The organism is Nostoc sp. UHCC 0302, from assembly GCF_038096175.1.
In the GTDB taxonomy this organism is placed as follows: domain Bacteria; phylum Cyanobacteriota; class Cyanobacteriia; order Cyanobacteriales; family Nostocaceae; genus UHCC-0302.
In genome coordinates this window covers 288,358-346,028 of sequence record NZ_CP151101.1, presented here as the reverse complement: position 1 = coordinate 346,028, position 57,671 = coordinate 288,358, and the positions used below count along the sequence as shown (strand labels likewise).

Genomic DNA, 57,671 nt, shown 5'->3' with positions numbered 1-57,671 from the left:
GTTTATGAAGCAATCTTTAGAATTGCAGTATAAAGCAGCACGAATACTTCAGTTCATTTGTCCCTAAAAGTTTTTTGCGACACAACCGTTTCAACCAGATAGAAAATTAACTTGCACTACTTATTGTTAGAAAAGCTAATAATTAGAGTATGATACTATGTGTGATTTGCTCTACACACTCTTTGTAAATATCATGCAAACTCAGACAAAGCAGCATTGAGCATTGATTAGTCACAAACAAATCAGCGATAACTAAGTTATCGCTACCGTTAACGCAATTCAATAGACAAAAAAGCAGATAAGCAAAACACGCCAGTATAGTAGCTCATTGTCGAAGATGACATTAATGACGAATTACTAGCAGAAATGCAGGCGGATAGGTTTTCGCCTGTAGAAGCCGTTCACGGTAACAAGGTATGAAGCTGAGTGGAAAATAGGAGGAAAAGGAATTGCTAACAGAAAATGAACTACAACTAACTGCTGATGTGCTGGTAATTGGTGGTGGCCCCGCCGCTGCCTGGGCAGCATGGGCAGCCGCATCCCAAGGTGTTAAAGTCATCATTGCTGATAAAGGTTTTCTGGGTACAAGTGGTGCAGCTGCAGCTAGTGGTAATGGCGTCATGGCTCCTTCTCCAGAGAATTGGGACAAAGTTGCATCGGAGCGTTATCGCGCAGGAAAAGACCTCGCTAACTTACGTTGGATTGAGCGTGTCATCGAAAAAACTTGGCTCAGTTTGCCCTTAGTAGAAAAATGGGGCTATCGTTTTCCCAAAGAAAATGGGGAATCTGTGCGTCAGAGTTATTATGGCCCGGAATATATGCGGGTAATGCGGAAAAACTTGTTGCGTTCTGGAGTGCAGATTCTTGACCAAAGTCCCGCTCTAGAGCTTTTATTGGCTGAAGATGGTTCTGTGGCTGGGGCAAGAGGTATACAGCGACAATATCGTCGTTTTTATACAGTTCGTGCGGGTGCAGTTGTTTTAGCCAATGGCGGTTGTGCATTCTTGAGTAAAGCATTAGGTTGCAATACTAATACAGGTGATGGAATGCTAATGGCAGTAGAAGCTGGCGGTGAACTCTCCAGCATGGAAGCTTCTAATCACTATGCAATCTCAACTGCTTTTAATGCCACAGTAACACGGGGTGTTCCCTTTGGCTGGGCTAGTTACACCGATGAAGCAGGTAATGAGCTAGGCGGCTATATTAATGGTCGTCGCGATCCTGCGTTCCTTCCAAATGCTTTGATGAAAGGGTCTGTTTATGCTCGTTTAGATCGAGCCACACCGGAAGTCAAAGCAGTAATTGAAAAGTCTCATTTCATCGCTTTTCTACCTTATAAAAAAGCTAGTATTGATCCCTATACAGAAAGAGTACCTGTGACATTGATTTTAGAAGGGACAGTCCGAGGTACAGGTGGAATTCGGATTATCGATGATAGTTGTGCTACAAAAGTGCCTGGACTTTATGCGGCTGGTGATGCGGCATCGCGGGAATTTTTAGCTGGTTTAGCTTCTGGGGGTGGTGGCCCTAATGCTGCTTGGGCAATCTCTACAGGGCAATGGGCAGGAGAAGGGGCGGCTAAGTTTGCCAAGGGTTTGGGCGCACGTCCAAATGAAAGGATTGCACGTGCATCTGGTCAGATGGGAATGGGTAGCGCGAGGCACTCTTCCACTTCTGATACTTTCGATCATGAGGCAATCGTGCGCGGTGTTCAAGCCCAAATGTTCCCATTGGAAAAGAACTACTTGCGTTCGGAACAGAAACTTCTTGATTCCCTCGCTAAATTAGAAACTTTATGGCAACAGGCACAAGGTCATCCGAAACAGGATAATGTACGCGATATAGAATTTTCTCGTCGTGCGGCTGCTCTGACTGCTGTTGCCAGATGGGCATATTTTAGTGCTTTACATCGCACGGAAACCCGCAGCGAACACATTCGTGTGGACTATCCTCATACCGATCCCAATCAGCGGTATTATCAAGCCACAGGCGGCTTAGATAAGCTGTGGGTAAGACGTGATTGGATAACGGATGCGCCTGTTACATCACCATTACAAACTACTCCATCCACACCCGCCATATCAAAGTTGTAACCAGAATAAAATCATGATTGAGCTTGTCAGCCATAAACTCTGTATTAATTGCAATCTGTGCGTTCAAGTTTGTCCGACTAATGTCTTTGATGCAATTCCAAACCAACCACCCGTAATTGCTCGCAAGGAAGACTGTCAAACTTGTTTCATGTGTGAGGCATATTGTCCAGTGGATGCGCTTTATGTTGCACCGCAATCTCATACTGAGATTGCAGTCGATGAGGATGATTTGATTGAAAGTGGCATCATGGGTGAGTATCGCCGGATATTGGGTTGGGGATATGGCAGAAAAAACAACAGTGAATTAGATACGGCTCATAAACTACGCCAACTACCGCGCCCTTATCAAAGTTAATTTCATGCGAGTGAAGAAGCGATCGCAATTTCTCTTCAGTTTTGAAGAATGCGATCGCTAATATTTGCCTTAAAATTCAAATATAGGATTAGATATGAAAAACGTTTTACTCTCAATACCGTAGCTGATTTACGAGAGTTCAACTGGATCTTCAAACTATTGGCTCCCTATGGGTCAAACATAGTTAAGAACGTTTTGAGTCTTCTGTACAAAGTCGCATTTGAGAGAATGTAGATAAAGATTATGCTAAATTTAGTGATGCTGTGGAATAGCGATTAAACTACACTTGGAAAAAGTACTCGGAACTGATTTTTAAAATTGACGCCCCCGTGGGTCATATCAGAGCTGCACCATTTTTCAAGTCAGGCTTAGCTATTAGTTGGGCTGCAACTCTTGTGCCAAAGCTTGCCCAATGTTAGACATTAATTGCTACTCTAGGATTTATCACTAAGAAAATTCATGATGTTGGGTTTACTGTTGATTAAATGATGTGCAGCAATACCAAGATTTTGATGATGTGGTATCAAATAATAAGTTTTAATCGGTAGACAAATATGGAAAATAACCAACAATACCATATGTCAAAAGATGAATTTCGTCATTGGGGATATCAAACTATTGATTGGATAGCTAATTATTTAGAAACAGTAGAGCAACTGCCTGTTTTATCTCAAGTTGAACCTGGAGATATTAGAGCCAAACTACCAGAAACAGCCCCACTAAAAGGGGAGTCTTTTGCAGACATTTTACAAGATTTAGATAAAATCATCGTACCAGGATTGACTAATTGGCAGTCTCCTAACTTTTTTGCTTTCTTTCCTACAGGTATTTCTGCACCATCAATTTTAGGAGAATTAGTCAGTGCAGGGCTTGGAGTTCAGGGAATGTTGTGGGCAACTTCTCCAGCTTGTACTGAGTTAGAAACTCATGTTTTAGACTGGTTAATAGATATGTTAGAACTTCCCTGTCAGTTTAAATCTTCCTCCACAGGAGGAGGAGTAATCCAAGACTCAGCCAGTAGTGCTTCACTAGTTGCTCTGATCGCAGCAAGAGTTCAGTCTTCATCAGATATTAATCAACTGGTTGTCTACACTTCTACTCAAGCACACTCTTCTATTGAGAAAGCCGCCAAAATCGCCGGAATTAAGCCAGAAAATGTCCACTTAATTGAGGTTGATGCTGATTATAAAATGTGTCCACAATTACTACAACAGCAGATTGCTACAGATATTCAATCTGGGTTAATCCCTTTTTATATTGCTGCTACTGTGGGAACAACCTCATCTCATGCCATAGATCCATTAACACAAATAGGCGCGATCGCTCAAGCACATAATATTTGGCTCCATGTTGATGGTGCTATGAGCGGTACAGCAGCTATATGCCCTGAGTATCGCTGGATTCACCAAGGATTAGAACTAGCAAACAGCTATTGTTTTAATCCTCATAAATGGATGCTGACTAATTTTGATTGTACGTGTTTTTATGTCAAAGACCGAACTCAACTAATTCAGGCACTATCGATCATGCCTGAATTTCTCAAAAATCAAGCCACCACATCGGGTAAAGTCATTGACTATCGAGACTGGCAGATTTCTTTAGGACGCAGATTTAGAAGTCTCAAACTCTGGTTTGTAATTCGCCACTATGGTATAGAAGGCTTACAGTATTATATAAGGAAGCATATCGCCCTAGCACAAGAATTTGCTGAATCTGTAAAATCTCATCCTCGCTTTGAGCTAGTTGTTAATCCCCCGTTAAATTTAGTATGTTTTCGCCACAAATTTAGTGATGAAATTAACCAAGAAATTCTTAACAATATCAACTCTTCAGGTCAAATCTATCTCACTTCCACCAAGCTGGGACAAAAATTAACTTTAAGAATGTCAATTGGACAAGCAACCACAGAGCAAACACACGTACAACAGGCTTGGCAATTAATTTGTCAAACTGCTAATCACATCGAAAATAATTAACTCATTTTTGAGACCTTTAAAGCAAAAGCAACGTCAGCAGGTTGAAATGGGCTAGGCTCCTTGTAGAAGAGGGATTAATAACTATTTTTGAATCTTCTAGACAGTACCCCAATCGCGGCGATTCTAAGTTAAGACGATAGTATTTCAAAGTCAAGCTGAATTGTTGACTTAAATTTATCTAGAACACTTACAAATTATTTTGATGCTTGAAGATAGAAAAATTCCCTTGCTAATTTGCTCTACAGAATCAGAAAAGCTTTATTTCGAGGTGTCTATTTCACTTTTTGAAAAAGTTTCCGTGTGGAATCCTGAATTATCAGCACATCCACCTTTATCGATGAACGATGCAATTTCTATTGCTAGGGCTGAAGCTTACCGAAAGCGACCTCAATTTGAGTCTTATGCTTGCACGGCTGCTTCGATTCAATCTCTGCAACCTTATCTAAAGCCATTTTTATGGTTTTGGCATATTGCCTTCGCCCCTGTCAGTGGTGAATATATTGGCTATTTAGACCGTAGCGAGGTTGTTTTGCTCCTAGATGGTACAGTAATAGAACCAAGAGTTGTTGAGAATTTAAATTAGTTCCTGTTTTTTGAGATTATCCTGCCTTACCACCTATACACTTAGAGCTTGTGGCCCAACTATGCCATCTACAAGTAGACCATTACTTGCTTGAAAACTACGAACTTGGCGCTCGGTTTCTGGGCCATAATATCCATCAACTATAACGTTGCTTAAAGCTTTTTGAACTTGTGAGGCAGATGTCCCTTGTGAGCCATCACGAAGAAAAATCCTACTGCTAACACCAAGGCACTAACTTTGATATGCCCTGATATTATTGATGAACTCAATCGATTCAAATGCCGGATGAACCCGCGATTTGATCAGGGTTATAATTTTATCCAATCGCAACTGCTAATGGGAGCATCCTCACCATGATTGCCTTCGCTGCCTGTTAACCCAAACATCCGCTCTTTTAGGATTGGGTCAAGCTCTTTCCACAAAGCGATCACTTTAAGGCGTTATCGCCCTTCGGGTGACCCTAATGGTACATCAAGTTGGGATAATCTGTTTGAGTCACAGATATTTTCACCCCTGACATCATGCCAGCGCCTTTAAAAGTTGACCTCTCACCAAAAGAAGATCAAGCCCTACTGACACTCACTCAAGCAAAAGGTATACCACCAAGAACTCAAAGTCGCGCCACTGCTCTACGCTTGTCAGCACGTGGATGGACAGTACTAAAAATCGCACAATACTTAAAATGGCATCCACAGACTGTACGCGACACAATTCATCGCTGGCATTGGGGCAAACTGGGTAGTTTGTGGGATTGTTCGCGTCCTGGTCGCCGTCGCCGATGGTATAACCCAAATATAATGTCTCTGCTTTGCCTCAAAACATCTTTATTTAGCTATCAACTTATTTTTCTTTTATTTTCTTACATCTATTTAATCCTATTTCTCCAAAGTCATGGCGTTTCTACGACTCTAGCCGTAAAAATTTACAGGCAGTACAAGGACGAAGCAGGAGCGAAAGTCACTCTTGACCCCTACCAGTTAGGCGAAGATATCTACGGCATTAGTTTTCTCACTGCTGACAAGATTGCTCAGAGTTTGGGAGTCTTGCCAGACAGTGAATTGCGTTACCGTGCTGGATTAATTCATGTTCTGGGGTCAGCTGCTGTTAATGGTCATTGCTATTTACCTCAACCAGAACTAATTGAGCGAGCCATTAAACTGCTGAGTACATCAGACCATGAACCCACAGAGAATGTAATAACTGACATTATCAAAAACATGGCACTCTCCGATGACTTAATCCGAGAGAAGGGTGAAGACCAAACACTGCTGTGTTATCAACCAACTTACTTTCACGCCGAACAGAACTTTGCTCAATTAATACAAGAGCGATTAAGCCAACCACTAGCAATTGATATGCGTCGTGTCCGTGACTCGATTGAGCGCTTTACCAACATCTGCAAAATTCAGCTCTCCCCACAGCAGCGGCTGGCGGTAGAAATGGCTGCCTATTCACAGATCATGATTCTTACAGGTGGGGCTGGTTGTGGCAAAACTTTCACTACCCAAATTATAGTCTCTGTATATCAAGCAATGGGCAAATCTATCGCCCTAGCTGTACCAACTCTTCAAGTTGCTCAGAGCTTAGGTGATCTGACCGGACTCGAAGCAAAAACGATACATTATTTGCTAGAATTTGACCCACTCTTGAAGCGCTTCAAGCGCGATAGTGAAAATCCTTTACCCCAGACTGTAATTATCGTTGAGCAAGCTAGTATGCTTAACTTGTTTGAAGCTTACTCTTTGGTTAAGGCTATGGCTGCTGGCGCTCAACTATTGTTAGTGGGAGACATCCACCAGCTACCTTCAGTTGGCCCAGGACAACTACTTGCAGACTTGATTGATTCTGGTCGCGTTCCGGTGGTGCAGTTGACTCAGGTCTTTAGGCAAGCTAAAAACAACGCAATTATCACTGCTGCTCACCAAATTAACCGAGGGCAGTTTCCCACAATGGAACCAATCTCAGATAATCCTTTGTCTGACTGCTTATGGCACGGCGGCGGTCATCAGCCTGAACATGGTGTCAAAGCAATCTCCGAAATCATCACAGACTTAATTCCTCGCTTAGGTTTTAATCCGGCTACTGATGTCCAAGTCCTTTGCCCCATGTTGCGCGGTTTGATTGGCACTCGCAACCTCAATACTGTATTGCAGCAGTTGATTAATCCGCCCAGCCCCGACAAAGTAGAGATTACCATAGGCAGGAATTTGTTACGAGAAGGCGATCGCGTAATTCAACTGACCAATGACTACAACCGCTCAGTCTTCAACGGTGAATTGGGGATTATCAACAGCATTGATAACCAAGAGCAGCAGGTAATAGTGCAGTATGGTGAGCGTACTGTCGTTAGGACTTACGCTGACTTTCAGGAAATTGCCCTTGCCTGGAGCCTTACCATTCATCAAAGCCTTGGCTCACAATATCCGGTGGTGATTCTGCCTATCTATATACAGCATTATATGATGTTCTCCCGTAAACAGTTTTATACTGGGTTGACTCGTGCTAAGCAGTTAGTGATCATCGTTGGTTCCAAGAAAGCGATATCTTTGGCTATCCGCTCTACTCACGACCAACTGCGATATACGCGATTACAGGAGCGCTTAGAAAATGCCTTATCAATTTTTTGATATAAATAAACTTACTGCGTTACATAATACCGCTGGTCTTTATCGTTATACTCCCAACCTAATCCACTGGGGTCTTTCGATTTACTCCAGCTAATAAATTCACCTATACTTTTCGAGTTACTGCGTACTTTCTTTAAGGTTTCGATATCTACGTTCAACCTGGAAGCTAATTCAACTTCTGTATGTATTAGTTGCTTCGGCTTTGCTGTCGAGCCAGGGCGATAGTATGATTGCCGTTTTGAACCTTGCGTATTGATATAAGTCGCCAACTGGTTATACGCTGTCTCTAGTTTTTGTATGCGTTCGCTTAAAGTCGAAACTTGTTGCTCTAACTGTTTCACATCAGGGTTTTCTTGCTGCGATTGTTGCTGACTCGGATTAATGCCATAAGCATCATCAAGGCTATCAATTTCACTAATTAACGACTGCAATCCCTGAAGAATAGCACCTGTATGACCATCTCGGTGTAATCTCGATAGTTCTCTCACCGCTGATATCAAAGCAACTGGAACCCGAATCATTTTGCTTTTTAGCGGCTTTGTATCTTCCTTCTCCGGCTTTTTTGGCATAAGGATATCAGCGACGATATCAATATTTTAGGGGCTAATGGAAAACATTCGTTTTTGAGTCTTTGGAGTCTTTGGATTCTTTGTAAGGAAAACCGCAGTAGGGACAGAAACGGAATTTTAAAGACGTAATTGGTTCATTGCATTGAGCGCAACTGTTACGTAATCCCGTACCGCACAGAAAACAAAACTTAGAGCGCGGCAACAACCATATGTCTTCTGGCGGAGTACCAGCTTGCCAACACTGGGGGCAAAATTTTAGAACATCTGACGTGACGACAGCAACACCGCGGACAACAGCATCGAGGTACTCCGGTGGAACTTGCAATGCAACCGCTAGCCCACGCTGGCTTTTGCTATTAAGTTTAGTCGTCATCCCTCGTTCAATCTTACCCAAACTTTGGAGGTGAATACCTGCCTTTAGCGCTAAATCATTTTGACTTAGCGAAAGGCTTGTGCGTATTCTTTTTACGTATAGAGCCAGCGTTTCTTGGGGTTTGGGGGTGTTGTCCATACTTTTAATGTGTACTAAAATATATAGTTATTTATTTTATTTAAGTGCGTATTTGAGATGAATTTTACTGCTTTTATTCAAATCTAGGGGTGAAACATGACAACTACATTAGCACAAATTACTACAGCTTTTCTCTCCAGACAAGGATTAGCTACAAGTACACTCAAATCTTACGAGCAAACACTACTATCTTTGCTCAAAGTACATGGAAGACTACCTATAGAACTAGTAGACCGTCAACTCCTAAAAGATTATCTCCAGAGTTTAGATGATTTAAGCTACACAACACACAATCGTCACCAAGCAATAATCAGCGCCCTGTTTAATTTTGCTGTTGAAGAAGGTTATATTCAATCGAACCCTGTCAGTCGATTAAGTCAGAGAAAACCAGAACGTCAGCGAGGAGAGCATAAAACAGACGAGATCATACGTTATTTCACACCAGCTGGCTTGGATGTCTTGTATGCAGGTGTGAAGAAGTCGAATGCAAGGTTAGAGGCGATAGTTTACTTGCTACATCGAACTGGAGCCAGAATTGGAGAATTATTATCTCTACAGTTATCAGAACTAAATTTTGAGCAACGCAAGTTTCAAGTGGTCGGTAAAGGCAACAAACAACGCTGGTGTTTTTACAGTGAAGATGCAGAGAATGCTTTACAAGACTATATTAAATATTATCGTCATAAAAATAGTACAGCATTATTCACTGCCCAGCACCCGACGACTAAAGTTGTAACCCCAGTTTCGTACAGAACAGTGAATGCAGACTGGAGGAAAGTAGTAGATCAACATGAAGAACTCAAAGAAACTCGACTGCATGACCTCCGCCATACATTTGCTACCGAACGGGTTGGTCTGATGGCGATTGAAGAGCTAAGGGCGCTGATGGGACATGAAAATATCCAAACTACCTTACGCTATCAGAAAATAACTAGTGCCAGAGCAGAATTAGTAGCGAAGACAGCCTTAAATAGTTTAGTTAGAAGTATATAAAATTTTTAAATTTAGATAGATGCGATCGCCTGCAAAATACTACTTAGGTAAATTATGACAGAGTATTGTACATACTCTGCATCAAAGGGGTGAGGGATAATTCTGGAGTTAGCTTGTACCGCTGGAAGGATAACTTGTCCGTAATGGACACCATATGCTTCCCAAGGTTAATATATTAATCAGCAAACTGCTGTACTACTAAATATTTAGTAAAAAATCCTACACTCATTACTCAAGATAGACGACAGATTATCAGCTTTTAGATAATAATTTATATTCAAGATGTATTAATTAGCATAAAAATTAATCACTTTTAATTAGAAAGTAGAATTTACAAAATAATTAAAATTATGACTAAAAAAAATAGTAATTTCCTGCAAAAATTTACTTCATTATTAGGTTATGACCGCACCTGTTTAAGTAAGGATAAGCAATATCTCTATCATTTAGAAAATGCCAGTCTGACACTGTGCCTAGTTAATTATTTAGCCACTTGTTCTTATCTCTCTCCTAACATTGTGACAGTTATTAGTCAAATAGATGGGTGGATAATTAACATGCAAATGAAATCCACTATTGAGCCGCAACAGGAAAAAAATATTCAAGCTGTTTTCAATGAACTAGGAGTAGCTTACACCCCATCCAAATTAATAAATTCAGTGTTAATGAAATTGGAGTCAGGAGCAACGATTACTGAAGTGATGCGCCACTATGACGTTTCTATAGTTTCTCATGGGGTTCCTGAGTGCGATAAAATTGAGGTTTTCCGAACAGATGTTATAAAAGGATTGGGTTACTGTCCACAATACTTGGCTTAATCTAAAAGTAAGAATTCAGGACTCAGTCCTTCTGAAGGGGCTGCGCCTCGCTACGCTAACAGAATTTATAGGAAGTTTAGTATTAAAAGTATATTCACAAACCAATTTAATTTCTGGTTCTTCTATTATTCAGAAGGACTGAATTCTGGCTTCTGAATTATTACATCTAAAACTGCTGTATTCCGTCTATTAAATTAGCAATTTTATCTTTAAGGTAAGAATTCAGTCCTTCTGAATACATTCATCAGAATAATTAAAAAATCAGTAAAAAATTTAGTGAATAAACATACTAATCATGTATCAATACCTTGATAAATTCCTGTCTTTATTCTGTTAGCATAGCGGGGCGCAGCCCATTCAGAAGGACTGGGTATAGATGGGAGGATCTTGGTTTAGAAGGACTTTGGTCTAAACCAGGACGGGGAGGAAAATCAAGGTGGACGGAAGATGACATGGTTTTTTTAGAAGAATGTTTGGAGAAAGAACCACGTACATACAACAGCGTTCAATTAGTCCAAAAATTAGAACAAGAACGCAAGGTTAACATTGATTCCTGACAGGTTTTAGCAGGTACTAAAAAAAAGGGGATCATTTGGAAACGAACGAGGAAAGAGTACTACCATTGCCTTTCATTTTTGTTAACCTGGGAGGTTCTGACCTATATCTTCCCCAAAACTTTTTATGGATGTGCGCCGACTCATCAAGAAATCTGAAAAGTCAGTCCGCAAGAAAATATACCCAGTCCCATCACCTGCCGAAGCTACTGAGATACCGGAAATTCAAGATATTCCTGAACCAGTAATTGAACCCACTCCACCCGCATACATCGAAGTATTCCAATCCGACCACGTTAGAGAATACTATCGCCCTTTACGCTCGGTTGGTAACTCCGGTTGGCAACCGTCTGACGTGTGGCGGGATATTCGAGTGGATGATTTCTGTGAGTGAGTCAAGCAATTAAATTATACCTTTAACTCAGGTAATTAGCTCTAACAAACAGTAGAGCTATAATTTTTATTATTCCTATGCAAAATAAAAATATGTAGTAAGTTTTTATCTATATACAGCAAGCTTATTAGCGGCTTGATTCAGTAAAAGTGTAGTAAGTTCTAATGAAGATAGCCTTGAAAAAATTGGAGAAAAAGCAATTTAGTTGCTGTATAAATAGTTGCTGTTTCGTCAGGGTGTTTTAGTGCTACCTGTATAGTTGTGCCAAGCGATAAGCTCCTGCGATAGCCATTCGGCTTAAGCGAGAGCTTATCGCCTGCGATCACCTATGGTGGGCGGGTACGCCATCGCTCATCACTACTCATCTCACAATAACCTCAAATGCCGATGGAATGCTTCAACAGCATTTGCTACACCATCTTCACCCCTTATCTTCTGTCCTAACTCTTGGGCTTTCTTCTTCATCACCTCGTCGCCTAGTACAACTTCAATCGCCTCCGCCAAAGTTTCAGTAGATAATTTCTTATACGGTATTGGCGCAGGGCTGACTCCCAGGCGAGTTAACTTTTCACCCCAAATTGGTTGATCTGCAAAGAATGGTAGGGTGACCAAATAATTACTAATTCGTAATTTAAGAGGGTACAAGCTCCCACTTTCTCTTAGTAACGAGTTCAAGCTCTCACTAATTGTAATTACGAATTATTTTGACTGATGGTATTCCTGCACGTAGATGCTCAATTAATAAATCTGCTATTGAAGGGAAATAATGCAGTCAGGCGTTGCTTATATTCTCAAAACAACAACACCCAAACTCTAGTCACTTAGTTGTTTCCTCACATCCATCATTCATTCAGGGTTGTACTAATTAAACTCCACTGAGAAATCAGTTACATCGCCCTCTGTTTAACACTAGGAGGAAATATCAGCGTTCGAGTTGGGTGTTGTTAGTTGACGAGACAGATTGAAATACAACAGCGTTTTTACCTCTTAACTAATTGAACTTGGGCTGTTAAATCTGCCTATGAAGCTATAAAGCTTCAATTAATAAGTTATCACTCTTTTTAAACACGAGATTTACTTTGACACTAAACTTTACTTTTTCTACCCAAATGGCTGCCCCCATCGTTACCAGTTCTCTTTGTTGAAAGGTGAGCCCCACTTCAAAATCAAGCTCAATTCCAACTCTTGTCGTGCGCCTCGGTCAACGGGAGCATCCCACCAAAATGCCGCATCGACCGCAGTCTCAATCCCATAGCGATAGTGTAAATCTTGGTAGCTGCCGATATAGTCTTTGCAGGCGTGTATGCCCTTCCAGCGCTTAAAACTTGCTGCAAGTTTCACCCACATACAGTACAACACAAGCAGCCAAGTCAATGATGAAATAGAGACACGCTTCCCCTGGGCTGTCTGATGGCATCCTCCAAAAAGATAATGGCACAAGCTGCAGCAAGAGCGGATCAATCCGTTCTGGGTCGCAGTGCTTAGGTGCAATGTCAAATAATGCCGTCTGCTGTGGTGATTTGTTCTCTCTTACCTTCTGCTGATACTCCGAAATTTGCCTTTTCCACTTCAGCAGGGCATCAGCACTCATAGCCAACGTCTCTGTCCGACGTGCTGATGCTGGGGGTAAATCTGAGAAGAGGTCTAGCTGATTCGGTTCCAAGGTCATCACTGGGAGTTACTTTCCCAATAGATTATCGCCCAAAACTGAACTAAGTTAACTGGTTTAGGGGTACGATTACATTTTTTGGAACCGGAACAATAAACTTCTTTTTGCGCTTAACTATTTTCCACTTGATCAAGTGATTCCAATTCAGAAGCAAACATCTGAGCTTGCCTTAAAACTAGCCCGAATAAAAATAAATCCACACGCCACTGCACCATGATTAATCCGCCCCAACATTTACTTAAAGTGACTTCAATTGCATCTGAACAAAAATTATCATCTTTAATCCATCTAAAGCCTAAACGATAATTTTCATATCCTGGTAGCAGATAAAGTCTACGTTCTAATTCATCTGTAAAACTTCCATTCGTAAACCCAAATTGGTCAAGGATTTCAACTAATTTGGCAGAATTTGCATCAAACATCTCAAATAATCCTTTATTTTAATAGCTGGCTTTTTAGGGAAGCTATGATTGGCTATAATTTCAAATTAGTTTAAAAATCTTAAATATCAAACTAAAAATTTAGACGTAAATGATTTTGTTATGCTCTTTGTTGAACAGTTATTATAATCCTGAAAATTATTGAAGTTACAAAAGTACTAAATTTTTGTGAAATTTTCTACCTATCTTGGTAATTAGCTGGAGAAAAGAATCAGATTAGATGAAAATATTAGACGTAATTGTTGAGCTTATGTCTTTTTCTACCTTTGCTAAGAGAAAAGTTCCTCCCTTGTGCAAAAAACAGAGTGATGGCGCTGTTTCGTCCGCTTTATAACAAGCATCTCCTGTTTAAGCCTTAGACTTAAGAGCGGGAGGCTGTGCTGAAAATGGTTTGACGGCAAGTAGGCTGTGATTAAATCTGGCAAGCAGTTAGTCTAGATAATTTATTAAATTTGGTTATTAAGGCAAGCTATGAACAAAAAATGGGCTGTCAAACGAATCACACTAAATCTCACTTCTAGTGAAAAGTTCTCTGCCTAACGCTTGAGTTCAGCGGCGGACAAAAGTGTAGCTTTTTGTCCGCCGCTGCAACGAAGGGTTAGAAATCGCGGGCATAGTGAAGGACAAGTTCAGCCGCCCTCACAATGGACACGAGGCCAAACCAGAGCAATGTGCCAGCAAGGAACTTCATCGTTAGGAGATAGCCGCGGCTCTCCAAGGAAGGGAAGAAGCGTACGGCAAGAACGGCAACAGCAACCTTAGAAGCGATAAGGGTTCCAATAGCTGTTACTACGAAGACCAGGCTCTCGGCGGTAGAGCCGCGAATGATGTAGCTCCCGCCGACAGTGAACCAAAAGAGATAAGGGCCTGGGTTGAGAAGGTTTACCTTCACTGCTGTAGCGAATGAACTTTGTGACTTGAGCTTTCCAGTTAACGAAATTTCGCTGACGCGAAGCATCTTTGCAGACAGCCAAAGCAGATAGACTCCGCCGACCAAACTTAGGGCAGCGGCAAATAGGTCAATGCTCTTGAACTCAGAAAGGAACCACAGCGCAGCAATGATGATTGGGCCATCGGTAATCAGCGGGGCGAGGCTTGCTCGCACTCCGGCGGGAAGTCCTTTCGATAAAGTTTGTTGAATCACAATGACGCCGAGCGGCCCCGGTTTGATGCCCGCAGCTAATCCGAATGACAGTGCAGACAGGAATAACTCGTTCATTGGCAGCGAGATAGCGATTTCCAACTATTTATTCTGTCGCTTGTTGGAACCTTTTACTTGTGTTTCTCCATTAACACGAATGAAAGATTTGGGTTTATTTCCTCACTCTTGAATATCTTATACCCAAGACGCTCATAAAGTTCCATTAGCGATCGCATTGTCGGTTGGCAAACTACGTGAAAAATCTCAACGGAATAATCAGGTTTATGCCTGCTCGCGGCTATTGTCCAAACCGTGACTGGAGATTAGCTGTACCCTCTGCCTGTGTTAGAACCTTGGCGCGTCTGTGTCTATTTATTTTCAGACAACTACATAATAAATAGTTTTAAAAAATTAGAAAATTGGCTTGTTAAAGATATTAACTGATCAGCAAGTATTAAACTCTTCTCACTCCATATAGCGGACTACAGAACCTCAATCAGCTAGCGAAAGACTCTGGCTACAAGGGGTTACAAGTGGGAATCTTGTAAAGTATGTGATGGCAAAAGTCAAGTTTCACAACAATAACAGCGAGCGCTTCATTGTTAAGGCGGGCGAAGCAGAGCGTTTAAAACCGAGACAACAAACTTTACTTATTCTGGGTCTGATTCAATAATTCGTGGGAAAAAATAACCACCTACCTTCCCGAATATCGCCCCTTACGCTCGGTTGGTAACTCCGGTTGGCAACCGTCTGACGTGTGGCGCGACATCCGGGTGGATGACTTCTGTGGTGAATTTGACTAAGCGAATATAGCTAAGTAAAAGACAAGCTTATAATTTTAACTAGTTACCTCAATTAGGTTTACACAAATTCAAGTATACTGTAACCCTTTAAGTGACTTGGATGTATATATTAATCTCATGGTTGCCGACAGTTCTTTATCTTCGGCTGTGAAAATTTGCAATCTACGAAGTCATACTGGTCTTTTTGAGAAGAATTTCAAGATTGAACTTTATAGCAATGATAACTTTAGTTATATATCTTCAGTAGAACTTAGGTGATTTTTGAAAAAGAAATTACCAGCTAAAGTGGTCGAATCAAGATATCCCATTTGGGCAAAAGTGGATTTCTCTGCAATCTCGACTCGACTTGCTTCATGGCTTTCTTAGTCAGAGAAATCCCTTTTTGGTAAACAATGTTGCTTAAAGCCAAAATTGGATGTAGCCCTTTCCAAGTCATGCTAGAAGCCCATGAGAGCATAGTTTCAACATCAACAAGCTTGGTTCCATTCCAATGCTGTTCAAGAATGCCCCAGCAGCGCTCTATAGGATTATATTTACTATGGTAGGGGGGATAGTAAAGTAATTGAATCGGTCTGTTAATCTGATCAACAAATTCAACCATCCTTTTTAAGAATTGAGTTCGTACTCCGCTACTTTCGGGACCGTTATCAATTTTAATTTGTATCAGTTCGCTATCCCGTCTTTGTTCTGGTGTAATTGTTTTCCACCAATGAATCAGGTTATCAACAATGAAATCGCTGGTTTTATAGGAACTGCCAAAGATAATATGTAGTTGCCCATTGTCTTCGTCTACAATTCCACAAGGAATGTATTTTTCCTTGCATCCCATATCATGGTCGCTAGCTTGATTGTCCCCTCTGGTTTTTCCGCCACGCGAATAATCTCCAATATTGACGGTGGCTTTACAGTCTATGCTTAGTCTCTTGACTGATTCGCTTGTTGCAAGATTCTGAAATTCTTTAATGTTGTTGAAGATGTCGTCTGTTTGTGCAATTTTTTTTGAGGTTTGGCTTTTACGACTTTGCGAAGACGATAGCCCATTCGGTTCAATACTTGTGCCATTGTACTGGCTCCTGGCAATTGCTCTTGGCTAAATCCAAGCTCTTTTAATTCTTTCAACGCCGATGCTGCTGTTAGTCTGGTATAGGCTAATGATGTTTTAAATGTTGGGTCTTGTTGAGCATAAGATTCTGCAAGCTGTTGCAGTGACAATGCAACTTCCGGTTGTTTCTCCTCCCAACGCTTTGCTCCACTAAAGGTTGACTGTAATCCTACACAGGTTATCCCTGTTCGTTTTTCTGCCAATCCTACCTTTATATTCTGTCTACCCCAGCCAAATAACTTTTCTGCAAGCCTTGTGCTTCCCTGGCAATATTTCAATGCCATCTCTGCCTGAAAACTGCGACGTTCTACTCCATTCATTTTCGATGCTGCCAACCGCAAGTCTTCAATTTGCGATGGTGTTAATGATTTGGGTGCGGTGGCTGTGGCTAACGTATCCAAATGCTTGCTCCTGTTTTCTTTGCATTAAGGGTACATTTTACCTCCATTGGTAAATTCTTTCCTAGAAATCACCTTAGGTGTAACTATTTATCTCTAAAGAACCATGAATTTAGTACATTTGCAGAGCTAACTTTAAGCAATAAGACAACTCAAATCAAAAGCTTTTTGAGGTTTTTACGAGCTCAAAAGCTACAGACCTTTGATTATTTACAAGGAGTTCTATTATGTCAGATACTAGCAACCGCGGCTTTGCTTCTATGGATGAAGATAAGCAGCGCGAAATCGCAAGCAAAGGTGGACAAGCTGCCCATGAAAAAGGCACTGCTCATGAATTCACTTCAGAAGAAGCTAGTGAAGCTGGAAAAATTGCCCATGAGAAAGGTACTGCTCATGAGTTCACTTCCGAGGAAGCTCGTGAAGCTGGGCGTAAGGGTGGTCAAGCATAAGCCAACATAGAGAACACATGGCCCTGATTGGTCATGAAGATGGCAAGAATTCTCACAGTGGCGATTGAGCCTTCGCTGATTGCTTCATATCAATGGCAATACCATAGTGATGAAAGTTGATTAAATAAAAGAAGAATTTTTCTGAAGGTATTGCAAATTAGGCGTTGCACAATCGTATCGTAGTGATTGTGTAACGCTGTTTATTTAGAAGATTATCGACTCAAATTTTGCCTAATAGCGAAAAAGTCAGCCAATAAAATTCTATATGTAATACTCTGCTCTCATAAACTTTGCATAGCGGTTAGCTCCAGGAGCAGAGGAGAAATAACTTGTACAAGCCTCTCCCCTGCTCCCCTACTCCTTTACCTATTCGTTGAGGCAAGCACAGAAAGCAGGGCGATCGCCGTTTGCTGTCTTCATCTCCATTGGCACAGCCTCCCGCTCTTAAGTCCAAGGCTTAAGCTCTCGCTTATCGCAATCAAGCAGAAAAGTTCACAGCACTACACTCTACGCTCTACTCCCAACAAAGAGCCTAGACCAAGTTTCACGTTTCCAAGCGTGCCATTCGACTCGGAGCCAAAAGCTGAAATCACTCTTGCTTGATAAAGCGAATAGTAATTTGCCAAACAAAAAAAGTTTTCTTGGAGATTGGGGTTCATGTTAAAGGGAAAGGGATTAAAAGCCTTTCCTTTTATCCAAGAAATAGTCAAGTTTACGAAGGCATACGACTAATACTTAGACCTGACCAAAGGCTGAACATTAATTTCAAGTACTTCAATAACAAAAGTTAAATAAACCCCTACAATCTCTAATATTGGAAAGTAGGGGGTAAACAAAGTAAACTTTCTATTTAAATTTTCTATTTATACATTCTCAATATCGCTTAGGATCAGCGGATATTCTATACTCTGTAGATAGACATAGTTCTTAAGATTTTCTGTAAGAATAAATACATTGTCCTAAACTTAAATAGCTTCAAAGGCTTGCTAGGCGATGATTCTACCTGAGCCATAAAACAATATTCAAAGGATGTAAAATACTAGTTAGTAAATAGTGCAATTGGCTTTCATCCACTTGATCCAATATCTTCAAGGCGGCTTTTGATTCCACCTCTGATATACCTTCAGCTGCCTTGTTGATTGTCTGTGCGCCCACAGATGGTAAGACTTTCATTAAATTCCTTCCTTCATCCGTGAGCCAGATTCTGACAATACTGCGATCGCCAGGATCACGCTCTCGATACACGAGCTTACGATCTTCATCCGATCCACCACTCCGGTTAGCGTTGCACCCAATTGCTTAAGCTTGTCATGAAACAAGCTCAAAAAAACTAATGCCCCCAATCGGAGGCATATCTTCATCTATTTTCTAGGAACAAGGGCAATCAACCACAACCCTAACCACTCACGAAGCGAGACATCAGAGCGCTTTATCGCCGATACAACTCCACTATACGAGCGTACAAAAAGCCTTTCGTCTTCTGATGAATACAAAACTGCTAGCTCCTCTCCACAGCACTCGCCAATGCCTGGAAGATTAATCCTGTTCTGTCACTTTGGGAGCAACCAGTGCCTGAAAGCCTTTGGGAGCTTTACTTTTGGGTTTTTGGCTACAAATTGTAGTTTCTATTAGAAAAGAAAAGCTCAAAGCTTGATTAGATAAAAGTTCCAGCGTTTCGCTACGATTATTGTTTTCCGGAAGTGACAGAACAGGGTTAAAGTCCGACGCTGGAAAGGGTAGATGATTCCGGTTCAAATTCTCCGGCGACAGGAACGTCCACATTTCTTCCGGCGTGCTAGGCAATTCTATCAACAACTCACGTAATTTCTGCTGCTGTAAGTCTTCTGCGGTCATCGGGTTCATGAACCACAGCCCATCGCGGAAACCTTCATTACTGAACATATAACTCTTCTCCCACGTTATTCTTCACCAAAATCACGCTCAGCGTAATGAAGCCACACTACCTGCATACGTCGAAGGCCACTATCTGAACTATATCTCTACGCTCGGTTAGTAACTCTAGCTGGCAACTGTCTAATGTATTGTGGGATATATGCGTAGATAATTTCTGTTGTCAGTAATATTAAATACAATATTTTTACTTGCTATTCATCATAATTGCCTAACAATCTCAGAGATTTTTTTTAATTCAGCCACTCCACAACTTAAAGGTATGGAGTGGCTCGGCTCAGTTATCCTTGCCTTGATTAAGAGAAAGTCAGCTTTCCTCTAGGAGTTCCTGTCGGAAAATCTTTATCCAAAGCGCTACCATCTTTAAGACCTTGGGTTAAAGCTGAGACTTCACCATAAACAGTGAGTAAGGGTTGGGTGTAAGGCTTTTTGCTAACAGTCATGCATTTCTCCTTGACTACTTTTGAGCAGGTTGGTTTTATCCCTCGGCTCTGGTCGGAGTTAAAACAATGGCTAAGTCTTCTTTCACCACTACTACATGGCTCAAGTCAACTTACTATTTTCACACGCGATGGCTACATTATTTAATTCAGACCTCAATCAATATCAATGAGTTCCTTGCAAAACAATATTTTTTTCAAGTCCTGCAATGCGGGTAATGTCTATGAGATGATCCGGCACTGGCCTGATTATGTTCAATAATATGTTTGCTAAACAATTGTGGGCAGTCGGACTATTAGCCGTGGGAATTACCTGCGGTGCCATAAGTTCACTATCTGCACAAGCCCCTACAACCACTCAGTCTCAACAAGAGCAAAAAATATTCTTCCGTCCCGACGAACAACCTCGGACTGGAGTTGGCTGGCCAATCACTACTACTTCCGGCGAAGCTGAACTAGCCCTGGCGAGGCATTTGGCCAATATTGGGGCGAAAGAGTACGTGTCCTGATGGTGTCCTCATTGCCACGAGCAGAAGCTGCTGTTTGGGAAAGAGGCGTACCAGATAATTAACGACAGTGTGAAAATCGAGTGCGTTGACGCTTTGCGGCGTGTCGCAGACATCGCCGGGGTCTAAATGCTCATCCCGACTGGTGCGACGCTGCGAAAATCCCCGGTGTCCCCACATGGGTTATCAATAGCCGTCAGTATAGCGGGGTACAAAATCTCAAAGACCTAGCGAAGGCTTCTGGTTACAAGGGGCATACGAATTTCAAGTATGTACACATGGCGAGATTTTTTTAGGGCGAGTCAGTTCGGTGAAGCTTGAGGGATCGTCTGATTATATGGTGTCAGCGCCACCCATGCCAGAACATGACCAATTGCATAATGGTAAATAATTAGCTTATTTTTATCATTCTCCCAAAAATTGAAATTTATGTTACCTTGTTCGTCTTTTTCACATATCAGTATTTCCATTCCATCTGGAGCTTCTAAACCTAGTAGTATACCTGTTTGAAAGTAATCTATAATACAGAAAGCAGCCAATGTAAACAAACGAATACATATTTCCCAAGAAGATTTACACTCTTTTATAAACTTTAAAACATCTAAGCAAATTAAGTAATGTAGTTTTTTGTTTAACTTCCCTGTCATGTGTTCCATGAAATATTTTTGCATACTTGGATTCGGCATGATTCGTCTTTTGTTTCCTAGATAAGGATGAGTGATCCAGACTGGCATTCCTTGAAAGACGTAATCCATGATTGACAAAATGTTATCTGTGAAATTTCCTGGCTCTTCACGAAAGTTAGTAGCTAATAAGCTCCCCATCTCTCGATATTTCGGATCTGCATCCAAGAGAATGTCATTTACCTGAAAATTGAGTACTTCACAATAGTAGTTAGCCATCAATTTCCAAAACTCTTTACGTACATATCGTGAACGAGCTTCTGTAATACTTTTTTGCAAATTCTTAACTTTGGCACTACTGTATGTACTTACTCGCTTTTCGCAATATATTGCCAATTTATTATCTACATTCCGCGGATGACGAAAGTGTGCTGATCTCTTTCTTAATGCCTCCGGTGAATTCGGTGGTATCCAATCTACAAAATTTCCACATTCTACGCATTGGCATACTAAGTCAGTTAAATCATCTGCATCTACATCACTAGCTTGCAATAACTCAAGGTATTGATTATGTCTAAATACCCGCAGTGCTATATCCATGCTTATCCCAAAACTCGAATGGTCTTTTTGTATACAATACTTATGAACCTAAGTCAACTATTAATGTCCTGGAAAGTTACAAACCTCAAAGAAACACAGCATTGATCTTTAACACTTAAACAGTCAATTTCCTGAATTCGAGTATGACTTAATTACAAAGTAAACAAGGATGCTCGCCGCGCTATTAACACCGCTTTGATGATTAATATCAGGTTGATAGACAGAAATTTTGACATTTTGAAGTATAACCAAAAAAAATTTAACTCACTATTTAGAAATCACTGATAAAAAACTTATACGCATTTTAATTTACTGATATAATATTCGTTTAGTTGACAGCAATTAACAACATTTTATGACATTACCATCAAAAGCCTTTTTAAGGATTATTGATGGCAATACCGTGCATCAAAGTAACAGCGTTTTAATGAATGACCAATAAGTTCCCTAGAAAGATTGCGGTTCTGGGTGTGTTTCTTATGCTTAATGCCGTAGTTTCCAAACCATTGAAAGCACAAGTTCCAGAGCGCCCCTCAACAATTCCACAAATCATACCTAGCGATATTCAGCCGCCTTCTACTGCCCCGCTCCAACCCCAGGAGCCACAGCAAGAGCCTTCTCGACAACTACTGGCTCCTTCGACTCCTGTTCCTACGCCCTCTGAACAATTTCCTAGCAATCTGACTGAAACTTTCATTGTGGAAAAATTTGAAGTTGTTGGTAGTACAGTTTTCACTCAACAAGAGTTAGCTAAAGTTCTTGAAGAATTCACTAATCGTCCTATCTCACTGGCAGAGCTATATCTTGCTCGTTCCAAGATTACTGACTTGTACGTGAGTAAGGGTTATATAACTTCTGGCGCTTATATTCCAACCCAACCAATTTTATCTGGCATCATCAAAATTCAGGTAGTTGAAGGTAAATTAACAAGTATTACTGTCCGAGGAACTCGCCGTTTAAATCCTAACTATATCCGCTCTCGCATAACTGTCGCTAACAATGGTGTTCTCAATCAACAAAGAATATTGGAAACCTTGCAGCTACTAAAACTTGATCCTCTGATTAAAAACTTGTCTGCTAATTTGCAAGGTGACAATAATCCTCGTGAGAGTATTTTGGTCATAGACGTGGAAGAGGCGAAAACCCTTAGCACTCAAATAATTTTAGACAATGCTCGAACACCTGCAGTCGGAAGTTTTCAACGCCGACTGCAAGTAAATGAAGCTAACTTGCTTTCTTCGGGGGATAGTCTAAGTGTTGGTTATAGTAATACTGATGCAAGTAACTTTATTAACGCCAGTTACACATTACCTCTCAACCCTCGAAACGGGACGCTCTCTTTTAACTACGGTACTGCCAACAGCAACGTGATTGAACGTCCTTTCAATACTTTAGATATCAAATCGGCTTTCCGATATTATGAAGTAACATTTCGCCAGCCAATAATCCAAACTGTTCATCATGAATTTGCTCTAGGGATGACTGCTTCCCGACGAGGAAGCGAAGTTACTTATGCTCCACTAGGAGAACGTATCGGTTTTCCTCAATTGGGTTCTGACAGAGAAGGACACACTAGAGTGTCGGCCTTGCGGTTTTTTCAAGAATGGACTACTCGTGACAGTACTCAAGTGTTTGCAGTGCGATCACAATTCAACCTCGGCATAGGTGTGTTCGATGCAACTGTGAATAAAGATTCCCCTGACAGTCGATTCTTTTATTGGCAAGGGCAAGCACAGTGGGTAAGCTTATTAGCTCCTGACACCTTACTTTTACTCCGGCTAAATACTCAAATTGGATCTAGACCACTACCATCTTTAGAACAGTTTAGCCTTGGTGGAATTGAAAGTGTACGGGGGTATCGGCAGGACTTATTACCTGCTGATAGTGGTGCTTTTACATCAGCTGAAGTCCAAATTCCAGTTTTAAGCATCCCTAAAATCAAAGGATTATTACAGATAAATCCTTTTGTTGATTTTGGTTTTGTCTGGAACAACTCTTATACAAATAAACTAGACTACAACACCCTTGCTTCTGCCGGTCTGGGGTTACGCTGGTCACAGGGAGATCGTTTCACCGTTCGTCTTGACTGGGGTATCCCTTTAGTATCTATTGACTCAAAGAAATCAACGTTGCAGGAAAACGGGCTTTACTTCTCCGTGCAGTATAATCCTTTTTGAAGCTTATTCTACTTTTGAAGCTGAATTACTAAAATTTTTTAAAAAATCGTGTACGTTTTTCTAAGCCTTATCCACACCTTAGTTTCTTAATGAGAATCATACGAGATTAAATAAATAATTTTTATTGTTCTAGCAAATGGCTAGATAAAATTTTAATTGCTCCAATTACTCGCTGGACAAATTAATTATACTTATTAATATTTTTTAGTATTAGTAAATTATATTGATGGTATATTTATCTAAAGCTACTAATTAAACATAATGAATTCTAGTATTTTAATTAAAACTTCCACATTATGCAATAAAAGTATCAGATACATACAGAAGATTAATACAAAAAAGTTTTGGCTTTGATAGCTCAAGACTTTTACTAATTATGGCAAGTTTGAACTGATCTCTACAAAATTTATTTCTGAATAAAAATGTCTGAAACTCAAGATTTAGTTAGTTTATCTGCACGTATGGCGGCTGCTGTTCGGGCTTTAGAAACACAAAGAGCCGATGGTTTATTCAAAGATCCATTAGCAGCTGTACTTGCTGGAAAAGAAATTATTGCTGAAATAGAGCCTAAAGTTAAAGAGTATGATAAAGAAGGGAAACCAATTATTGCTGTACGTACCCGTTTTTTTGATGATTTCCTAATATTGCACACAGAGAAAATACAACAAGTTGTTATTTTAGGAGCCGGAATGGATACCAGAGCTTTCCGACTTCCCTGGAAACCTAATACCCATTTGTACGAATTGGATCGTAGAGAAATACTTGAATATAAAAACTCTGTTTTAGGGAATACACCTAGCGAATGCAGTCGCTATTCTCTTGGAGTAGATATAACAGAATTGTGGGCAGATTTACTTTTAGCTAAAGGGTACAAATTAGAAATACCTACCGTGTGGCTGGCAGAAGGATTGTTATATTATCTCAATGAAACAGAAGTACATCAATTGCTTAGAGTAATTACTCAATTAAGTATTTCGGGTAGCTGGTTTCTGGCTGATATCATGAACTCTTATCTTGTATCCCAAAGAAATGAACCTCTAGCTCAATACTTTAAATACGAATGTGACGAACCAGAAAAGTTCTTTTCTATCTACGGCTGGGATGCATTAGTTGTTCAAGCAGGAGATGAAGGAGCTAACTTTGGTCGTTTTACTCTTAAATTTCCGCCTCGTGAGGTCTATGGGCCTCACTATTTTTTTGTTAAAGCACTTTTAAAATAATCGGTTTATATGGAGTAGAGATTATTATATTTATACTTCAAATCTCTACTTCATATTATTTTAAAAGCAAAAGCTAAATGAGGTGAAAAGTTGATAAGTAGTACAATAACATCAAAAACAATGGACTTTCTACAAAAACTAAAAATTATAGAGTTAATTTTATGGATTTTTCAGTAAAATTTATGAAAAGCTTAAAAAAAAGATTAAATAAAAATCCTAAATTTAAACGTAGTCAAGTATTATTCTGGAGTATTCAAGGCAGTGCTTTATCTTATCTGCTGTTTACTTGTTTATCAGTCACAGCACAAATATCACCAGATAAAACATTACCTATTAATTCTCAAGTCACACCCCAGGGTAATACTAATGTCATTGAGGGCGGTACTCAAAAAGGTAATAATTGGTTCCATAGCTTTGAGCAATTTTCTATAGTCTCAGGAAGTACAGCTTACTTTAATAATAGTATAAATATTCAAAATATCTTTACTCGAATTACAGGAAATTCAATTTCTAATATCAATGGCATTTTGAAAGCCAACGGTATCGCTAATGTCTTCTTAATCAATCCTAACGGAATTATCTTTGGCCCCAATGCCCAATTAAACATCGGGGGTTCATTTTTTGCAAGTACTGCTAATGCTATCAAATTTGCAGATGGTTTTGATTTCAAAACAAATGGCAGCAAAACGGAAACAGTTTTGACTATTAGTAGACCCATTGGTTTACAAATAACCAATAATTCTGGAAGTATCCAAGTTCAGGGAATAGCTAATGGATTGATAGCTCCAAGCGGACTTAACTCTCCTATTAAGAGAAACATTAGTATTTCTGGATTACGTGTAGCTCAAGGAAAAACACTAGCTTTGGTGGGAGGTGATATTAACTTAGAGGGCGGTAATTTAACCGCAGAGCAAGGAATAATTGAGTTAGGTGCTGTTTATTCTGGTTTCGTTAGCCTTAGCCCAGTAAATCAAGGGTGGACTCTGAGCTACGAAGGATCGCCTTACTTTAAAAACATTAATTTATTGAAACAATCATTAATAGATGCCAGTGGGAATATCGGTGGCTTAATTGTCCTACAAGGAAAGCAGATTTCTTTTGACGAAGGTTCAATAGCTCTAATCCAGAACTTTGGATCGCAAAATTGGGGAGCTATAAAAGTTAATGCCTCCGAATCGCTTAAAGTGAGCAGAGTTTCTTCAAATGGTAAATTTCTTAGCCTTTTAAAAACTGAATCAATAGGTTCTGGTACTGGAGGAGATATCAAAATTATTACTAATAATTTAGTTCTTCAAGAAGGAGGAATTATTGGTACTAGAAACTATAGTGATGGTATTGGCGGCAATATCAACATAGATGCTGCTAAATCAGTTGATTTAACTGGTTTTTCATCTAGTAAATATACTAATAATAGTGCCATAAATGCTACTTCTTTAAGTTCGGGAAAAGCAGGAGATATAACAGTATCAACTAGAAATTTTTCAGCCCAAGACGGAGGAGCAATAACATCTCTAGCTCGTGGATCAGGAGATGGAGGAAATGTAAATATAAATGCGTCCAATTATGTAAAACTTTTAAACTCCGCTGAATTAATTAATTCAGGTCAAGAATACATAAACTATATTCCTAGTTACTTATCTGCTGAGACTGTATTGCAGGGAAATGCTGGGAGTTTAAACCTTAACACTTCACTCTTAGTAGTAGGAGAACACGCAAAGCTTAATACTTCTACTAGAGGATTTGGTAATGCCGGAACTCTTAATATTAATGCTCGTAATATAAAAGTAAGCGGGACAGTAAACTCTTCTGCCATCAGAGCAGATATAGCAACTCAAAAACTATTTGGTTCTCCTTCCCTCCCAAGTGGTTCCCCTGGAGAAGTAATTATCAATGCTGAACGCTTAAATATAACAAATGGTGGACAAGCTAGTATCACAAATGAGGGAACCAGTACTGTTGGTGGTAAGCTCACAATTAATGCTGTTTCTGTTTCTTTAGATAAGAAAAGTTCTGTTGCTGCCTCAACTGCTTCCGGTGAAGGTGGTGAGATTCAAGTGAATACAAGAGATTTGCTTTTGAATGACGAAAGTACTATCACCGCGTCCGCAGATAATAAGGGGAATGGGGGAAATATTGTTCTCAATGCAGACATAATATCTGCTTTAAAGAACAGTGGTATTGCCGCAGATGCCTTTGAGGGTCGTGGTGGAAATATCACAATTAATGCTAAAGGACTCTTCCTTTCCTTTGATAGCTTTATTACAGCAAGTTCTCAGTTCGGAATTAATGGTACTGTTCAATTTAACATTGTTGATCCTCACCTTTACCCTATTCAACTAAAAGTAAAAGGAATTTCAGAAGATCCTCAAGTCACCTCAACCTGTCATGCCCAAGCAGGCACAGGAGTGAGTAACATTGTAGTTCATAATTTTCGTAGCCTACAACCTAACCCTAATGGGATAGCGGATAATAATCTTGAGCAAAATGCAGTTGAAGCGGTCAATAATTTGCAGTCCCCGAATTCATCAACAAGTAAGCAGCCTATAGAAATTATAGAAGCCAATAGTGTAAGCCGAGATTCTCAAGGAAATTTATTTTTAACGACAAACGAAGCAATTCCAACCTCTGATGCTGCTTCGTTATCCGCAAGTTCTTGTTTTTCAGCACCACAGTAATAAAAATAATGATGATTTTATCTCAACCCTGTTTTAAATATCTCTTCTCAGGCATTCTAGGGCTGTCTCTAATTGTAATCCAATCATCTTCTCCTACCCAAGCTGTAGACAAACAGTCAAAACATAATCAAGCAGCGTCTCTAACTTCGTTGGGTTACAAACAATTAGCCGTAGATCAGGCAAACAAAGCCCTAGAAACTTGGTCAGAATCTACAAAAATTTATCGCCAGCTAAATGACCAAGAAGGAATTGCCAGAAGCCTAATTAATCAAAATCTTGCTTTACAATCTTTAGGTTTACATGAACAAGCTTGTATTAAACTTTTACAGGCTTTAAAGTTGGACGCAAATCTAGATATTTGCAACGCTGCATCACAAAAAGCTATGACCAAAGAGCAACTGATGGCAGTGATTGCTCAGCAAAAAGCAACATCAGTTAATTTGCGTGGATTACAAAATCTAGGAAATGTCTTACGAATTTTAGGTAATTTAAATGAATCTGAAACAGTCTTGCAAGAAGCATTAAGGCTGGCTAAACTAGCACCATCAGAAAATCTTTATGATATTTATCTGTCTCTGGGTAATCTGGAACAGGCAAGCTATGACCAATTGCGAAATAAATACTCCTGGGTAGAAGAACCAAGCTTTCGACAGAGTATTGCTGATATTATTCCACAAAGGGTGCAGAAATCATTAGAATATTACCAACTAGTAGAAAGCATACCCAATATCTCTTCTTCAGCTAAATTAAAAGCTCAACTAAATCATTTAACTTTATTAATAAATTGGCAGAAATGGCTAAGTAATCAACCAAATCAAGCAAGCCTGCATACTCAAATTAATCAGCAGATTACAACACTGGTGGCTCAAATAGAAGAAAACTCTTCTGCCTTTTTGGAGCTACCACCTGAATCCTCTATTTATACTAGACTGAACTTTGCTAATAACCTGAGCCAGATACCAAACGAACAGTTGAAAGCAGCAGCCGTTCAATATAGTAAGCTGGCTCTCCAAATGGCTCAAACTATTAATAGTACACGATGGTTATCCTATAGTTTTGGAACTTTAGGTAAATTAGAAACTCAAACAGAACAAAAACAGGTATATTTTAACAAAGCTTTAGGATTAGCCCAATCAATTCGGGCTTCGGACATCGCTTATCAATGGCAACAACAGTTAGGGCAGATTTACCAAAAGCAGGGCAAAACCGACCTAGCGATTCAGAATTATAGTGCAGCGATCGCACATATGACTCAAGTTCGCGATAGCCTTTTATCAACTAATGGAGATTTGCAGTTTTCTTTTCAGGAGGAGATGGAACCAACATATCGCAATTATATTCGATTACTCTTAGCATCTCCTAATCCGGATCTAAAACGAGTAATACAAATAAATGAAGGACTGCAAATAGCACGCTTAGAAAACTTTCTCCGCTGCGGTAAGCTTGACCTTGTTGCTTTGAATGAACTTCAAAATCTCAAAAGCGCTCCATCTATAATTAATATTATTGATTTAGGAGATACTATAGAAGTAATTCTCCAGTCAGCAGATGGTTCACTCCACCATCATTCTGTTGCATCTAAGCTAATTAGCTCCCATATTAATCAGCTTTTAGAAGTACTACAAGGCGAAAAACTTATTGCCATTAGTGAGAGTGCTATTACTTATCATTCTCAGGCCATTTATGAGAACTTAATTGCACCAATTAAAAAATATCTTCCCCCATCAGGAACACTAGTGTTCACTTTAGATAAGTCTTTCCAAAGCTTACCAATGGCATTGCTATATGACGGAAAAGATTATTTAATCAAACATTACAGTATTGCAGAAACTCTAGGTTCCAGGATAAGACAGCCTAAAATACTACGTGAAAACCAGATGAGAGCTTTAATAGCTGGACTATCTAAACCTGGCCCCAGTTCATTAGATCCAAATGCGCCTGAAAATATGGATGATTTACCACAATCTACACAGGAGGCAAAAAATGTAGAAAAACAAACTAAATCTTCACTAGCTTTATTAGATGATAACTTCACTCTTAAAAGGTTTAAGGAAGAACTGACTCAAAAGAATTTTCCCATCGTCCATATTACTACCCACGGTCAATTCAGTTCTGACCCACTCAAAACAGTATTGGTAGCCTATGATCAGCTAATTAATATTAAAGACTTTGACAGTTTAATTAGAGGTAAAACTCAAAATAGTCAAGATGCTATTGAGTTACTTGTCCTCAGCGCCTGCGAAACTGCAAAAGGCAACAAGCAGTCAGTGATGGGCATTGCGGGAATAGCTGCCCAGGCAGGTGCGCGTAGTACTGTCGCTACTTTGTGGCGTGTAGATGCCAACTCTACTGCTTTGCTCATGAAGGAATTTTACAAAGGCTTGAACAATGGTTTAACCAAGGCAGAAGCACTACGTCAGGCACAATTGAGTTTACTGTCAAATCCCCAATATAAAAAATATTACTACTGGGCTCCATTCCTCCTAGTTGGAAGTTGGTTGTAAAAATCCACCATCTTCAACCCTTCTTGCGCTTTTTCTAATTCTTTTGAATTATTACTACTTTTCGCTAACTCCAATGCCTTAGTATATTGAGGTTTAGCTTCGTTTGGCAACCAAGCCATCAAATAGCGATCGCCCAGTACTCTGTAAAGAGTTGGATTTCGGCTAGGAGTCGCTGTTGCCGTTTTTAACATCTCAATTGTTTCATTCAAAAGATTTTCTGCCGCATAGATAGCATCTGTATCAAGAACAGTTTCATCTGACGGTAACTTTAACTCTTTGATACGTTTAATATTTTGTGCAATTTCTTCTTGTAAAGCTGTATGCAATAGGTTAACAGGCGATGAGTCATAGTTCAAAATTTTCCCATCTTTATAAGCAAAGACATATATTGTATATATACCCCCCGGCTGAAATTCCTTTTCATCACTCGGATAGGCAAGCCGAGTTTGATTCACAACTTTTTCCCACCCAAACTCAAAACTTTTTGCTTGGACTTTATAAGAAGTAGCGCCTTTAACAGGAGTCCAAGTTATCTCTGGCCGAGGATTCAAGGTTGCGGTACTGTAAGGAGAAATGATTGTTGGCTCATCGCTCTCTTCTGTGCCTCCTTTGGGACGAAAGCACCCCACAACATGGTCACGATTACAATTAGCACTAATGGATTCAGCCTTGGGACATTTGTCTGAAACAACACCACTAGATAATTTTAAAATCTTCCCAGAACTGTAACAGAAAAATCTAATCGTACCACCATTCAAAACTTCTATGCTTTCTTTTTCACAAATTAAGCTTTTGGCATCAAAGCGCTTGTCACCCTTATCTATTAATCTACCAATTGGATCACAACGAACTTGATTTCTCTTGACTCTTACTAATGACACACTTGCCTGCAATGGTATATCTGTTGATATCAAAACAGTTAAACATAAAGCTAACCAATATTTTGTATTTCTTTTCACAACTTTTCTTGGTTATTTAGTATTATTCTCTCTCAGGATCTTATCATTTTTTTAATATCCGATCTAGCAGTTCCTGTCTGAATAGAGGAATGTCTGAATCTGTAGACTTAGCAAGTAAGCATAATTCTATAGAAAATCTCGCCTCATCGATTTTACCTAATGCTTCTTGCGTTTTAGCTAACAGGCAATAAGCATCTATTCTTTGCTCATCTAAACTAAGTGCTTTCTCTAAATATTTCTCAGCATCACTTATTTTATTTTGTTCTAAACTTGCCCAACCCAAATTCTTATATAATGCAGCTTGTATTAAGGGATCTTTATTTTTTCTTAATCCAGACTTTGCTAAAGAAATGGCTGTATTGTAATCCCCGATTTTAATATTCAGCCTGGATAAGTTATTAATAGCTATTATCGCTGAGCTACTGCTTTTAATGGCTATATTATATTCTTTTTCTGCTAATTCATAGTTTCCTTGCTCATCATAAAAACGTCCGAGATTATAATGGGCTGTCCAATCATTTGGGTTGAATTCAAGTAATCTTTTATAAACCTTTTCTACACAGGAACTATCTGATAATTGCTGACAGGTTATTCCTAAGAAATTGTAGGCATCTAAATTTTGATTATTATATTTAATAGAAAGCTCATAATCCTTCTTGGCTGCTTTAATATCACCTGTAATCATCAGCCGATAAGCTTTATCAAAATAATACTTAGAAATAGCAAGTTTAGTTGAAGGGTTAGTTTTGATTGCCCAGCCAAAAAGACTTTGTGCGCTTTGATAATCATTCCTTGCCCCTGATTTCTCTCCTTGATAAACAAAATAATTAGCTACACTAGGTGCAAATAGCTGCCCAATTCCAAGAATTATTAATCCGCTTGCTACCAATCTTCCAATCTCAAAAACTTTAGACTTAAGAAAATGATGAACTTGACTTTCCCAAGGAAGCCTTTGTATTCGTTCTCTTATTATTTCCGTAGTTTGTGGTCGAAATCCTGGAGAGGGATGTATCAGTTCATCGATGAAATTTGCTACAGGCTGATCAATCTGCTGTGCTTTATCTCTCCAGATTAGCTTTTCTGTTCTGTCTTCTATTGGTAGCTCCATTATTGGTATGCCAGTAACCAAATTGACAATAGTTCGTCCCAGCGCATAAAAGTCAGATTGCGGTAACGCTCGACCATCTATTTGTTCCGGCGCAGAGAAACCTACCGTAAAAATTGCTGTTACCTCATTCCCACTACCAGTTCCTGTAATATTGTCTCTGCCACTAGAGCCTACTTTTGCTAAGTAAGTTTTACTTACTGACCGTACAGCTCCAAAATCAACAAGTGCCAGATTCCCATTTGGTTGATGAATAATATTTGTTGGTTTGATATCCCTATGGAAATATCCTAGTTTGTGTACATGCTCTAAAATATCTAATAATTGCAACATCCAATCTAGAGCATCATTTTGAGAAACTTTGCCATGAGTTTTTAGCCACTGCTCTAAATTCTCTCCTTCTATTTTCTCCATTACTAAACAATGCAATTCTAGATGTGGTTCATTTGGTAACGTAAAAGTAAAGTAATCACTACCAGTAGCTTTGGGGATTCCTGGATGAAACAAGGTGATTAATGCTTGTGCTTCCCGTCGCATTAGTTCAACGTATTTAGGTTCCTCCCACTTCAATACTTTCATTACTCTTATTCGAGGCTTCTTTCCCCATTGAGGGTCTATATCTTCAACCTCGAAAACATCTGTATAGCTGTCTATACCTTTTTCTAAAGGTCGTAATGGGCGTAGCAAACGGATACGCTCATCTATTAACAAGGGAGTTCCGCAGGCTAAACAATTTTCAACATTATCAGGATTGTGGCGCTGATTACAAATGTGATTTATACAGTAAGCCACATTTACTCCTGCTTATTACTGCTTATTTTTGAATTGTTTAAATTTCTATGCACTAATCCTAACGGATCAATTGTGATATATTTTTTAATAACTGGTTCTAAACTATAGCTAATTTCTTGAGTAGTTGTTTTTCTGTTAGTTTCAACTAATGAACTTTGCTCTAAAGCATCAAGTGCAGTTATTATTTCAGAAATTGATAAATTTAAATATAATCGTTTTTTTAAATCATCAACAATTTGATAAAAACTAATAGGTTTTAAATCTTCTACAGTCTCTTCAGCTAAATAAATCATTATTTCTTTTTGAAGATCATCTAAAAGCCCGTTTTGCTTAAAATGTTGATCTAGCATAATTTGCAAACGCTCTGAAATTAAAGTAGTCTGATAATCGAAAAATCTTTTAACACTTCCCCCAAAGAACTGGTTTATTCGGTCGCAAACAGCTTCTAAAGCTGATGGATTACCACGATAATTTTTTATTAACTTTTTACATTCCTCTCCATCTAAACCATTTTCGCGCAAGATTCGCATTGCGGCATCTTCTGCTAAACCTTGTAGCCGTATGTATCCGGAAACAAAAGTTGTACTTGTATAAGCAACTTGCTCTAAAGGTATTTGACTTGTGAGTATTATGCAACTTTTATGTTTTGCTTTTCTGAATTGAAAAAGGAAATTTCCCATTTTCACTTTCTCTTCAAATTTTTTTGATTGCGCTAGTCCTTCTAACCCATCTAGTACAATTAGATAGTTAGATGTATGGCAATACTTTGATAGTAAAGAAATTTTTGCTTCTAAACTTCTGTTTTTAACATCTAACTCTAAAACATCAAATAATTCTGTAATTATTTGATTAACTGATGAGCAATGGTTCACCCTTTGCCAAATTACATACTGATATCTATCTGAATTTTCTAGAAGAATTTCTTCTACAAATTTTGAGGCCAATAAACTTTTACCTATTCCTCCTATTCCAACTATGAATATACATCGTTCATTAAAAAGCTTAGCGTTGTTTCTTATATAATCAAGTTCATCATTTCGTCCATAAAAAGATTTTATTGTCGGCAAGTCTCCATAAAGCTTAATCTTTCCTACTAAATATTTTTCTTTTATCTCAGATATTTCTAGTTGTTTGACATAATCCTTCTTTACTAATTTTAGTAAATTTGCTTTCAGAGACGCTTTTGTAACTTTAACCCCACCACCTATAATTTCAGAAAGCATTATCCATAATTGAGGCCCTACAGCTGACTGTAAATAGTAAACGTTGTACCCTGAAGTGCTTGCTATTGTTTTATAATCTTTCCCATCCCAAGTTCCTTGTATGACAGCTACTTCAGCCTTGGACAAGCGTCTTCCAAGGTGGCGAAGGACTTCTTCGCCCACAAAATCCAATATTTCCTCTATCCCTAAACTAGTATCGGAATTCATTTTTAGGTTTCCTTATGGCATACGTATAATTTTGATGTAATTATATAATCTAGTGTTTTATATATAATTTATTTGATAAAACCTATAGTTTAGTTATTTTTCTTAATAAACATGCTATTTTCAATATCATCTCTAGGGTATATGATTTAAATGTTACTTTTCGTAAGTAGTGATATCGTACTTCTAAATACGTTGTCACAGTTGTGTCTGCTTACAGATTCACAAATCCAGTAACCGTAAAATCAACAATAAATATATTGTTGGATACTAAAAATCCCAAACTTCTGTAAAATCAGGCTATTGCTAAACAAACTACATAGAGGAGGTAAAGATGCAATATGCAGCAACAATTTAACGCAAAAAGCACCACTAAGGAGTGGCGCTTTTTGCGGGTCTTAAATTGCATATAACCTCAGAGCAGGGGTTGATCTCGAAGGAACAAGAGAAGTTTTCGCTGAAGTTTGCCGACTGAGACGAATACTAAACTTGTCCGAGAGTATAATCCGCGCTGCTTTCCGTATTATATACGGGTTGTCACCAGAATGCTATCTGTAGTGGCAAATTTTTGGCTGTTAAAATTCTTCAAATTGGTAAGATGTGAAGTTTGATGAAGAAAGAGTGAGAATTTTGTAGTTACAAAGATGTGCAGCGCGAATAACCCCCTCTGAACTTGTCAACCAAGTTAATCAGAGGTAAATACTGTGAAAAATGGTAATCGCCCCATAAAAAAGGGTGTCAGGTGTAGGCTGTCGGGGGTTGTTTGTGTGCCATCCCAGCAGCCCAATTTTGATGGGCAACAGAAGTATTCAAGTTATTTTCGAGAAACTCGCTTTCAAAATGTCCTCACTAGGGCGGCTTTGTTGGAGCGTACAAACTGGTTTTGGCATCGAGGAAACAGCACCCAGATATCGGATCACGCAGTTGCAATCATTGCTTGTAGTAGCAATGATTTCAAACAAATCTTAATAAAACAGAACCAGTTAGCTAACACAGTCTTTGAGTTAGACCCACAAGCGGAGCTATTGCTGTTGGTTTCGCCAGAGCTTGATTTTGTATTTGGCACAGTTTTAGAGACTGGGGAGATGTTCAGCACCCATATCCTTTTTACACAAAGCAATCCACAGGACGGGTGTGGCTCAAAAACCATTAGTCCCAAAGAACTAGCAATTAACAGTTCTGTTTCTTCAACAGCACTCGTGTACGAACAAGGGCGCTCCCTAACTGCGGGGGGCATCAGCTAATGAACGATTCCCCAATTGAATATCCCAACAACCTCACGGCAACCGTTTACCATGAGCTAACAGTTGGCAGTGCGATTCACCCGGCACTGGTTGAGCGCAACTTCTTCCACATCGAGGGAGAATCGGTTTATGATTTCCTGTTCATCTCCGATAAGATCCCCCGGAAAAATGCAGGTCGAGTCACTGATGGATACTTAAAGCTGTATCAACATCTCTTACTGGGTGGTACATGGATTCAGTCACTTGACCCGTTCAAAAACTGGCAGCCAATGGAGTGGGGGCGGATTAAACCGAACTTGCCCCGCATGGACTGGGAGAAAGGCAAGCCCGTTAAGTACGAATCACCCCCCAAAACCGCCAACCGTGTTACCTACTTCGATGTCGCCAACCCAGTTTGGGATCAGGTTGCCAAACGTCATTGCATTAAGCGGCATCTCTCACCCTTGGCGCTGCGGCTACAAGATATACTCAATCCACGCCTGTTCTGGGAGTGGGTGATCTCTCACCCGGAGATTCCCGTAATCTTATGCGAGGGCGAGAAAAAGGCGGCCTGCTTGCTTTCTATGGGGTTTGTGGCGATCGCGCTGCCAGGAATTTGGAATGGTCGCGTAGGCAAACGGGACTTTGATGAACGACTGCACCCAGACTTAATGCCATTGGCACAACCGGGACGCAAGTTCATTATATTATTCGACTACGAAACCAGAAGCAATACCAGGTGGTCAGTTTTTCAAGCAACATTAAGGACAGGTAAGGCTATTGTTGCTGCGGGTGCTACTTGCGAAGTTGCATTACTGCCAGGGCCAGAGAAGGGTGTGGATGATTTTGTGGTTGGTCGCGGCGAAGATGCCAACGCTCTGTTGACTGCAATTATTGATGATGCCAAATCGCTTGCTGATTACCAACGCGGCTATCGCGCGAAAAAATGGGGACTGAGCAAGTATAAACCCGATGTGACAGTCAACGTTCAATATCTGAGTCTTGCCCTCAACATTCCTAACTTGCAGGAAAAATGCTCCAACGTCCCGGCTCTTTATGAAATTGCTCAAGAAAAGTTGTTTACACCTTCTGTTGAAGGAGAAAAGATAAAGGAGGAGGAAAAGACGGATTCTGGCGGAATTTCAAACGAAAAAACTCATACTCGCCCACAATTTAGATTTCCCATGTTAGGACTTGTGGTTTTATGGAGCGATATGGGTACGGGCAAAACTGAACTTATGCGCTGGTGGCGTGACCAAAACCCCGACGCTCGGTTCCTCAACAACGGGCATCGCGTTAACCTGCTGAAAAATCTCAGTGATCGCTTGAGAACTGCGATGTACTCAGACTTAGGTTACATGGGTTTAGCTCAAGCCACAGCTCTGTCGATTACTATCGACAGCTTGTACAAGCTCAACACTCAAGCCCTCACATACGGCTGCATATTTATTGATGAAGCTTGCCAATACCTCACTCACCTACTGCACAGTAATACTTGCAAGGCACACCGAGCTGCCATCTTGGAGGTACTCGAATACATAGTATACAATGCGCCACTGGTTGTCATCGCTGATGCACACATGGACGATTTAACCGTGGATTTCTTCCGCTCCATGCGACCAACAGATGAAATCCCATACATTATCAAGAACGAGTGGCGAAATGGAGAGCGCACAATTTACTGGTATGAGGGGGATAATTCCAGTGCCATAGTCGCGCAGATTTCGGCGGCACTGATGGCAGGACAGAAAATCATGGTAGTTAGCGACTCCAAGCGTTTCATCAAGAAACTTGAAAAGTCACTAACAATAAAAATAGAAGAATCATCCGATTCCAACTCAGCCAGCAATCATTTATCGGGACTACGCATTTGGTCTGTGCATTCAGACAACTCCGGCAGTGAGGAAAACATTGCGTTTATTAAGGATATCACCAATGCCGTCAAAAACCTTGATGCTTTGTTCACTTCTCCTAGCCTGGGGACTGGTGTAGACATTGCCCAATATCATTTTGACTTGGTGTTTGGTGTATTCCATGCAGTTTCACAAACTGCAACCGAGTGCGCCCAACAGCTCTACCGCTATCGCCCAAAAGTCCCCTTTCACGTTTGGGTGGCCCCGCGTCCTCCCTTTGGTTACAAAGATACTAATGCCCACAAGATAAAAGAACACCTATTGCAAACCAACGAAATAACTGCTTTTCTGTTGCGAATTGACCGTGAAACAGGAAAGCGCGGCGCAGAAAAGGACTGGGCGCTAGAGGCTTTCTGTCAAATTCAGGCAAACCGTCACTATTCTCTGAATAATCTACGTGATGATTTGCGTTCGCTCCTCACTGAAATGGGCAATACTATAGTACCCCTCGGCAGGGATAGTGATACTAAAGCCCAAGAGCAGTTGAAATCAGCAGCACAGGCTTTGAACACTGCCCATTACTCAGCTGTTGCTAGAGCTAACAATATTACCCCAAGTGAATATCGTCTCCGCCAAAGTAAGGACTATCTCTCTCCACAAGACGTTTTTGAATGTGAGAAATTCCGCATTTTCTCGGCTTACGGTATAGAAGTAACACCGGAACTAGTTGAAAAAGATGCGGGTGGTCGGTTGATCAAAGCGATCGCTTCTCTTGAGGCAATCCTGGAAAAACCAAGCGACGAGATTATTGACCCCAAGACTCTCAGACAATACCCAAGTCCTCCAAAACTTGTCACGGACAAAGATCGCACCGAACGCGACAATTTACCTTTGTGCATCGACTGGGGCAACTATTCGGCGCGTTGGCTGGCCCGTTTCAACTTGGGTTTACATCATATTCTTAAACGGCTAGTGACCGGGGGTGAAGTTACTGCCACCGACAGCGACTTACTAACTATGACGGCTCACGCATTAAATTGCGCTGCTCATATTAAAGCAATTCTTGGGTTTACTGTCCCTAGTGACTGTGAACCGATTTGGCTACTAGCCACAATGCTTGAGCAGCTGGGGCTAAAGTTGTCCTGTCGCAAGCAGGGGCCACGTGGTCAGCAGGTGAAAATTTACTCGTTATCAAAGGAGGAATTAGAATTTGCAAAACAAGTTATTGCCCATCGTCAACAACAGCGCACTTTGAAAGAGTCACACATTTGTTACGTTGCCCAAACTGTAGACCCGTATCAGCCTACAATGCACTCCCAGCATAGCGTTGAGTCGAGTCAGCACCCCGTATCCACCCCCCCCCAGAATGCTATAAGGATTTCCCATTATGAGGGGGGGGATACTACGAAATTTGGCCCCCCCTCAAGTGAACGAACTTCTCTACTCCATTGTGTTGAAATGCTTCGCTCTGCTATCTCCCTTGGAGTTTCGGCACTGAAAAATACCCTTCAACGATGGTGTTCCGATTTGCGCTGGGAGACGGTGCTGGAGTTGGAAGCGATCGCGGCGAGTGATCTGCGGCTTGTTGAATCTCAAGTACCGGAGTTTTACGCCTTGCTCAGTGAGGAGGTGTTGCCAATCGAGGGATGATTTCATGAACCAACTAATATTATTGGTGATTGTCCATATTGGCAGAACTGGAGGTGAGTCCAGCGATTTGCGAAAGACAGTACCCTTCGATTGTGCTGGTGAGTGGACAGAAATCAGTTGATATCATTGGTAAAAGTTCAAATATCTATCAAATTTAAAGCACTGCTTTCATTCGGTCTAGCTTTCAGGTAGCGATCAGTGACAGCCAAATTGGAGTGACCCAAAGTTTCTTTAACTAGCACTGGATTAGTCCCACGCTCAATCGCGTGAGAACCGTGGGCATGACGTAACCAGTGAGCCGAAACCAGTTCGCTTAATCCAGCTTCAACAGCAATTGCTTTGACAATCGGGTGTAAGTTTTGGCGGTCGAGGTGTCCCCCCTTCTGACTCTTGAATACTGCATCTGTGAGATGAGTATCACCTTTAAACTCCATTAGTTCTGCCCACAGCTTCGGCTTAATGAGAATTGTACGGCTTTTGCTGCCTTTAGCTTTTCTCACGTACACCTGTCCACTGTCACTGCGAGGTGTCAAATCTCCCCAAGTCAAATTACAGATTTCACTCGCCCGTAACCCTGCCTGATACAAGAGTTTGATAATTAACAAATTACGTAGGGCTGTGTACTGCCGTTTAGGAGTTTTCGCCGCTGCGAGCGCTTTTGATGCTGCCCGTACCAACAGCTTAATATCAGCTTCGTCTAAATAGCGTTCGTTGATTACATCTGGTAGTTCGCCCAGTTTTAAAGCCATACCCACATTAAAAGGGAGATATCCAATTTTATGAGCGAAACTAATCAAGCTTTTAGCACAAGCTATGTATATCCGCTTTGTGCTTTCGGCATTGCCCCCAAAAGAACTAGCGTATTCTACCAAGTCTTCATAAGTCACTTTTTTGAGCGGCTTGTCCAGAAAATCCAGGAATCGCCTAGTGTATCGCTGGTAAGCCTGAATAGAAGACGACGCTTTTCCCTCCAACCACAGCGCAATCAACTTCGCCTCCGCCTGCGCTACTGGCAAGGAAGCGATCGCCTTTCTATGCGCGACAATATGAACCAGAGAGAGCGTCATTTTCTTTACTCCCTTAAAAATCAGACACAATCACAGTTTCGTCTGGTTTTATTCTGTCTGATTTTTATTGTCGCTCTAAATGGTCATTTCAACTCACATGAGAGCAACTAAAAAATTCTCATTTTTTACGTATAGTACACTCATAATACGGAGATAGACAACAAATACAATACTAGTATGCCTATTGCTCAGCAGGGTATTTGTCGCTAAAAAATGCAGTTTCTACAGGGTTAAAAGAAAGAATTGCGGAGAGGGGAGTTCTTTAGTTGAGCAATAATTCAATCCAGCACTTGACTATCCACAGTCTTTATATTTGGGATGCTGTACTAATTAATGTACTAAGCCAGCCTCCCTAAGCAGTGGTTTTGGACAATTGCAGACTATACCTATGCAATTACAATGGCTCCCAAAAATAGCATAGCGTACAACAACCGGGGACTCTCGCGTAAGGAAATTAGGGATTATCAAGGTGCGATATCCGATTACACCAAGGCGATTGAACTTGATTCAAGCAACGCCAGGGCTTACTTAAATCGGGGTTTAGTCAGGGTGGAAATGGGGGATAAGAAAGGGGCGATTGCAGATTATAAAAAAGGCGATAGTTTATTTTTGCAGCAGGGAGAGACAGGCTATCACCAAACTATCTTGGAGGAAATTCGTCAACTGAACGCCGGATCGAAGTAAGTCTTCGGGGGGCGATTGCACGCGTGATTAGTGCAATCGCTTCACATAAAGGCAAGCCCATTTTCCCGATTTGGGTGGTAAAAAGGGCATGATTTTTGAAAAACTAAAAATAGGTGCAAAAAATAAACTGAAAATGCCTAAATAGTTAACAAGTGATATATGAGGTTAAAACGCTCCCTGGTTGCAATTAATTACACAAGTGTTACAGGTGTAAGCAAGGCTGAACAAAAGGGGCAAAGGTGCTTATTTTAAGGAGATTGTAGAAAATTCTCTCTGGCTGATGTTGAATTCAATGGCTTGTGATCCCTTGCCCGAATAGCACCCTTTTTAATCGCTATTGTGCTATACAACTATTTAGGCATTTTCAGTTTATTTTTTTTAGTGGTTTGATTGCTTTGTGTGTAGCCCAAGTTTTTTAGCTCCCGGCGTAGGCAAAAGCGGGAGCATTCAGCACTGCACCAAACTACTGCCGACGAAGCAGCGGGAGCAGTCGAGTGAGATCACTTATGCTGCATCATGATCATTGTCTAGGTAGTATTAAGTCCTTAATGCACTGATTTGTGCAGTTTTACCTAGACAGCTCCTAGATAAAGCTTTCAGCCGCAGTTCTAAAACTGACAGCAGGTTTTCTTGGAGTGCAGATATTGCTTTGGGCCAATTGCTTTGTTAGCCAAATCAGTCAGGCAAGTTTATTAGTCTGGCTCTCTAAATGAAGAAGCAATGTGTAAGGACAATCGGGACTTTTGATAGTACTACCAAAAGGTGGTCGATAGGATGCCCACAGTTGCCACCGTAGTACGTCAACCCCGATTACTGCGCCACCATATTGCACTTGACAATCTTCATTCTGCTTCGAGTTAATATTTTTGATAATAGTGTTAATAATTTCCACCTTAAGAGTATTTGGAATCCCCATAGGTTGCTTAGTTAGCCACTGTTTAATTAGTGGTGACTGTAGCCACTCTGCAATTTGGTCAGCAGTAGGAGTTAGGCGATTAGCTAATAATGTAGCTAAATCGTCATCTTTGTTCAAATTTTCAGGTTGAAAATGAGCATTGATATTTGTCATAAACTCAATAGTTTGTTAAAGCCACTTATTTATATTGTATCTGAGATTATTAGGTTTATATTGTTAAGTATTATAGTAAAATAGTGAAAGTAATTGAGTAAAGATAATGAGTGATGACTAATAGTTATGTCATCACTTTAATTTAGTAAAAAACAATTCCTAACACCACTCTTACCAAAGTCAATTTCACGCAATTACAGTAACTCCAAACTGACAATTTGAGGCATAGTAAATCTAGAACAGGTTTACCCAAAAAGCAAGATTCAAGACAAAAAGCCCCAACCATTGCAGGGCTGGGGCTAAAAAATTCAATTAATTTAGTTACTCTAATGATGACACAACTCAACACCTGTTTAACCACTGTCAGGACAGAGGTGGCATAATGAACAAGCCACCCAAACAGCGCAACAAAACCACATCTGCGCCAAAGAGCAACACAAAATCATCCCTGGACGCTAAGGACGAAGATAATCCAGCTAACGCTACGATTACGGTGGCTGCTGCCGAAGTGCCTGAGTTGACTGAGGATGAGTTACGCGATCGCTTGCATCTAGAGCGAAAGGTGGAAAGAGCGTTTTTTGAGGCAGGCAAGGCGTTGAAGGAGTTGAGGGACAGGAGACTTTATCGTTCGACGCACCGCACGTTTGAGGACTATTGCCGCTCTCGATTTGGTTATACTCACCGGAGAGTAAATTATTTGATAGCTAGTTCATTAGTATTTGACAACATAATGGGAACCAAGGTGATTTCTAGGAAAGAATTTACCAATGGAGGTAAAATGTACCCTTAATGCAAAGAAAACAGGAGCAAGCATTTGGATACGTTAGCCACAGCCACCGCACCCAAATCATTAACACCATCGCAAATTGAAGACTTGCGGTTGGCAGCATCGAAAATGAATGGAGTAGAACGTCGCAGTTTTCAGGCAGAGATGGCATTGAAATATTGCCAGGGAAGCACAAGGCTTGCAGAAAAGTTATTTGGCTGGGGTAGACAGAATATAAAGGTAGGATTGGCAGAAAAACGAACAGGGATAACCTGTGTAGGATTACAGTCAACCTTTAGTGGAGCAAAGCGTTGGGAGGAGAAACAACCGGAAGTTGCATTGTCACTGCAACAGCTTGCAGAATCTTATGCTCAACAAGACCCAACATTTAAAACATCATTAGCCTATACCAGACTAACAGCAGCATCGGCGTTGAAAGAATTAAAAGAGCTTGGATTTAGCCAAGAGCAATTGCCAGGAGCCAGTACAATGGCACAAGTATTGAACCGAATGGGCTATCGTCTTCGCAAAGTCGTAAAAGCCAAACCTCAAAAAAAATTGCACAAACAGACGACATCTTCAACAACATTAAAGAATTTCAGAATCTTGCAACAAGCGAATCAGTCAAGAGACTAAGCATAGACTGTAAAGCCACCGTCAATATTGGAGATTATTCGCGTGGCGGAAAAACCAGAGGGGACAATCAAGCTAGCGACCATGATATGGGATGCAAGGAAAAATACATTCCTTGTGGAATTGTAGACGAAGACAATGGGCAACTACATATTATCTTTGGCAGTTCCTATAAAACCAGCGATTTCATTGTTGATAACCTGATTCATTGGTGGAAAACAATTACACCAGAACAAAGACGGGATAGCGAACTGATACAAATTAAAATTGATAACGGTCCCGAAAGTAGCGGAGTACGAACTCAATTCTTAAAAAGGATGGTTGAATTTGTTGATCAGATTAACAGACCGATTCAATTACTTTACTATCCCCCCTACCATAGTAAATATAATCCTATAGAGCGCTGCTGGGGCATTCTTGAACAGCATTGGAATGGAACCAAGCTTGTTGATGTTGAAACTATGCTCTCATGGGCTTCTAGCATGACTTGGAAAGGGCTACATCCAATTTTGGCTTTAAGCAACATTGTTTACCAAAAAGGGATTTCTCTGACTAAGAAAGCCATGAAGCAAGTCGAGTCGAGATTGCAGAGAAATCCACTTTTGCCCAAATGGGATATCTTGATTCGACCACTTTAGCTGGTAATTTCTTTTTCAAAAATCACCTTATGTATTGAGACAGCGAACGCCAAGGCAATTTCATTCAAGTCTGCATAATCGTAAACGACAGGACGCTCACCATACTGCACTATTACTTCCTGCTCAACAGTATCAATGCTTTGGATAATCCCCAAGTCGCCGTTGAAGACTTCGCGGTTGTAGTCATTGGTCAGTTGAATAATGCGGTCGCCTTCGCGCAACAGATTCCCACCCCTGGTAATCTCTACTTTGTCAGGGCTGGGTGGGTTAATCAACTGCTGCAAAACGGTGTTGAGGTTGCGAGTACCGATAAGTCCCCGCAACATGGGGCAAAGGACTTGCACATCAGTAGCCGGATTAAAGCCTAAGCGAGGAATAAAGTCTGTAATGAGTTCGCAGATTGCTTGTACACCATGTTCAGGCGCAAATCCGCCTCCATGCCACAAGCAGTCAGACACGGGATTATTAGAAATCGGCTCAATAGTAGGGTACAGTCCTTGATTAATTTGGTGAGCAGCGGTAATAATTGCACTCTGTTGGGCTTGACGAAAAACTTGGGTTAAGCGCACTACAGGTACGCGACCAGAATTGATGAGGTCAGCGAGTATTTGACCGGGGCCAACTGAAGGTAACTGGTCGATATCTCCGACTAACAGTAGTTGCGAACCATCTGCAATCGCTTTAACTAAAGAGTAAGCTAGAAACAAGTCAAGCATACTGGCTTCATCAGCAATAATTGCACTGTGGGGTAAAGGATTTTCGCTGTCGCACTTAAAGCCCATTGTCTTGGGGTCAAACTCCAACAAGCGGTGTATGGTTTTGGCTTCGAGTCCGGTCATTTCACCAAGGCGTTGAGCAGCCCGTCCAGTGGGAGCAGCTAGGGCGATAGATTTACCCATTGCTTTCCACAGAGAGACTATGGTGTGGGTAGTGAAAGTTTTCCCGCAACCAGGGCCACCAGTTAAAATCAGGATTTTGGAATAAGCAGCCATTTCTACCGCCAACCGCTGCTGTGGTGAAAGCTGGATTTTGCGACTCTTGGTGAAGCGGTCAATCCAATCCCGGACACGAGGCATATCTTGCGCGACTGGTTGGTTTAATCGCTGTTGTATTAATTGAGCAAGGTTCTGTTCAGTATGAAAGTAAGTCGGTTTGTAACATAGCAGCGTTTGGTCTTCGCTTTTTTCACGAATTAGGTCGTCCTTGAGTGCCATATCTTTAATGATGTTGACGATGGCGCTTTCATTCGGTTCGTGCGATTCTGTAGTCAGCAGTTTAATAACATTCTCAACTAGTTCTGGTTGGGGTAAATAGCAATGTCCATCGGCAGCAGCTTCACCGAGAACATGAATTAGTCCCGCACGGTAACGAAATTCACTATCAGATGGGACTCCTAAATTCCGAGCAATCTTATCAGCTGTCAGAAACCCGATGCCGTAGATATCTTCGGCTAACTGGTAGGGGTTGGTGGTGACTTTCGCTATCGCTTCATCTTTATACTGCTTGTAAATCTTCACCGCGTATGTTGTGGAAACGCCATGACTTTGAAGAAACACCATCACTTCTTTGATGGCTTTCTGTGTCTCCCAGGCGTTCTTGATTAGCTTGATTCGCTTTTTGGCAATGCCCTGAACTTCAATCAAGCGCTCAATCTGGTTTTCGATGATGTCAAGAGTTGCTAAACCAAAGTGTTCAACAATGCGCCTAGCAGTAACAGGCCCTACACCTTTGATCAGACCGCTGCCCAGGTATTTCTCAATTCCGGTGAGCGTGGCGGGTTTAGTTTCTCGGTAGTTGACGACTTGGAATTGCGGCCCAAATTGGGGATGGTCGCGCCAGAAACCAGTTAATTGTAGCGTCTGCCCTGGCTGGATATTAGCAAAGTTGCCAACAATGGTGGTTAAATCGCTGACACGAGGACGCGTCAGTCGTGCGACGGTATAACCGGATTCATCAGAATAGAAAGTCAGGCGTTCTACAACTCCGGTAATAGTTTCATGAACTGGAGTTGCATTTATTTGTTGAGCAGAAAGATTGCCAAAAGTGGACATTGCCGAGCCAAGAACGCCGCACATGATTATAGTACTGCGAAAATTAATCTGCTAGTACATAAATACTAAAAAGATTTATTGGTTACCCAGAACTGCATCAATAGCCGAATCAATTAATTCAACTTCTGAAGCTTCATAATGATAAGTGTTAAAGCGAAACTTGCCGACGAGTTCGGGTTGCTTTGAAGGACGATAACCATATTTGGACTCATACATATTTTGTGCAAGACTGCCGATGGCTGTCATTTGTCCTTGTGTAGCAGTGCATGAGCGTTGTTGCAGTCGTGATGCGACAGTGACAGTACTGCTTGCTTGCCTTGTGGTCTTCTTGGCACTGCCCAAGCTGTGCCAAATATTAGTAATTTCATCAATAGGTGAGATGAGCAGATTGGTTAGCCCGGTAAAGCGTGAAGAGGGTTTATCTGTGGCGACAGCAATATTTAATGCAAGGTGTTGTCCAACGGCGATAAATGTACCCATTGCACGAGTCATGGTGGTGTAAAGCAGTTGACGGGTTAACATCCGGGAATTGGACATAATTAACGGGAAAATCACATACTGAAACTCACTGCCCTGGCTCTTGTGGCAAGTGATACAAAAGGAATGCATAATTTGCTCAAAGTCCCCTTTATAATAATCAACGGTCGCGCCGCCCTCCCAGTCAATCGTAAGCATTTGCTTATCTTCGTCTACAGCAATAACTCGACCCATCTCTCCGTTCATCACAGGGGGCATAGTTTCGTAACGATTTTTGAGTTGTATAACGCGTAGACGCTCTTAGCGGCTTGTCGCAGACATCGCCTACACGATAGGTGGCTGAGCCAGAAACAACAAGTTGTTTATTATCCTTTTTAGGATTAAAGATCGGGGCAAGAAGCTTGTTGAGATTGTGAACCCCGGCAGGCCCGTCCTTTTGGGGCGCTAAGACCATCAGTTGTTGATTCAAATCAACATTCTCTTTGCTCATGGCTAGGGCTAACTCCCTAATGGCTAACGCCGTAGCTTGCGGATTATCCATCTCTAACATGGCGCAATCACCTACATCCATCCACGAAGCTGCTTCGTGAAATTCGTGCAGTGTTGGGACTGTACCAAAATTTACGTCATTAGCCGCATAGATAATCGGGCTTTCATGTTTTTGACGATAAATGGTTTGGAGTCTTGTAGTTGGCACTAAGTCAGAATGAAGCAAGTCTCGCAGTACCATTCCCGCTCCAACACTTGGTAATTGGTCAGAGTCTCCGACCAATAAAATTTTTGTTGTCGATGGTAAAGCTTTGAGTAGAGAATTAAACAGGAAGATGTCAACCATCGAAAACTCGTCAACAATCAGCCAGTCGAGAGGGAGCTTTTTCTCTTCGTTATAAAGAAAAGCTTGCCCAACTCCCTGCCATTGAAGTAAACGATGAATGGTACTTGCTTCAATGCCTGTAGCATCTTTCATTCGGTTAGCAGCTTTTCCTGTCGGAGCTGCTTGAGCAATTATTGCCCCCTGTTGTATGAGCCATTCGAGCAAGGTTTTCAGAACATGGGTTTTGCCGCGACCAGGGCCACCAGTAATGATACTAATTGGATGTTTTATCGCCATCATTAAGGCACTGATTTGTTCATCACTCAAGCGTGAGAGTTGACGATATTCGCTCTTCTGAAATTCAGCTAACCAGTGTTCAAAATGTTCTGTAGAGCGAGTTGGTTGCCTCTGGAAAGATTGAATTTTTAAGGCAACAGAAAGCTCAGCGCGGTAGGCTGCTTTTATATAAACACTCTGTTTCCCGTCACCAGAAATCAAAGTTCCCTTATCTATTAGCTGAGTAAGAATAGTATTTAAAAGTTGATGATCCGGTGTATAGTTAGGACGCTTGAGAACAGATGCGGCTGCAAAAAGCAATTGCTCAAACGGGAGAAAACAATTACCTTCACGTAAAGCTGATTTCAATACATAAACTAGAGATGAAGCATATCGAGTCTCACACGAGAGTGAGAACCCTAGAGATATCGCTAACTCATCAGCAGTTTTAAAACCGATGCCATCAATATCATCAGCTAACCTATAAGGGTTGTTTTGGAGTACATGGAGAGTTTGATGTCCGTAATAGTCACAAATTTTTAAGGTTAAGGACAGGGGGGTCTTAAGTGCTAAAAGTTGGGCAATCACTCCCAAGTTAGGATTATTTTTGCTTGATGACCAAGCTTTGGTAATGCCATCAATCCGATAGGAGCTGAGTCCCGGAATCTGCTCAAGTTGTTCGGGATTATAATCTAAAATCGACAAAGTTTCACTGCCAAAGTGGTTGACAAGAGTTTGGGCAGTTTTCTTGCCAATACCACGAAACAGTCCACTCTCTAAAAACTGCTGAATTTCAGACAAAGTTAGCGCGCTTAATTTATCAACTTGAGTTGGCGCAATCATGAGTTAATCGGAGGTAAAATATTCTGTCCTTTTTTAAGGATAGCGCTTTAGCTAATAATTCTTAAGCGTTATTATTAATTAAGCTTAAGTCCCAAGTGTAGACTCCAAGTTGGTCAGGCACTCTAGTGAATCGCCCTGTGCGATGACCCCGTGATAACTCATTCAATACCTTGTTTTTCACTTCTCTAATTTCAGTTGCAGTCAGTTCGCCATAGATTCCGTTGATGATTTCTGCAACACCAAAAACCTTACCCGAATTCTGTTCTAAAAAAGCGGTCAGTGCATCAATTAAAAACTGACCTTTCCATTCTTCAAGCATTGGTATTTCCTTGGTCTGCGGCGGCAGAGCTTGTTTTTTATTTTTGCCTTTGACTCTAGTAGATGAGTTTTTAGTGTCAGTTTTGTCGAGCAAAGTTAAAGAGAGAGTATAACAGCCCGGCTCTCCAGGGACACTGAACGATTTGTTGCTTTCCTTGCCATGAGTAAGTGAAGATTGAACTCTGCCTTTGACCACCTTTAATACATCTGGCTCTAACTCTCCATAGAGCGTTTTGACAATAAAATCGATGTGAACAATTGTGCCAATGTGTTCTGCCAATACCTGCTCAATTGCTTCTGGGCGCGACAGCGATTGATATTGGGGCAGCATGGGAATTTCTACACCGTAGAGCGATTGCTGTTCGCCATTCGTTGCTGTTTCAATGAGTGGGAATATAGGTGGCTTAGTTGAGTCATCTGTAGAAGTAATAGCATTAAAGGTATTATCTAATTGGGTTTCAATAAGTGGGAATAAGGGCAGTTCACTTTGGTAAACTCTTTGAGCAGTATTTTGGGCATCATCTAATCGGGTTTCAATAAGTGGGAATTGTGGCGGCGAGAGAAATTCATCTAACTCTGTAGAAGCAGAGGGGGAATCGTGATCAGAGAGGGCATAGTCGGGAGTATCTGCCAAATCGCCGTTAACAGATTCATTGAGAGCAGATAAGGAAGATTTATCTTGTTTTTCTGGGTTAGGTGACTCTTGTTTAACGTCGTCGGTATTTGCCCAGTTAGATAACAAAGCTTCTACATGGGTGAGATTAGTTTTAGCTTGGGTATATAACTTTTCATACTCGGATACAAGAGGGGCATAGTAGTCCCGTAACGTTATAAGTGCAATCATGGCACTTTGAGGAGGTTCTAGTGGTAAGGGAGTATTCATAAAACTTCAAGTTACAGTAGTAGGTTCGATTCGTTTAGTTTATATGATGAAATATGGAATGATTAACGTACAAATATTGTAAGACACCATTTGTTTCTACATCTTGCGAAGCAATGATAGATTCAGACACTGATTCCATTGATGCTGTCAACGAATTACTCAGGAAAATTAGAGTTAGAGAAATTCAGTTGAAGATCGCCCAAGAGTCTAATATGTTCTATGCTGTTGAGATATTAGAAAATCAACTATTTAACCTGAAACAGGAGTTAGGTAATAAGCAAGACTCGGAATTACAGTCACTGATGACTTTGTTAGACGTTTAATATCTGGGTTGATTAATAAAAGGGTTCCGCGCTTTTTACAATGGGACGAATAATGCTGTGGCATCAGCAGCACAGCAGGAGACTTACGTAAATTACTCAATCTGGTAATTTATTGTGTAATTTACTCCTTGCCCAGTGTGTAAGAAGCCTTTAGAGGAGTACAGCTATACCAAAGATGGAGAGAGTAAAACCATGCTGCGGTGTTCTGATTCTTCATCTCGCCAGGACAAGAAACACAAAGATGTCGTTTATTTCAATACAGTGAAAGGTTGGTGGAGTCCTAAGTACGGGGAGTTAAAATCTTGATTAACAGCAGTACCATTTTTATTGCTGCTTCTGGCACATATTATGCAAGAGTGCGAACGCACATCCCTGCGCCTAGAGTAATATTGTAAAATCAAGCGAGCAACTTAATAATAAAACTACTCGACAATCATCAGAAAAATTTTCTCAAATGCTCAAGTGGATTATCAGTTATTTTCTGATTGTGGTCTTGATTTTTGCCCTACTCATACCATCAGGTGTCTCGACTGATAGTGTAGATTACAACAGCTTCGGCAAAATCAAAATCGGTATGACACTTGCTCAAGCTCAAAAAGCCGCACACGTAGGAATAGTGCAACTTAACGGCAAGCCTAATCAGCAAGACGGCTGTTTTTACGTGCAACCCAAATCTGGCTTTCAATTTCAACGTGTTAGATTTATGGTTGTAGACGGGAAAATTGTTAGTTTTGAAATAAATAGCTCAAATGTGAAAACTACTAAAGGTATCAAAGTAGGAGATTCACAATACAATCTCGCTTCTTATGGGATTAAGAACTTCCAACTCATTGGTAACAAAAATAGCAAGCAACGCTACTTCATCTACATTCCTCCTAAAGCTAAAAACTATCGCATAATTTTTGAAAGCGGTGAGTATGAATACATTACTCGCTATAAAGCAGGGAGACTACCAGAAGTTAATTACCCTTTTGGTTGTGCTAATTATTCATAAAACTAGGTATAAATATGCGGTCAATTATTAATAAGTTTGATGAATTTATAAACAACCCAGTTAAATACACTAGTTCTGATACTAGAGATATCTCTAAATTAATTATTACTTTATTTTTCTCGTGGATTATCTTTGTTTTATACCTTATATATATTCACCCAGTACAAAACGTCACTAGCAAATCATTAGTTAATTTTGACAGTCTGGGTAAAATCAAAATTAATATGACTGTTCAACGTGCAGAGGAAGTCTCTCGCCTTCAACTCCTACCTATAACCAGCAGTGGACTGATCAACAGAGGCTGCTATTACGTTGAGCCACAAGCAGGAAGTGGACTAGAGCGCATCCGGTTCATGGTCATCAAAGATGCGATCGCCACTATTGAAGTTAGCCGCAACTATACTTTAACTACCGCCAATGGCGCTCAAGTCGGGCAGAGTATTGATGAGGTCAAGGCAATCTACGGTAAAAATCTTGTCACTAAAGATAACACCTTAGTCTACACTACTCCCAAAAAGAAATTTCGTATAGTTTTTGAAACGGATCGAGATCAGATCACTGGGTATAGGGCTGGAAGATTACCTGAAGTTGATTATACGAACGGGTGTTTTGATTATCAAAACTAAGCAATAAAGTATTTATGTAAGAATTCAGAATCCAGAATGGGCTGCGCCCCGCTACGCTAACAGAATCCAGAATTCATTTTGAAACAAAACTTCCAGCTATTGGAATGACGATTTCCACAAAATATCTATCGTTTTAATTCTTTATTTGACAAACATTCTGACTCCTGACTTCTGACGTATTTATTGCTTAGTTATTTTGAACTTAAGACTGCGTTTTCTTCCATTCTTCCAAAGTCAAACAATCTTTCCCTGTGGGGATTAATCCTGTAGTTGCTGACACACCAAAGTTGGTTATAGCGTAGTTTTCTGTCTCTGCGTCCTTGAATGCTTGTTTTACTACTGTTTGCTTTTCTTGCTTTGATAGAGCTTCAATCTTTACGTTTGCTGCCGTAGGAATAGCACTTGTTTTGTCTCTTGTAAAATCTTTCACATTATAAAACTGCTCTTGTGTTGGCTTACCTGAGTTTAAGCATCCTTTAGATTTGATAAACAATCCTGTAGCCCAATAGCTATCAACAAAGTGTTGCTTATTAACAAACTGCACTCCATTAGCTGCCCACACGTAAACGGGATTAACATATCCTTTAGTTTTAGGAATTTTAGTTTCGCTACATCTTACTCCATCCCGCAAACGACTTCTATAATCTCCACATACTTTCCAGCTTATTCTGTACAAGTCTGGTGTCTCTTCTACATATTGCCTGATTTGCTCTTGCACTTCATTTTCTTTTTGGCTTTGCTCATCAGTCAATTTCGCAGCATAAGCCTGTTTCACATTATTATCAGCTTGGCTTACCTTGTCCCCATCAGACTGGCAAGCCCCTAATCCTAAACCTATCAAAACAAGGGTTGCGAACCAACCTATTTTATTCATAAATACTCCAACAATTGATTCTAAAAATTAATTAACAGTTTTCCTATTTACTCAATATCTACTTCTAACAAATGCTTAACTATAATCTGCAAGTATTATACATATTTGTTCCGCACATACAATCCAATTTTACAATTTTTTAGTTACATAAGCTAATGAGCATTTAAGTTGCATAAAACCAGGGCTGAAGCCTTTACTATAAGCGAATTAGCTTGGAAAAATGAATGACGGTTAGCTTAGCAGCAATGACGCAGAGCGCAAGTGTTATCTTATCGCACGATTGTCTTATCAGGTCAAAGTTTTGAGAGCTAAAACAGAGCTTGTGATTTTATAACGTATTTTTTAAAAGTCAAGAAACTACGGTATTGAAAAAAACAGTACTTGAATAGCTTTATTCTGTGGAGAGAAATATGGCATAGATAGGGTGAGCGCAAAGAAAAACTAAAAATGGGAAGAGTATGGACATATTGGGAATTTGATCACCCTTTGGGTAGCACAGTGCGGGTAATTTCTACCCCATTAGGGCTAGAGATATTTGCCGAAGATGTGTTCAACGTTGTTGCAGCAGAACTAAATAGTGAAAAGGTAGTGCTGATGAACATCCACAGTCAAGAACGTTATGTAGTTATTGAAAAAGAGGTAGTAACAGTAAAAACTTTAAATTTCACAGCCATCAATAGCTTAAAAACGATTGTTGAAGCGGACTTGATTAATAAATTTGTGCATTGGGTCAGAACCACAATCCGACCGATATTCCAAAGAGAATATCTGTAAAAAAAAGTAATAAATGTCAAAAGGAAGAAAGAATGACAACTATTGAGACAGCCAACGAGAATAACCAAAATACTAACAATCCGACAGAAACAGACACTAGTAATACACAGCCCGGCAATGTAACACCCATCAATCCGACAGGAACACTCACTGATAATACACACACCAATCCGGCAGAAAAAAATCCAGCATCCACAGGCAAGAATGGGAATAACGATAAAAATACTAATCCAGAAGAACTAAGGAGGTTAGTAATGGTCACAGGAGATAAAGGAGGTGTTGGCAAGTCAACATTTGCGAGAGGTTTAGCGCAAACTTACATAGATAGCGCAGTCAAATTTGTTGGCTTAGATGCGGATAATTCTAATCCCCACTTGCTCAGATTTTATGGACAATATTCTAATATTGAACCTTTAGATATATCTAATTCAGATAAATTAGATGATTTTTTAGATAATTTAAAAGAACTAGTTTACCCGAAGCCTAAAGCAGATGGGAAAGCTGGAGAGAAGCAATCCTTAATCATGTTAGAAACGCCATCTCAATTTCTGCCGACTTTAAAAATTTTAATAAAAGAAATGGGTTTTTTAGGCGTAGTAAATAATAAATGTAAGATGCAGGTAACTATAGTAGTAGTTATGAGTACAATAATTGATTGTATAAATCAACTACTAGAATTGTACAGTTTCTGTGGTGATAATGTTGATTATGTGATAGTAAAAAATTTGTTCTATGGAGAGGCAGAGCAATTTACTTTTTATGACAGTTCAAAAGAAATAAAAGAAATGGAACAGCAAGTAAAAGCAAAAGGGCATAAATTCACAAGTATAAATATGCCAAAATTAGCGAAAAAATCTTACGATTATTTAGATGCTAAGAATATGACATTTAGACAAGGACTTGAACAAGATGAATATCCGTCTGTATTTGGTAGAGTCTTAAGTTGGTTAAATAATTTCAAAGGGCAAATAAAGCCCATAAAAGATTTGTTTGGAATCAAAGAAAACTTATCCGAGTAAGGCTACTCCAATTCACACTCTTGCAACTCTTAGAGACGCTTTTAGCGTCCCTAAGAGTTACCAATTACAAATTTACAATTGTTCTGGTCAGGATTAATTTGACAAATTGTCTAAGAGCTTCTTCCTTTATTCTGAAATACAAAAACTCAAAGCAGTTAAAAAATAAAAATGTCGAAACGAGTGATTATAACTGTAGGAGATGCGCGAGTGGGGAAGTCTACAGTTATCAAATTATTGCTAGAAATGCTGGTGCTAAAAAGGAAACGAATTAAGGTTTACAGTCATGATACTTTTTGTGTATTTAAGGCTTATGAAAATTTAGTACCAATTGAGCATTTTAACTTATTGAATGATGAAACTGACCAGATAGCAGATGAATTAAAGAATTGTCAGCTAGATATAATTATTATTGAGATGCCTGGACAATATATTGAAAAGATTACTCAATACATTGAAAGTACTAGTTTATTTGAAGTAGTAGTTAGGTTTGGTTGGAAGTTAACATTTCTTCAGCCAATATCTCAGAGAAATAATTGCTTAGATTACTTAAATCAAATAATTGAGACAGCTAGTAACAATGCTAACTATGTAGTAGTTAAGAATTATCATTTTTCTCCAGAATTTAGAGAGTACGATGAAAAAATCCCCAAAAAGTTATTAGTAATAGGAGGCACAGAAATAGAATTGCCACCTTTACACCGAAATCATTATCAAATGATGGATAAACTTGTTAAACCCTATTCTGAATGCTGTCACGATATTTCACTAATTTTATTTTTGAGAAGCTTCATTTATCAATGGATTAAAAAATTTCAAATTTCAGTGAGCAAGAACAATTTAGCTATTAGTTATTTAGGATTAGACTAATGACAGCGCAAGACACATTACAAGGGTATTCTCCATCAGAACAAAAACGCATAGTTGAAGGGGCATACCAACTAGGAATTACACCAGATGATCCAGTGTTTAAAATGATGGCAACACTGGGCAGATATGAAGAAACGGTGATAGACCTCCAGGCAAGAATGGAGGCAATGATAGAAGCGTGGGCAGCACTGATAGACCAAAAACTGGAAAAGACAAGCAAATCCGCCGAGTCAATGCACTATACGGTTGTCTCTAGTGCCGTGCGTGATGAGATGAAAAAAATTAAGCCTACTGGCACAGCAGGGATGAAAGTGCAAGGAGGCTGGGGGTTAGGAACAGTATCAGCAGTATGTGGATTAGTAGCGGCCGGCAGTACGTTGTTGGGTTCCTTGACAACGTGGAATATTGTTTCAAACTTAGGAACAAATCAGTCAGTATTAGTCTCACGTAATGATCTCAAGATTCTCCAATGGGCAAAATCCCAAGAGGGTAAGGAGATGTATCAAATCATCTTAAAAAATCAAGGAGTAATTGAAGCCTGTCAAGAAAAGGAGGATAAAACCAGAGGTTATTGCTTAATTCAAGTAGGTAAGTAGCTAACCTACCTTCAGGTAATTTTGTTCGATGTACCCAAGTTTACTAGCTTCAATCAGAGCATTGACGCGATCGCTGACATCTAACTTCGCAAAAATCTTGTTAATATGTCCTTTGACGGTACTTTCAGTAATAAATAACTGCTCGGCAATAAGCTTATTAGAAAAACCAGCTGCCATCAAAGAAATAATTTGGATTTCAGTGGTACTGAGATGATCTTGGTAAGTCTTCCCCTTGATTTTCTGTTGGGAAAAAAAATTATGTCGGCTAATATCAGGGTCAAAAAAAGACTTGCTATCGTAGAAGGTGGTTTTAATTGCTTCTAAGATCAAGGGAATATTATTCTTCTTGAGAATGTAAGAATTAGCGCCGGCATTTAAAGCAGACTGGACAATACTCTGAGAATAATGAGAAGAAAGAACAACAATCTTAATGTTGTTTGTATTGGCTTTGATTTGTTTAATGACTTCGACCCCAGAGATATCAGGCAAGCCAATATCTACTAATACCACATCAGGAGTTAACTCCTCAACTAGTTTAACTCCTTCATTCCCAGTCCGAGCAATCCCTACCATCTGCATATCTGGTTGTTGATTAATGGCGGTAGTTATTCCTAATCGGATTAGTTCTTCATCCTCAATAATTACTAATCGAATCATATAGGGCTTTAATTACTTCGACTGTAAGATACTTAAATATTTATAACATGGTTATTGATGTTAAGTATTTTACTTTTTGTGTATGAAATTATAAAATATAAGCAGGTCAGAAAAATTCTTGCTAGATAAATGAAAAAAGACTTTTAATATTAAAACTTGGTTGTAGAGAAAGTTTTTGATGGTTAAAATAAAAATATTCTAAAAATTCTAGACATCAGTAGCATTTATTCATAAAAGTAGCCAAAATCACAATCTTTCGCTGGAAGCATAGTTATGCAACAGGAAGTTTTAAGCAAACAGTTGGATTTATCAGCCTTACTCCATGATGTGTCAAATTCTTTTAAAGGGGTATCGTTGATTGTAAATCAGTTAATTGATGGTGTTTATGGATACTCTCTAGAAGAAATCAGACCATTTCTGGTAGCCCTACGGGATACTAATGACCGAGGTATGAGCTTGGTTGAAGCTAACAGAGTCTGTCAAGAAGTTAGACCAGTAACAGTAGCTCAGTTTGATATGTTGAGTTCTTTACAAACAACTTATTCTCTCTTCAAACCAATAGCGGAGTATCATTCGTTGAAAATGCACTATGAAACTCAATTATCATACAAGCATGGAACGCAAGTACAAGGTGACAGCATAAGTATTGACAGAATGCTATGTAATCTTGTAACAAACGCTATTAAGTACACTAGACATGGAGATATCTTTTTAAGACTGCTCAATCAAGAAGATGATTTAGTTATCGAAATTGAAGATACGGGCATAGGAATTACCAAAGAACAACTATCAAATATATTTATCCCGTTATGGCGAGCGCCAAATAGCAATTTATTACATCAATCAGGGATGGGACTAGGACTGTACATCGCCTTATGTGTGGCTCATGCTCATGGTTTGAGAATAAGCGTAGACTCGGTAGTTAGACAAGGAACCAAATTCACCATCATATTTCCTTACAAAGATAACGGGGTCTATGGGATTGATGATAGGATGTTGCCCAAGTCACAGAGGTTACAAGATGCGTTACCTATATGATGTGAAACTTTGGGACAGGATTGAAACAGGTGTGGAATTTCTAATTTTTGTGGCTTTGATGATAGCGGCAATTATCAAACTGGGCCAGAACGATTTTCTACAAGCATTGTTTTACATAGTATTAGCTGTGATCATCTCACCCTGGTCACAATTCGAGCGGGTGACTAAGCGGTATGTCTTGGTAAGTGTGTACATTCTTGGTTTGTTTGTTGGGTATTTTAGTTAGTCTAATTCTGGTCCGTCA

General features: G+C 40.1%; 51 protein-coding genes and 4 pseudogenes (1 of these 55 running past the window's edge). 31 read left to right on the top strand and 24 right to left on the bottom strand.

Annotation, left to right across the window (positions count from 1 at the left end):
• Window positions 1-449 precede the first annotated feature (449 nt).
• The 4 genes from WKK05_RS39930 to WKK05_RS39915 all read left to right on the top strand — a co-directional run bounded on the left by WKK05_RS39930 (window position 450) and on the right by WKK05_RS39915 (window position 5,007).
• A complete protein-coding gene (locus WKK05_RS39930) occupies window positions 450-2,093 on the top strand; it encodes an FAD-binding protein (RefSeq protein ID WP_341531773.1) in 1,644 nt (547 codons plus the stop codon).
• Window positions 2,094-2,106: 13 nt separating this feature from the next.
• Window positions 2,107-2,448, top strand: coding sequence for a ferredoxin family protein (locus WKK05_RS39925; RefSeq protein ID WP_341531772.1), 342 nt, complete (start codon window positions 2,107-2,109; stop codon window positions 2,446-2,448).
• 554 nt (window positions 2,449-3,002) lie between these two features.
• Window positions 3,003-4,424 carry a pyridoxal-dependent decarboxylase gene (locus WKK05_RS39920; RefSeq protein WP_341531771.1) on the top strand — a complete coding sequence of 474 codons (1,422 nt, stop codon included), beginning with the start codon at window positions 3,003-3,005 and terminating at the stop codon, window positions 4,422-4,424.
• Between the two features lie 202 nt (window positions 4,425-4,626).
• The gene (locus WKK05_RS39915) at window positions 4,627-5,007 is read left to right on the top strand and encodes a hypothetical protein (protein ID WP_341531770.1); all 381 of its coding nucleotides are present in this window, start codon (window positions 4,627-4,629) and stop codon (window positions 5,005-5,007) included.
• A 33-nt stretch (window positions 5,008-5,040) separates the two neighbouring features.
• Here WKK05_RS39915 and WKK05_RS39910 read toward each other — a convergent pair whose 3' ends face one another.
• On the bottom strand, window positions 5,041-5,217 hold the full coding sequence (locus WKK05_RS39910) for a peptidoglycan-binding domain-containing protein (RefSeq protein WP_341531930.1): 177 nt from the start codon (window positions 5,215-5,217) through the stop codon (window positions 5,041-5,043).
• A gap of 311 nt (window positions 5,218-5,528) precedes the next feature.
• Between WKK05_RS39910 and WKK05_RS39905 the strand changes: the two genes are divergently transcribed.
• Window positions 5,529-7,634, top strand: coding sequence for an AAA family ATPase (locus WKK05_RS39905; RefSeq protein ID WP_341531769.1), 2,106 nt, complete (start codon window positions 5,529-5,531; stop codon window positions 7,632-7,634).
• 11 nt (window positions 7,635-7,645) lie between these two features.
• On the opposite strand, the gene WKK05_RS39900 is transcribed toward WKK05_RS39905, so the two are convergent.
• Together WKK05_RS39900 and WKK05_RS39895 are read right to left on the bottom strand one after the other, a co-directional pair.
• Window positions 7,646-8,203, bottom strand: coding sequence for an Hpt domain-containing protein (locus WKK05_RS39900; protein ID WP_341531768.1), 558 nt, complete (start codon window positions 8,201-8,203; stop codon window positions 7,646-7,648).
• Between the two features lie 34 nt (window positions 8,204-8,237).
• The gene (locus WKK05_RS39895) at window positions 8,238-8,714 is read right to left on the bottom strand and encodes a zinc ribbon domain-containing protein (RefSeq protein WP_341531767.1); all 477 of its coding nucleotides are present in this window, start codon (window positions 8,712-8,714) and stop codon (window positions 8,238-8,240) included.
• Window positions 8,715-8,810: 96 nt separating this feature from the next.
• Here WKK05_RS39895 and WKK05_RS39890 point away from each other — a divergent pair, with 96 nt between their 5' ends.
• The 4 genes from WKK05_RS39890 (at window position 8,811) to WKK05_RS39875 (ending at window position 11,473) form a co-directional block, all read left to right on the top strand.
• Window positions 8,811-9,707, top strand: coding sequence for a tyrosine-type recombinase/integrase (locus tag WKK05_RS39890; protein WP_341531766.1), 897 nt, complete (start codon window positions 8,811-8,813; stop codon window positions 9,705-9,707).
• A gap of 350 nt (window positions 9,708-10,057) precedes the next feature.
• Entirely contained in the window at window positions 10,058-10,525 is a 468-nt protein-coding gene (locus WKK05_RS39885) for a hypothetical protein (protein ID WP_341531765.1), read from the top strand.
• 308 nt (window positions 10,526-10,833) lie between these two features.
• Window positions 10,834-11,082 carry a helix-turn-helix domain-containing protein gene (locus WKK05_RS39880; RefSeq protein WP_341531764.1) on the top strand — a complete coding sequence of 83 codons (249 nt, stop codon included), beginning with the start codon at window positions 10,834-10,836 and terminating at the stop codon, window positions 11,080-11,082.
• A 124-nt stretch (window positions 11,083-11,206) separates the two neighbouring features.
• The gene (locus WKK05_RS39875) at window positions 11,207-11,473 is read left to right on the top strand and encodes a hypothetical protein (RefSeq protein WP_341531763.1); all 267 of its coding nucleotides are present in this window, start codon (window positions 11,207-11,209) and stop codon (window positions 11,471-11,473) included.
• A 366-nt stretch (window positions 11,474-11,839) separates the two neighbouring features.
• Here WKK05_RS39875 and WKK05_RS39870 read toward each other — a convergent pair whose 3' ends face one another.
• The 5 genes and pseudogenes from WKK05_RS39870 to WKK05_RS39850 form a co-directional block, all read right to left on the bottom strand.
• Window positions 11,840-12,118 carry a hypothetical protein gene (locus WKK05_RS39870; protein WP_341531762.1) on the bottom strand — a complete coding sequence of 93 codons (279 nt, stop codon included), beginning with the start codon at window positions 12,116-12,118 and terminating at the stop codon, window positions 11,840-11,842.
• Between the two features lie 673 nt (window positions 12,119-12,791).
• On the bottom strand, window positions 12,792-13,142 hold the full coding sequence (locus WKK05_RS39865) for a hypothetical protein (protein WP_341531761.1): 351 nt from the start codon (window positions 13,140-13,142) through the stop codon (window positions 12,792-12,794).
• A gap of 110 nt (window positions 13,143-13,252) precedes the next feature.
• Window positions 13,253-13,564 (bottom strand): hypothetical protein, encoded by a 312-nt coding sequence (locus WKK05_RS39860; protein ID WP_341531760.1) that lies wholly within the window; start codon window positions 13,562-13,564, stop codon window positions 13,253-13,255.
• Window positions 13,565-14,180: 616 nt separating this feature from the next.
• Complete coding sequence (locus WKK05_RS39855) at window positions 14,181-14,825, bottom strand: LysE family transporter (RefSeq protein WP_341531759.1); 645 nt, start codon at window positions 14,823-14,825, stop codon at window positions 14,181-14,183.
• Window positions 14,826-15,806: 981 nt separating this feature from the next.
• Window positions 15,807-16,912: pseudogene (locus WKK05_RS39850) on the bottom strand (ISAzo13 family transposase).
• 341 nt (window positions 16,913-17,253) lie between these two features.
• On the opposite strand from WKK05_RS39850, the pseudogene WKK05_RS39845 reads away from it, so the two are divergent.
• A pseudogene (locus WKK05_RS39845) lies at window positions 17,254-17,543 on the top strand (KGG domain-containing protein).
• 931 nt (window positions 17,544-18,474) lie between these two features.
• Here the strand turns inward: WKK05_RS39845 and WKK05_RS39840 are convergent.
• The 3 genes from WKK05_RS39840 to WKK05_RS39830 all read right to left on the bottom strand — a co-directional run bounded on the left by WKK05_RS39840 (window position 18,475) and on the right by WKK05_RS39830 (window position 19,829).
• A complete protein-coding gene (locus tag WKK05_RS39840) occupies window positions 18,475-18,720 on the bottom strand; it encodes a MarR family winged helix-turn-helix transcriptional regulator (RefSeq protein ID WP_341531758.1) in 246 nt (81 codons plus the stop codon).
• Window positions 18,721-19,011: 291 nt separating this feature from the next.
• A complete protein-coding gene (locus tag WKK05_RS39835) occupies window positions 19,012-19,377 on the bottom strand; it encodes a hypothetical protein (protein ID WP_341531757.1) in 366 nt (121 codons plus the stop codon).
• Window positions 19,378-19,682: 305 nt separating this feature from the next.
• On the bottom strand, window positions 19,683-19,829 hold the full coding sequence (locus tag WKK05_RS39830) for a hypothetical protein (protein WP_341531756.1): 147 nt from the start codon (window positions 19,827-19,829) through the stop codon (window positions 19,683-19,685).
• A gap of 416 nt (window positions 19,830-20,245) precedes the next feature.
• Here WKK05_RS39830 and WKK05_RS39825 point away from each other — a divergent pair.
• Window positions 20,246-20,628 (top strand): annotated as a pseudogene (locus WKK05_RS39825) (hypothetical protein); the annotation flags it as partial.
• A 6-nt stretch (window positions 20,629-20,634) separates the two neighbouring features.
• Here WKK05_RS39825 and WKK05_RS39820 read toward each other — a convergent pair.
• A complete protein-coding gene (locus tag WKK05_RS39820) occupies window positions 20,635-21,555 on the bottom strand; it encodes a hypothetical protein (RefSeq protein ID WP_341531755.1) in 921 nt (306 codons plus the stop codon).
• A gap of 479 nt (window positions 21,556-22,034) precedes the next feature.
• Between WKK05_RS39820 and WKK05_RS39815 the strand changes: the two genes are divergently transcribed.
• The 4 genes from WKK05_RS39815 to WKK05_RS39800 all read left to right on the top strand — a co-directional run bounded on the left by WKK05_RS39815 (window position 22,035) and on the right by WKK05_RS39800 (window position 30,131).
• Window positions 22,035-23,732, top strand: coding sequence for a ShlB/FhaC/HecB family hemolysin secretion/activation protein (locus tag WKK05_RS39815; protein WP_341531754.1), 1,698 nt, complete (start codon window positions 22,035-22,037; stop codon window positions 23,730-23,732).
• 422 nt (window positions 23,733-24,154) lie between these two features.
• Entirely contained in the window at window positions 24,155-24,952 is a 798-nt protein-coding gene (locus WKK05_RS39810) for an SAM-dependent methyltransferase (RefSeq protein WP_341531753.1), read from the top strand.
• Between the two features lie 161 nt (window positions 24,953-25,113).
• Window positions 25,114-27,627 (top strand): filamentous hemagglutinin N-terminal domain-containing protein, encoded by a 2,514-nt coding sequence (locus WKK05_RS39805; protein ID WP_341531752.1) that lies wholly within the window; start codon window positions 25,114-25,116, stop codon window positions 27,625-27,627.
• 8 nt (window positions 27,628-27,635) lie between these two features.
• Window positions 27,636-30,131 carry a CHAT domain-containing protein gene (locus WKK05_RS39800; protein WP_341531751.1) on the top strand — a complete coding sequence of 832 codons (2,496 nt, stop codon included), beginning with the start codon at window positions 27,636-27,638 and terminating at the stop codon, window positions 30,129-30,131.
• Here WKK05_RS39800 and WKK05_RS39795 read toward each other — a convergent pair.
• From WKK05_RS39795 to WKK05_RS39785, 3 genes are read right to left on the bottom strand one after another with little or no spacing between them, the layout of a single operon-like run.
• Complete coding sequence (locus WKK05_RS39795; RefSeq protein WP_341531750.1) at window positions 30,092-31,090, bottom strand: hypothetical protein; 999 nt, start codon at window positions 31,088-31,090, stop codon at window positions 30,092-30,094. The genes WKK05_RS39800 and WKK05_RS39795 overlap by 40 nt on opposite strands.
• A 43-nt stretch (window positions 31,091-31,133) precedes the next feature.
• Window positions 31,134-32,987, bottom strand: a complete 1,854-nt coding sequence (locus tag WKK05_RS39790) for a tetratricopeptide repeat protein (protein ID WP_341531749.1) — start codon at window positions 32,985-32,987, stop codon at window positions 31,134-31,136.
• A gap of 2 nt (window positions 32,988-32,989) precedes the next feature.
• Window positions 32,990-34,417: an NB-ARC domain-containing protein gene (locus WKK05_RS39785; RefSeq protein ID WP_341531748.1), complete on the bottom strand. Its 1,428-nt coding sequence runs from the start codon at window positions 34,415-34,417 to the stop codon at window positions 32,990-32,992.
• Window positions 34,418-35,181: 764 nt separating this feature from the next.
• On the opposite strand from WKK05_RS39785, the gene WKK05_RS39780 reads away from it, so the two are divergent.
• Together WKK05_RS39780 and WKK05_RS39775 are read left to right on the top strand one after the other, a co-directional pair.
• On the top strand, window positions 35,182-35,658 hold the full coding sequence (locus tag WKK05_RS39780) for a hypothetical protein (protein ID WP_341531747.1): 477 nt from the start codon (window positions 35,182-35,184) through the stop codon (window positions 35,656-35,658).
• A complete protein-coding gene (locus tag WKK05_RS39775; RefSeq protein ID WP_341531746.1) occupies window positions 35,658-39,140 on the top strand; it encodes a plasmid replication protein, CyRepA1 family in 3,483 nt (1,160 codons plus the stop codon). Before WKK05_RS39780 ends, WKK05_RS39775 begins: the two co-directional genes overlap by 1 nt.
• 137 nt (window positions 39,141-39,277) lie before the next feature.
• Here WKK05_RS39775 and WKK05_RS39770 read toward each other — a convergent pair whose 3' ends face one another.
• A complete protein-coding gene (locus tag WKK05_RS39770; protein WP_341531745.1) occupies window positions 39,278-40,207 on the bottom strand; it encodes a tyrosine-type recombinase/integrase in 930 nt (309 codons plus the stop codon).
• Between the two features lie 399 nt (window positions 40,208-40,606).
• Here WKK05_RS39770 and WKK05_RS39765 point away from each other — a divergent pair, with 399 nt between their 5' ends.
• Window positions 40,607-40,891, top strand: a complete 285-nt coding sequence (locus WKK05_RS39765; RefSeq protein ID WP_341531744.1) for a tetratricopeptide repeat protein — start codon at window positions 40,607-40,609, stop codon at window positions 40,889-40,891.
• A gap of 679 nt (window positions 40,892-41,570) precedes the next feature.
• Here the strand turns inward: WKK05_RS39765 and WKK05_RS39760 are convergent.
• Window positions 41,571-41,960, bottom strand: a complete 390-nt coding sequence (locus tag WKK05_RS39760; protein WP_341531743.1) for a hypothetical protein — start codon at window positions 41,958-41,960, stop codon at window positions 41,571-41,573.
• A gap of 382 nt (window positions 41,961-42,342) precedes the next feature.
• On the opposite strand from WKK05_RS39760, the gene WKK05_RS39755 reads away from it, so the two are divergent.
• From WKK05_RS39755 to WKK05_RS39745, 3 genes are all read left to right on the top strand, one after another.
• Entirely contained in the window at window positions 42,343-42,750 is a 408-nt protein-coding gene (locus WKK05_RS39755) for a hypothetical protein (RefSeq protein ID WP_341531742.1), read from the top strand.
• 105 nt (window positions 42,751-42,855) lie between these two features.
• On the top strand, window positions 42,856-43,362 hold the full coding sequence (locus WKK05_RS39750; protein ID WP_341531929.1) for a transposase: 507 nt from the start codon (window positions 42,856-42,858) through the stop codon (window positions 43,360-43,362).
• Complete coding sequence (locus tag WKK05_RS39745) at window positions 43,284-43,997, top strand: transposase (protein ID WP_341531928.1); 714 nt, start codon at window positions 43,284-43,286, stop codon at window positions 43,995-43,997. Before WKK05_RS39750 ends, WKK05_RS39745 begins: the two co-directional genes overlap by 79 nt.
• On the opposite strand, the gene WKK05_RS39740 is transcribed toward WKK05_RS39745, so the two are convergent.
• The 4 genes from WKK05_RS39740 to WKK05_RS39725 all read right to left on the bottom strand — a co-directional run bounded on the left by WKK05_RS39740 (window position 43,994) and on the right by WKK05_RS39725 (window position 49,659).
• Complete coding sequence (locus WKK05_RS39740) at window positions 43,994-46,048, bottom strand: ATP-dependent RecD-like DNA helicase (protein WP_341531927.1); 2,055 nt, start codon at window positions 46,046-46,048, stop codon at window positions 43,994-43,996. The two genes, WKK05_RS39745 and WKK05_RS39740, sit on opposite strands and share 4 nt — an antisense overlap.
• 75 nt (window positions 46,049-46,123) lie before the next feature.
• Entirely contained in the window at window positions 46,124-46,759 is a 636-nt protein-coding gene (locus WKK05_RS39735; protein ID WP_341531741.1) for an ATP-binding domain-containing protein, read from the bottom strand.
• Complete coding sequence (locus WKK05_RS39730) at window positions 46,728-48,458, bottom strand: AAA family ATPase (RefSeq protein WP_341531740.1); 1,731 nt, start codon at window positions 48,456-48,458, stop codon at window positions 46,728-46,730. Before WKK05_RS39730 ends, WKK05_RS39735 begins: the two co-directional genes overlap by 32 nt.
• 61 nt (window positions 48,459-48,519) lie before the next feature.
• Window positions 48,520-49,659 (bottom strand): hypothetical protein, encoded by a 1,140-nt coding sequence (locus WKK05_RS39725; protein WP_341531739.1) that lies wholly within the window; start codon window positions 49,657-49,659, stop codon window positions 48,520-48,522.
• 113 nt (window positions 49,660-49,772) lie between these two features.
• On the opposite strand from WKK05_RS39725, the gene WKK05_RS39720 reads away from it, so the two are divergent.
• From WKK05_RS39720 to WKK05_RS39705, 4 genes and pseudogenes are all read left to right on the top strand, one after another.
• A complete protein-coding gene (locus tag WKK05_RS39720) occupies window positions 49,773-49,982 on the top strand; it encodes a hypothetical protein (protein ID WP_341531738.1) in 210 nt (69 codons plus the stop codon).
• Between the two features lie 126 nt (window positions 49,983-50,108).
• Window positions 50,109-50,288 (top strand): annotated as a pseudogene (locus tag WKK05_RS39715) (hypothetical protein); the annotation flags it as partial.
• Window positions 50,289-50,436: 148 nt separating this feature from the next.
• Window positions 50,437-50,976 (top strand): hypothetical protein, encoded by a 540-nt coding sequence (locus WKK05_RS39710; RefSeq protein WP_341531737.1) that lies wholly within the window; start codon window positions 50,437-50,439, stop codon window positions 50,974-50,976.
• 14 nt (window positions 50,977-50,990) lie between these two features.
• Entirely contained in the window at window positions 50,991-51,602 is a 612-nt protein-coding gene (locus WKK05_RS39705; RefSeq protein WP_341531736.1) for a hypothetical protein, read from the top strand.
• A 202-nt stretch (window positions 51,603-51,804) separates the two neighbouring features.
• Here WKK05_RS39705 and WKK05_RS39700 read toward each other — a convergent pair whose 3' ends face one another.
• Window positions 51,805-52,476: a hypothetical protein gene (locus tag WKK05_RS39700; RefSeq protein WP_341531735.1), complete on the bottom strand. Its 672-nt coding sequence runs from the start codon at window positions 52,474-52,476 to the stop codon at window positions 51,805-51,807.
• Between the two features lie 447 nt (window positions 52,477-52,923).
• On the opposite strand from WKK05_RS39700, the gene WKK05_RS39695 reads away from it, so the two are divergent.
• The 4 genes from WKK05_RS39695 (at window position 52,924) to WKK05_RS39680 (ending at window position 55,732) form a co-directional block, all read left to right on the top strand.
• A complete protein-coding gene (locus WKK05_RS39695; protein ID WP_341531734.1) occupies window positions 52,924-53,250 on the top strand; it encodes a hypothetical protein in 327 nt (108 codons plus the stop codon).
• Window positions 53,251-53,282: 32 nt separating this feature from the next.
• A complete protein-coding gene (locus WKK05_RS39690) occupies window positions 53,283-54,269 on the top strand; it encodes a hypothetical protein (RefSeq protein ID WP_341531733.1) in 987 nt (328 codons plus the stop codon).
• A 168-nt stretch (window positions 54,270-54,437) separates the two neighbouring features.
• The gene (locus WKK05_RS39685) at window positions 54,438-55,136 is read left to right on the top strand and encodes a hypothetical protein (protein WP_341531732.1); all 699 of its coding nucleotides are present in this window, start codon (window positions 54,438-54,440) and stop codon (window positions 55,134-55,136) included.
• Window positions 55,136-55,732 (top strand): DUF6753 family protein, encoded by a 597-nt coding sequence (locus WKK05_RS39680; RefSeq protein WP_341531731.1) that lies wholly within the window; start codon window positions 55,136-55,138, stop codon window positions 55,730-55,732. Before WKK05_RS39685 ends, WKK05_RS39680 begins: the two co-directional genes overlap by 1 nt.
• Here WKK05_RS39680 and WKK05_RS39675 read toward each other — a convergent pair whose 3' ends face one another.
• Window positions 55,733-56,389: a response regulator transcription factor gene (locus WKK05_RS39675; protein WP_341531730.1), complete on the bottom strand. Its 657-nt coding sequence runs from the start codon at window positions 56,387-56,389 to the stop codon at window positions 55,733-55,735.
• 273 nt (window positions 56,390-56,662) lie between these two features.
• Here WKK05_RS39675 and WKK05_RS39670 point away from each other — a divergent pair, with 273 nt between their 5' ends.
• A complete protein-coding gene (locus WKK05_RS39670; protein ID WP_341531729.1) occupies window positions 56,663-57,427 on the top strand; it encodes an ATP-binding protein in 765 nt (254 codons plus the stop codon).
• Window positions 57,411-57,653, top strand: a complete 243-nt coding sequence (locus WKK05_RS39665; protein ID WP_341531728.1) for a hypothetical protein — start codon at window positions 57,411-57,413, stop codon at window positions 57,651-57,653. The genes WKK05_RS39670 and WKK05_RS39665 overlap by 17 nt, the downstream gene beginning before the upstream one ends.
• Here WKK05_RS39665 and WKK05_RS39660 read toward each other — a convergent pair.
• A protein-coding gene (locus WKK05_RS39660) for a hypothetical protein (protein WP_341531727.1) crosses the window boundary here: on the bottom strand, window positions 57,650-57,671 show its end. 761 nt of this gene lie beyond the right edge of the window; only the last 22 of its 783 coding nucleotides appear in the window; its start codon lies off the right edge, out of view; it ends in the stop codon at window positions 57,650-57,652. The genes WKK05_RS39665 and WKK05_RS39660 overlap by 4 nt on opposite strands.

Excerpts from the sequence above, each read along its gene's own strand:
- WKK05_RS39760 (WP_341531743.1), bottom strand. The coding sequence starts at position 41,960 with ATGACAAATATCAATGCTCATTTTCAACCTGAAAATTTGAACAAAGAT.
- WKK05_RS39905 (WP_341531769.1), top strand. The coding sequence starts at position 5,529 with ATGCCAGCGCCTTTAAAAGTTGACCTCTCACCAAAAGAAGATCAAGCC.
- WKK05_RS39890 (WP_341531766.1), top strand. The coding sequence starts at position 8,811 with ATGACAACTACATTAGCACAAATTACTACAGCTTTTCTCTCCAGACAA.
- WKK05_RS39720 (WP_341531738.1), top strand. The coding sequence starts at position 49,773 with ATGATAGATTCAGACACTGATTCCATTGATGCTGTCAACGAATTACTC.
- WKK05_RS39820 (WP_341531755.1), bottom strand. The coding sequence starts at position 21,555 with ATGGATATAGCACTGCGGGTATTTAGACATAATCAATACCTTGAGTTA.
- WKK05_RS39665 (WP_341531728.1), top strand. The coding sequence starts at position 57,411 with ATGCGTTACCTATATGATGTGAAACTTTGGGACAGGATTGAAACAGGT.
- WKK05_RS39675 (WP_341531730.1), bottom strand. The coding sequence starts at position 56,389 with ATGATTCGATTAGTAATTATTGAGGATGAAGAACTAATCCGATTAGGA.
- WKK05_RS39800 (WP_341531751.1), top strand. The coding sequence starts at position 27,636 with ATGATGATTTTATCTCAACCCTGTTTTAAATATCTCTTCTCAGGCATT.
- WKK05_RS39685 (WP_341531732.1), top strand. The coding sequence starts at position 54,438 with ATGTCGAAACGAGTGATTATAACTGTAGGAGATGCGCGAGTGGGGAAG.
- WKK05_RS39700 (WP_341531735.1), bottom strand. The coding sequence starts at position 52,476 with ATGAATAAAATAGGTTGGTTCGCAACCCTTGTTTTGATAGGTTTAGGA.
- WKK05_RS39885 (WP_341531765.1), top strand. The coding sequence starts at position 10,058 with ATGACTAAAAAAAATAGTAATTTCCTGCAAAAATTTACTTCATTATTA.
- WKK05_RS39860 (WP_341531760.1), bottom strand. The coding sequence starts at position 13,564 with ATGTTTGATGCAAATTCTGCCAAATTAGTTGAAATCCTTGACCAATTT.
- WKK05_RS39900 (WP_341531768.1), bottom strand. The coding sequence starts at position 8,203 with ATGCCAAAAAAGCCGGAGAAGGAAGATACAAAGCCGCTAAAAAGCAAA.
- WKK05_RS39810 (WP_341531753.1), top strand. The coding sequence starts at position 24,155 with ATGTCTGAAACTCAAGATTTAGTTAGTTTATCTGCACGTATGGCGGCT.
- WKK05_RS39865 (WP_341531761.1), bottom strand. The coding sequence starts at position 13,142 with ATGACCTTGGAACCGAATCAGCTAGACCTCTTCTCAGATTTACCCCCA.
- WKK05_RS39805 (WP_341531752.1), top strand. The coding sequence starts at position 25,114 with ATGGATTTTTCAGTAAAATTTATGAAAAGCTTAAAAAAAAGATTAAAT.
- WKK05_RS39815 (WP_341531754.1), top strand. The coding sequence starts at position 22,035 with ATGCTTAATGCCGTAGTTTCCAAACCATTGAAAGCACAAGTTCCAGAG.
- WKK05_RS39670 (WP_341531729.1), top strand. The coding sequence starts at position 56,663 with ATGCAACAGGAAGTTTTAAGCAAACAGTTGGATTTATCAGCCTTACTC.
- WKK05_RS39740 (WP_341531927.1), bottom strand. The coding sequence starts at position 46,048 with ATGTCCACTTTTGGCAATCTTTCTGCTCAACAAATAAATGCAACTCCA.
- WKK05_RS39830 (WP_341531756.1), bottom strand. The coding sequence starts at position 19,829 with ATGACTGTTAGCAAAAAGCCTTACACCCAACCCTTACTCACTGTTTAT.
- WKK05_RS39920 (WP_341531771.1), top strand. The coding sequence starts at position 3,003 with ATGGAAAATAACCAACAATACCATATGTCAAAAGATGAATTTCGTCAT.
- WKK05_RS39775 (WP_341531746.1), top strand. The coding sequence starts at position 35,658 with ATGAACGATTCCCCAATTGAATATCCCAACAACCTCACGGCAACCGTT.
- WKK05_RS39690 (WP_341531733.1), top strand. The coding sequence starts at position 53,283 with ATGACAACTATTGAGACAGCCAACGAGAATAACCAAAATACTAACAAT.
- WKK05_RS39925 (WP_341531772.1), top strand. The coding sequence starts at position 2,107 with ATGATTGAGCTTGTCAGCCATAAACTCTGTATTAATTGCAATCTGTGC.
- WKK05_RS39835 (WP_341531757.1), bottom strand. The coding sequence starts at position 19,377 with ATGTTCAGTAATGAAGGTTTCCGCGATGGGCTGTGGTTCATGAACCCG.
- WKK05_RS39705 (WP_341531736.1), top strand. The coding sequence starts at position 50,991 with ATGCGGTCAATTATTAATAAGTTTGATGAATTTATAAACAACCCAGTT.
- WKK05_RS39735 (WP_341531741.1), bottom strand. The coding sequence starts at position 46,759 with ATGGGTCGAGTTATTGCTGTAGACGAAGATAAGCAAATGCTTACGATT.
- WKK05_RS39785 (WP_341531748.1), bottom strand. The coding sequence starts at position 34,417 with ATGAATTCCGATACTAGTTTAGGGATAGAGGAAATATTGGATTTTGTG.
- WKK05_RS39915 (WP_341531770.1), top strand. The coding sequence starts at position 4,627 with ATGCTTGAAGATAGAAAAATTCCCTTGCTAATTTGCTCTACAGAATCA.
- WKK05_RS39875 (WP_341531763.1), top strand. The coding sequence starts at position 11,207 with ATGGATGTGCGCCGACTCATCAAGAAATCTGAAAAGTCAGTCCGCAAG.
- WKK05_RS39770 (WP_341531745.1), bottom strand. The coding sequence starts at position 40,207 with ATGACGCTCTCTCTGGTTCATATTGTCGCGCATAGAAAGGCGATCGCT.
- WKK05_RS39765 (WP_341531744.1), top strand. The coding sequence starts at position 40,607 with ATGGCTCCCAAAAATAGCATAGCGTACAACAACCGGGGACTCTCGCGT.
- WKK05_RS39725 (WP_341531739.1), bottom strand. The coding sequence starts at position 49,659 with ATGAATACTCCCTTACCACTAGAACCTCCTCAAAGTGCCATGATTGCA.
- WKK05_RS39750 (WP_341531929.1), top strand. The coding sequence starts at position 42,856 with ATGAATGGAGTAGAACGTCGCAGTTTTCAGGCAGAGATGGCATTGAAA.
- WKK05_RS39755 (WP_341531742.1), top strand. The coding sequence starts at position 42,343 with ATGAACAAGCCACCCAAACAGCGCAACAAAACCACATCTGCGCCAAAG.
- WKK05_RS39680 (WP_341531731.1), top strand. The coding sequence starts at position 55,136 with ATGACAGCGCAAGACACATTACAAGGGTATTCTCCATCAGAACAAAAA.
- WKK05_RS39895 (WP_341531767.1), bottom strand. The coding sequence starts at position 8,714 with ATGGACAACACCCCCAAACCCCAAGAAACGCTGGCTCTATACGTAAAA.
- WKK05_RS39710 (WP_341531737.1), top strand. The coding sequence starts at position 50,437 with ATGCTCAAGTGGATTATCAGTTATTTTCTGATTGTGGTCTTGATTTTT.
- WKK05_RS39695 (WP_341531734.1), top strand. The coding sequence starts at position 52,924 with ATGGGAAGAGTATGGACATATTGGGAATTTGATCACCCTTTGGGTAGC.
- WKK05_RS39730 (WP_341531740.1), bottom strand. The coding sequence starts at position 48,458 with ATGATTGCGCCAACTCAAGTTGATAAATTAAGCGCGCTAACTTTGTCT.